The following is a 45,974-nucleotide window of genomic DNA, read 5'->3' on the forward strand; positions in this document are numbered from 1 at the left end:
AAGGGCCGCAACGTGGTGCTCGAGAAGAGCTTCGGCGCGCCCACGATCACCAAGGACGGCGTGTCCGTCGCCAAGGAGATCGAGCTGGCCGACAAGTACGAGAACCTCGGTGCGCAGATCGTCAAGGAAACCGCTTCCAAGACCTCCGACGTGGCCGGTGACGGCACCACCACCGCCACCGTGCTGGCGCAGGCGTTCATCCAGGAAGGCCTCAAGGCCGTGGCCGCCGGCATCAACCCGATGGATCTGAAGCGCGGCATCGACAAGGCCGTCGTGGCCGCCGTCGGCGAGCTGAAGAAGTTCTCCAACCCCACCGCCAACGACAAGGAAATCGCCCAGGTCGGCACGATCTCGGCCAACTCCGACACCGACATCGGCGACATCATCGCCAACGCGATGAAGAAGGTGGGCAAGGAAGGCGTGATCACCGTCGAGGAAGGTTCCGGCCTGGACAACGAGCTGGACGTGGTCGAGGGCATGCAGTTCGACCGCGGCTACCTCAGCCCGTACTTCATCAACAACCAGACCTCGCAGCAGGTCGAGATGGATGACCCGTACATCCTGATCCACGACAAGAAGGTCTCCAACGTGCGCGAGCTGCTGCCCGTGCTGGAAGCCGTCGCCAAGGCCGGCAAGCCGCTGGTGATCGTGGCCGAGGAAGTCGAGGGCGAGGCGCTGGCCACCCTGGTGGTCAACACCATCCGCGGCATCGTCAAGGTCGCCGCCGTCAAGGCGCCGGGCTTCGGCGACCGTCGCAAGGCGATCCTCGAAGACATCGCCGTGCTGACCAACGGCCAGGTCGTGTCCGAGGAAGTGGGCCTGTCGCTGGAGAAGACCACCATCAACGACCTCGGCCGCGCCAAGCGCGTGGTGATCACCAAGGAAAACACCACGATCATCGACGGTGCCGGCGACGCGGAGAAGATCCAGTCGCGCATCGGCCAGATCAAGGCGCAGATCGAGGAGACCTCCTCCGACTACGACCGCGAGAAGCTGCAGGAGCGCGTGGCCAAGCTGGCCGGCGGTGTTGCCGTGATCAAGGTCGGTGCCGGCACCGAGATCGAGATGAAGGAAAAGAAGGCCCGCGTCGAAGACGCCCTGCACGCCACCCGCGCTGCGGTGGAAGAGGGCGTGGTCCCCGGCGGTGGCGTGGCGCTGATCCGCGCGCTGAAGGCGGTCGAGGGCCTGAAGGGCGACAACGCCGACCAGGACCTGGGCATCGCGATCACCCGCCGCGCGCTGGAAGCGCCGCTGCGCGCGATCGTCGCCAATGCCGGCGAAGAGCCGTCCGTGATCCTCAACAAGGTCAAGGAAGGCAAGGGCAACTTCGGCTACAACGCGGCCACCGGCGAGTTCGGTGACATGGTGGCGATGGGCATCCTGGACCCGACCAAGGTCACCCGCTCGGCCCTGCAGCACGCCGCGTCGGTCGCCGGCCTGGCGATCACCACCGAGGCGATCGTCGCCGAGCTGCCGAAGAAGGAAGAGCACAGCCACGGCGCCGGCGGCATGGGCGGTGGCATGGGCGGCATGGGCGGCATGGATTTCTGAGTTGTCCCTCGCCGCGACGCGGCGACGGATCAACTCGGTGCGTTCGAGCGGCAGGGCTGCCGCTCAACGCACCGGAAATCCGGCGGCAATACGAAAAACCCCGCTTCGGCGGGGTTTTTCTTTGCGCACGCAGGTCGCCCGTCCTCACCCGTCCTCGCTGAGTACAGCCGCTCCAGTCCGCTTGCCCTGCGCATAGCCGTCCCGACCCGATCACCTGAGCGCAGCCGCGCAGCGGCGAAGTCGAAGGGCACGCAACGCGAAAGCCTCCGTTTGCTGGTGGACCGATTCCTCGCAAGTGTTTGTTTTTGAATGCAACAAAAATGTTGCTATGCTGGCCGGCGACCGGAACAAGGATGGGCCGATGAAATACAGCGAGTTCCAGCGATGGCTCAGGCGTCAAGGCGTGAGTTTCGAGTCGGGCAAGGGCAGCCACCAGATAGTGCGATACCGAGGAAGAACTTCCGTGTTCCCCTCGCATGGAGCAAAAGAAATGCCCGAGCCGCTGCGCAAGAAGGTCCTGAAGGATCTGGGTCTATGAGCGAACGCTGCACCGCCGAGGTCGTACAGGAGGCACGATGAAATACCCGATCAAGCTGACGCGCGCCGACGGCGCGGTGATGGCCACCTGTCCGGACCTGCCGGAGTTGGCCACCGTGGGCGACACCCCGGACGAGGCACTGCGCGAAGCCATCGACGCCATCGAGACCACCTTGCAGATGTACATGCAGGATCGCTGTGACATCCCGGCGCCCAGTGTGCCCAAGCGTGGCCAGCGCCTCGTCGCCCTGCCGCCGCTGGCGGTGGCCAAGTTGGGCCTGTATCAGGCGATGCAGGCCAAGCGCATGCGCAAGGCCGATCTCGCGCGGTTGCTCGGCGTGCACATGCCGCAAGTCGACCGCCTGCTCGACCTGCGCCACCGCTCCAAGCTGGAACAAGTCGAGGCGGCTCTCAACGCGGTGGGCTATCGGATCGAACTGGCGGTGCGGGCGGCGTAAACGGCAAACCCGGGCGCGATTGGCGGGAAACAGGTTTTGGCTACGCGAGTGATGCAAGAGCGCTCACTGGCAGTGCGGTGACAACGTGCAATCCCAATACTCCACGGCCCGAAAGCGGGCGATGAGGTCGTCGAGCGTTCCCCATGATTGGGTCGAAGCTACATCTTCCGCCGTTGCCGCACGCAGACGTTCAAATTCGTGAAAGGCGATGTCATCGACGGTGGGGCCGTTGCTGAACTGATACAGCTCGGCGTACAGAACCGGCACGTCGACCTGCTCGGCGACGAAGTGATTCCACGAATCGCAGTGCTGGCGGATGGTGGCTTCCGCAGCCTCGGAGCACTCGCCGTCGAGCAGGAGCTGACCACCTGCCTTGTAGTTCGCGGCATCCCGATACATGTACACAAACACGCTGCGTGCTTTGGTGCTCATTGCGTATCGCCCATCGTTGCGAAGGTGGCTTCGCGGTGTCGTGCAAGAAAGTCATGGCTCGGCGCGAAGCGCTCGGGCAGTTCGATGGGCTGACCTTCGGTGGGCCAGAACACCTCGTGGATGAAGGCATCCTTGCTTGCCTTGAGCTGGTCGGACAGCACGATGCGATGCTCGTCGCTGAGCGTGAACAGATGCTGGTCGAAAGCCTTGTCGTGGATCGCCGAAAGACAAAGTCCGTTGCTCGGGTTCAGGCGATTGGCCTTGTCCTCGCGCCACGGCACGATGTGGCTGGCAACCAGCAGGCGCGCGTCGCTGACGCCGGAGATACAGCAGCGTCCGCGATAGCTGGCCAGCACGGCGCGGCGGAAGAAGTCCTGCTTGATGCGCTGTAGCACGATGGCTTGGCGCATTTCGCCGGTGTAGTCGGCGAGCGCCGGGTCGTCGCGCACCGCGCGCGATGCCGTGGCCTTCAGGCCGTGTTCGTGTCGCAGTTGCTCGCGCAGTTGTTCGCACTCGACGGCGAGGCCTTCCCAGTCGGCGTGGAAAGCCTCCCAGATCTCCCGGTCCCGCGATGAAGCGCCGCTCAACCCCTTGCGACCCGTGCCTGTGATCGAAGGATCGAGGCTGGCGAAGTTGACCAGCTTCATCGCCAACGCGTCCGGGGTACGTCCGATCAGCCGGGCCAGTTCCACGATCGCGGGGTTACGGCTGTGCAGCTTGCCGAACGGCGTCTGGCAGTAGAAGGCGAAGGCGAGCTTGAGCTGGGCGTGGCTCCAGTTGCCGCTGCCGGGAAATGATGCGGGCGGATGCGGGTCGGTGGCGGGCATGGCGGCTTCCATGGCGGCGAACGTGCATCCTGGCACTTTGCGCCGACGCCGTCACCGCATGCCGGATCAATGCGCCGTTGCGGGCTGTTCCTCGACCGCCGGAGGCGTCGCGGTGGCGTGGACCATTTGCGTCATCGCCGCGGCGGCGTTCAGTGCCTTGGCCAGCATCGGATCCAGCTTGCCGCCCATGCGCAATTGATCGACGCCGGCCATCGCCTTGTCCAGTTGCCGCTGCTCGTCGCTCTCCGGGCGCGACGGCGCGCCGGGGGCGGCGGTGAGGGCGGCGATGCGCGGGCCGACCAGTTCGGTCAGGGCGAAGTAGGGATCGTCATGGATACCGACGTGGGCCAGCAGCTTGCCCGGCAGCAGCCAGGAGGCGGTGTCGGCCTGCAGCGGTTTGGACGGCCGTTTCGGGTCGACCAGCAGCCACACGCCGGCCTGGCTCAGCATGTCGCCGCCGTCGACGAAACCGGTGATGTGGTAGCTGTTGCTGAGGGCGGGCAGGTGGTCGCCGTAGAACAGCACCACGCTGGGCCGGTCGCGTTTGGCAAGCAGCTTCACCAGCCGGCCGAGTTCGGCGTCGGCATGTTTGAGGTGGTAGAGGTAGGTCTGCAGCTCCAGCTTGTCGCGGCCGGTGATGCCGTCGGGCACCGGGATCGCGTCGCGTTCGGCGACGTGCGCGGGCTCGATGTCGTAGGGGCCGTGCGCCTCGATGCTGATGGCGAAGATGAACTGCGGCGGGCCGCTGTCCCTGAGCTGGGTCATGATCTCGTCGGTCATCGCGCTGTCGGCCATGTACTTGCCGTCATTCGGCGCGCCGGGCGGGAACGTGGATTGCGACACGAAGCGGTCGAAACCGATCGCCTGGAACGCGGTGGTGCGGTTCCAGAACGCCGGGTCGTTGCCGTGCAGGGCGAGCGTGCTGTAGCCGTGCGACGCCAGCGTGCGCACCAGGCTGGGCAGCGACTTGTGGCTCATCTGCAGGTAGGGGAACTGCAGGTTGTCGAAGTAGCGCAGCGACAGGCCGGTGAGGAACTCGAACTCGGTGCGGATGGTGCCGCCGCCGAAGGTAGGCACGTGCAGTTTGCCGCTGCTGCCGTGCCGCGCGAGCCGGCGCAGGTTGGGCGCGAAGTTGCTGTGCTCGTAGCCGCGCATGATCGACGGGTCGAAGAACGATTCGCTCTGCACCACCACGATGTCGGGCAGCTCACCGGTTGCCGCCGGCTGCCGCAACACCTGTTGCAACGCCGGCGCGGATTGCGCGATCAGCTGCTCGGCCGCGGCGCGGTCGGGCTTGTGGTGGCCACCGCCGTATTGAAGGTGGAACAGCATCAGCGAGCTGATCAGGCCCGAATGGTTGGTGGTGACCCGGGCCGACCACGGCTCCAGCCACAGCACGCGCGCGTTGTAGATCCTGCCCCAGGCGGACAGGCCCACCAGCATGCTGACGAACGCCGCGGCCAGCAGGCCGCAGGCGGCGAGGCGCTTGCCGCCGGTATGCCGCGGTACCACCGGCGGCTCGTAACGCCACGCCAGCACCACCAGCGCCAGCGCCGCCAGCAACGCGAGGTACGGCCACGGGCTGTGCGGCAGGTAGCCGGCCAGCAGGTGCATGCCGCCCTTGCGCAATTGGCCGATCATGCGGAAATCGTCCGGCAGCAGCGGCGTGCCGAGGTTGGCCACCTTCAGCACGTTGACGCCGTAGACCAGCCCTTGCAGCGTGAACGCCAGGCCGAACGACAGCCAGGCACGGCGGGTCCACGCCAGCAGCGCGCCGGCCAGCAGCAGGCCGGGCAGCGCATTGGCCAGCGGGAACCGCGGCTGCTTGAGCAACTGCGCCGTGGTCACCCCCACGCCGCCGTCGACCAGCCCAGTCAGCAGCACGAACGCCAGCGCCAGTGCCAGCACCAGCGCGATGCGCGCGCCCAGCGGATACCGGGCGCTGCGGATGTCGGGAGAGGTCAGGGGCATGTGGCGACTGCCGGGGTCGTCATGGGTGGTCTCCAGAATGTAAACAGGACTCGATGAACGGCGGGTGGCGCGCAAAACGACAAGTGTCGGGCCTGCCGCAGGCATGCGCAACGCACGAACGGGTCGGCCGTGCACGGCGATGCGCGGCGTCGCCGCCGCGCTGCGGCACAATGGGCCGATGAACCCGCCCGAATCCGCCGCGCTGCGCGCGCTGATCGATGATCGCTACCGCGAGCTGGAGCGCCGCTGCCGCGCGGCCGGCGTGCCGCTGCACGATGATGCCGGCGTCGCCGAACGCATTCGCCGCACCTTGCTGGCCAGCGATTTCGCGTTCGACACGTGGTGTCGCCAGCCGCAGCTGCTGGCGCCGCAGGGACTCGATCGCCTGCGCTCCGGCGCCGACGCCGGCGCGCGCATCGAGGCCCTGCAACTGCCTGCTGATGAAGCCGGCTGCATGGCGGCACTGCGTCGCTTTCGGCACGCGGAGGCGCTGCGGCTGGTGTTTCGCGACGTCAACGCGCTGGACGAATTGCCGGAAACCTTGTCCGCCACCAGCGTGCTGTACGAGTCCCTGCTGGGCAAGGCGCTGGCGTGGGCCACCGAGGCGATGGCCGCGCGCTACGGGCACAGTCGCAGCGTGGAGGGCGAGTTGCAGCGGCTGCTGGTGATCGGCTTCGGCAAACTCGGCGGCAGCGAGCTGAACTTCTCCTCCGACATCGACCTGGTGTTTGCCTACCCGCATGGCGGGCAGAGCGACGGCGCGCGGCCGCTGGACAACAGCGAGTACTTCGTGCGGCTCGGTCGCCAGCTGGTGCGCCTGCTCGGCGAGCCGACCATGGACGGCATCTGCGCGCGCGTGGACATGCGCCTGCGCCCGTTCGGCAACGCCGGCCGGCTGGCACTGTCGTTCGCCGCAATGGAGCAGTACTACCAGAGCGAGGGCCGCGACTGGGAGCGATATGCGTGGATCAAGGCGCGCGCGGTGGCCGGCGATCACGCCGACGGCAAGCAGTTGCAGGAGCTGCTGCGCCCGTTCGTCTACCGCAAGTATCTCGACTACACCGCGTTCGCCGGGTTGCGCGAGATGAAGGCGCTGATCGACGCCGAGGTGGCGCGCAAAGACTTGGCCGACAACCTCAAGCTCGGCCCCGGCGGGATCCGCGAGATCGAGTTCATCGTGCAGCTGGTGCAGCTGATCCGCGGCGGCCGCGAACCGAGCTTGCGCGTGCGCAACCTGTTGAGCGCGCTGGCCGCCTGCCAGGCACGTGGTCACATCGGCGCGCAGCGCGCGCGGCGCCTGCGCGAGGCCTATTCCCTGCTGCGCCGTACCGAAAACCGCGTGCAGATGTTGCGCGACGCGCAGACCCACGACATCCCCGACGACGCGCTGAGCCGCGAGCGCATCGCGCTCAGCCTCGACTATCCCGACTGGGATGCGCTGAACGCGGCGCTGGCCCACCATCGCGCAATCGTCAGCGAGGAGTTCGCCGCGGTGCTGATGCCCGAGCACGGCCACGTGACGGCGGCGCCGGTCGCCGACGTGCGGCTGTGGGAGCAAGCCTGCGACGAAACGCTGGATGCAGCCACGCTGGAGGCTTCCGGTTTCGCGCCGGCCGCCGAGCTGGCCGACGCGTTGCTCAAGCTGCCGCAGGCCTCGTCGGTGCGCGCGATGTCGCCGCGCTCGCGCGAGCGGCTCGACCGGTTGCTGCCGCAATTGCTCGGCGCCGCGCGCGCCACCTCGGCGCCGGTGCCCGCGATGCTGCGGCTCTGCCGCCTGATGCAGGCGGTCGCCCGGCGGTCGGCGTATCTCGCGCTGCTGGACGAGCAGCCGGCAGCGCGGCACCGGCTGGTGCGGCTGTTCGCCGACAGCGCGTTCCTGGCCGAGCGGGTGATCGCCCAGCCGCTGCTGCTGGATGACGTGCTCGACCCGCGCATCGACCAGCTGCCGCTGCGCCGCGCCGACATCGCCGCCGAAATCACCCGCGTGCTGGGCACACTGGACGAGCGCGACGCCGAGACCGAGCTGGAGCGGATCACCGAGTTCCGCTCGTCCACGGCCTTCCGGCTCGGGCTGGCCTTCAACGACGGCCGGGTCGATGCCGAAGCCACCGCGCGCCGGCTGGCCGCGCTGGCCGAGTCGGTGGTCGGCGCGGTGCTGGCGCTGGCCGAACGCGATCTGGTGGCGCGGCACGGCCGGCTGCCCGGCACGGGGTCGGGCTTCGCGGTGCTCGGCTACGGCAGCCTCGGCGGCGAGGAGCTGGGTTTCGCCTCGGACCTGGACCTGGTGTTCGTGTTCGACGGCCAGCGTGCGCAGGCGATGAGCGATGGCGAGCATCCACTGGAGGGCTATCGCTGGTACCAGCGGCTGGCCCAGCGGGTGATGAACTGGCTGACCGTGCTGACCCGCGCCGGCCGCCTGTACGAGGTGGACACGCGGCTGCGCCCGGATGGCTCCAAGGGTTTGCTGGTGAGCAGCCTCGATGCGTTCGTGGCCTACCAGCGAAGCCGCGCGTGGACGTGGGAACACCAGGCGCTGTTGCGCGCGCGGCCGGTGGCCGGCGATGCGGCGCTCAACGCCGAACTGGCAGCGGTCCGGCGCGAGATCCTGGCCGTGCCGCGCGAACCGGTCGCGGTGCGGGCGGAGGTCGGCAGCATGCGCCAGCGCTGGCGTGCCGAGCGCGACCGTTCCGACGAGCGCCAGTTCGACCTGAAGCAGGGCCTGGGCGGCCTGCTCGACATCGAGTTCGCCCTGCAGGGACTGGTGCTGGCGCACGCCGCGCAGCATCCCGCGCTGCTCGGGGTTACCGCCAATACCGGCCTGATCGAGGCTTGCCGCGTCGCCGGCCTGCTCGACGAGAAGCAGGCCACGACCCTGGCGGACGCGCACGCCGGCCTGCTGCAGCGCGCGCTGGCGTGCACCCTCGACCTGCGCTCGCGCATCGCCCCGCGCGATGCGTCATTGGAGCAATTGCGCGACGGCGTGCGTGCGGTCACCGACGCGCTGGGCTTCGCCTTCGCCCCGGGCGAGGAGACGCTGGCGCCGCGCTGAGAGGCCGCGTTTTTCCGGGCCGCAGCGGCGCAACTGCGCTGCCCGGTTTCGCGCGCGGGCCGGGTGGGTGACGGGCTGGCGATCGCGGCGGAGTGCGGGAACGGGCTGCTTTTCAAGGGGTGCGCTCGTCAGTGCGTCCTGCGCCGGCGCTTGTCTGGGCCCATCCCCACAGGCAAGATCGACCATGGCCACGGGCTGGCGGCAGGGGCGGGATGAGGGTACGGGCGACAGCGGGGATGGGGCGACGGGTGCTGATCGCACTCCTGCTGATGACCGGCTGGCTGGCCGCTGCGCCGACCGCACGGGCGATGGATCCGCGGCAACCCTTCCACTCCTACGTGCTCGATCACTGGGGCGTGGAACAGGGCCTGCCGCAGATCACCGTGCTGGACATGGCCGAGGACAGCGCGGGGTTCCTGTGGCTCAACACGCAATCGGTCGTGGCCCGTTTCGACGGCACCCGCTTCGTGCGCTACGACCGCGCCACCACCGGCGTGGACACCAGCATGCTCGGCGCGGTGTGGGCCGACCCGCGCGGCGGGGTGTGGTTCGGCGGCACCCGGGGCCTGCTGCGGCAGCGCGACGGCCACTTCACGGCGCTCGGCGGAGCTGCGGTCAACGCGATCATCGACGCTGGCGACGGCACGCCGTTGCTGGCCACGGCCGACGGGGTGCAGCGCCTGCGCGGCGAGCGTATCGAGCCGGCAGGCGATATCGGCGGGCCGGCCTTCAGTTTGCTGCGCGACGGCGATCGGCTGTGGGTCGGCGGGGTGGGGCGCGTGTGTCGCCGCGTCGGCGCCGGCGTGCCGGTCTGCATCCATGCCGGGCAGGCGTCCTGGCAGCATGTGGTCGTCAATCACCTGGCACTGCAGGGTGGCCAGCTGTGGCTGGGCACCTCGGCCGGCCTGATGCGGATCGTGGACGGACGGTGGGTCGCGGGCGGGCTGGGCGACGGGCTCGATGCCGCGCCGATCGAGAATCTGCTCACCGATCGTGGCGGCTCGCTGTGGATCGGTACTGCCGACGCCCTGTATCGCCGCCTGCCCGAGGGCAGGCTGGAGCGCGAGGACCTCGACGTCAGCCGGCGGCCGTGGGTGAAGAGCATGCTGGAGGACCACCACGGCAACCTGTGGCTGGGCACCTACACGCGCGGCCTCTATCGGGTCTGGAATGGCTGGACCCGGCGGATCTCGGTGCGCGACGGGGTGCGCGATCCGCTGGTATGGAGCGTGCTGCGCGCGCCCGATGGCGCGATCGTGTTCGGCACCAACTCCGACGTGGAGGTCTACGACGGCCAGCGCGTGCGCACGCTGATTCCCGGCAGCGCGCTGCCCAATCCGTCGGCGTACGAGCTCCATTACGACCGCCGCCAGCGGCTGTGGGTGGGCACGCGCGGCGGCATCGCGGTGTTCGACCACGGCACCAATGTCACTCCGCCGGCGCTGCAAGGCCTGCGCAACCTGCAGATCAACGATATCCATGAGGTCGGCGACGATGATTTCCGGATCGGCACCTCCGCCGGCCTCTACCGCTGGAAACAGGGCGAACTGACCCGCCTCGACCCGCAGGCGACCGCGGCCGAGGCGATCGTGCGTTCGATTCTTGCACTGGCTCCGGAGCATTTTTACGTGGGCACCCGCGATGGCGTGCGCGAGTGGCGCGACGGCCAGTGGACGCGGCCGGCCTGGGCCGAGCCGCTGCGCGGGCATTTCGTGACTAGGCTGGCGACGCCGGAACCGGGCCTGCTGCTGGTGGCCACCAGTGACGCCGGCATCGGCGTGATGGTGGACGGCCGTTTGCGCATGACCGGCCAGAAGGAAGGCCTGCCGAGCGACAACGTGTGGACGTTCGACCTGCTCGGCGGGCAGCTCTACGTCAGCTCGATGGATGGAGCCTGGCGCCTGCCGCTGGCGCAGTTGCCGCGGCCCGGTTCGCCGCCGCGCACCGTGTCGCCGCAGCGACTGGCCGGCGAGCAGCGTTCCACCACGGTGGACAGCGTGCGCTGCTGCAACGGCGGCGCCCGTGCACGCAGCGTCGTGGCGGGCGACATCATCTGGTACGCCTCCACCGACGGCATCCTGGGCGTGGACACGCGCGCACTGGGTGATCCGCCCTCGGCGCCGCGCGCGCAGGTGGTGTCGGTCGATCACGATGGCCGGCAGTACGGCGGCGACGCATTCACCCTCGACCACGGCAGCCGCGACCTCACCATCCACTACACCGCGCCTTATCTGCCGGTGGGTACCTTGCACTTCCGCTACCGGCTGGACGGCTACGACAAGGAGTGGCAATACGCCGACGTGCGCCGCGAGGCGTTCTACACGCACCTGCCGGCCGGCGACTACCGCTTCCGCGTCGCCGCCACGTTGCCGGGCGCCGACGGCTACGGAGCGGAGGCCGGCATGGTGGTGGAAGTCACCCCGCACTGGTACGAGAACCTGCTGGTGCGCTTCGTCGCGGCGGCCGCGCTGGCCGTGCTGCTGTTCGCCCTGGCGCGCTGGAGCATGCGCCGGCAGCGCCGCCGCAACGCGTGGCTGGAGGAGCAGGTCGAGCGGCGCACGGGCAAACTTTCGCGGGCACTGGAGCGCCTGCGCGTCACCAACCTGGCGCTGGCCGAGGAGAGCCACACCGACGCGCTGACCGCGTTGCACAACCGGCGTTACCTGCTGGCGCAATTGCCCGCGCTGCTGGCCAGTGGCAGCCGCATCGGCGTGGTGCAGATCGACATCGACCACTTCAAGGACGTCAATGACGCCTGGGGCCATGCGGCGGGCGATTCGGTGCTGCGCGAGCTGGGCGGCAAGCTGGCGGAGTTGCGCCGCGACAGCGACATCACTGTGCGCTGGGGCGGCGAGGAGTTCCTGCTGCTGCTGCGCGACGTCGAAGCCGACGACGTGCTGCGCATCGCCGAACGCCTGCGCCGCGACATCGCCGCCAAGGCGTTTGCCGATGGCCGTGGCGGCGTGATCCGGCTGACCTGTTCGATCGGCTTCAGCATGCATCCGCTGGCCGCGCATGAGGACATGGCCACGTTCGAGATGGCGGTGGAACTGGCCGATCTTGCGCTGTACCGCGCGAAGTACCTGGGTCGCGACCGCTGCGTCGGCCTCCTGGCGACCGCGCCGCTGCCGCCGTCCGTCCTGGGCGAGCCGCTGGCGCCGCAACTGGACGCCCTGCTCGCCGCGGGCCAACTGCAGTGGATGCGTTCGGCCGGATAGGTGCGGCACTCAGGGCCGCGCGGCGACCTCGGCCATGGTCGCCTCGATGCGTGCGCGCACCAGCGCGGCCACGCGCGCGGTTTCGCGCAGCGGGGGTTGCGGCGCGGTGCCGGGCGCGTCGAGGTCGTGCAGCAGGCCGGCCTCGCGCAGGGTCTGGTGAAAGCGCGCGATCTTCGGCGGCAGCGGAGCGCGGATGAAGGTGAGCACCGGACAACCGACCGCGCAGGCTTCGGACAGCATGTTCACCGAGTCCGGCGTGACCACCAGTCGATCGGCCCAGCCCAGCACGCCGGGGTAGGGGTTGCGGCCGTCGTCCTGGCCAGCCCAGAGCAGGCCAGGCACGTCGACCAGCAACGGCCGCAGGGTTTCGATGAGCGCCAGCGGCGTGCGTCGCGAGCCGAGCACCAGCAGGCTGCCGCCTTCGGCGCGCTGGCGCGCCAGCAGTTGCCGGGCCAGCGCAGCGGCGTAGTCGGCATCCAGCGCAATGCCGCGACGCGGCCCGCCCAGCAGCACGCCCACGCGCGGCCGCGGCAGCTCCTCGAAATGCGGGCAGGCATCGCGGCCGTCGGCCAGCCACTCGTCGTCGACGGTGTTGAGCGAGCCCAGCGTGGTCAGCACGTTGGCGCCGTGCAGTTCGTCGTGGCGCGGCGCCACCACGGTGTCCCACAGCGCGGGGTCGATGCGGGGATCGAGAATCTGCACGGTGTGGCAGCGGCGCTCCGTCAGCGGCCGCAGCAGACGGGTGAACAACGCGGCGGCGCGACCGCAGCCGATCGCCACCGCAGGCCACGGCGGCGCGAACCAGGCCCTCTGCGCGGCCGGCAGCGCGAGCCGTCCGCCCGCGGTCAGCCGCGGCGCCAGCCATGACCACGGCGCGCGCGGTTCCAGCAGCAGGTGGCGGCGCGGCAGTTGCAGGTGCTCGGCCAGCGCCAGCGCCTGGCGCTGGTTTCCGGCCGCCGCGTCGGTGATCACCCAGCATTCGCCGTGGAGCTTCAGCATGGGTCTGTGCGCGGCAAGATTGTTTCCCGAATCAACACGATGCGTTTCCCCACCGGAGGTCGGCCGCGTGCCGGCGGCCTGTACACTGGAATTTCCGGCCACCGTGTCGGTGTGGCTCTCGCGAAGGATACCGTGCGACAGCCAGAAGCAGCCTCTCGTCCTTGTTCAATGGAGTCTTCGCATGTCCTCACTGAAATATCTCTTGCTCGCCGGCCTGCTGGGCGCGGCGGTTTCCGCGCAGGCAGCGCCGGTGACCTACAAGCTCGACCCCAACCACACGATGGTGCTGTTCAGCTGGAACCATTTCGGCTATTCCAACCCCACCGCGGACCTTGGCCTGGGCGAAGGCACGATCGTGTTCGACGAACAGCATCCGGCGCAGTCCAGCGTCGAGGTGACCCTGCCGCTGGCGCGGCTGGATACCCACGTGGCGGCGCTGGACGAGCATCTGAAGAAGGCCGATTTCTTCGATGCGGAGAAGTATCCGGTAGTGACCTTCAAGAGCAGCAACGTCGAACCGCTGGGCGACAACAAGTTCAAGGTCACCGGCGACCTCACCGTGCATGGCGTGACCCGGCCGGTGGTGCTCGACGCCACGCTGAACCGGATCGGCCCGCATCCGATGGGCAAGGCGCAGTCGATCGGCTTCGACGCCACCGCCACGCTGAAGCGCTCGGAGTTCGGCGTGGGCGCCTATGTGCCCAACGTCAGCGACGAGGTGCACGTGCGCATCACCACCGAGGGTTCGGTGCCGAAGGAGGCCGCGGCGAAGTAATCGTCGCGCGGTCCGGCGCACTCGCACAAAAAAACCGCGCCATCATCGGCGCGGTTTTTTTGTGCCGGTAGCCGCCGGTTATTCGGATTTCACGCCGCTGTCCTTCATCGACTCCAGCTTGCCCAGGTCGATGCTGCCCACCGCCGCCTTCAGCTCGTCGATGCTGTCGGCATTGCCGTTCGCCTTGACGGTGAAGCGCTTGCCGACGATCACGCTGTACTCGCCGGACTTCGACTGGTTGTCCCATTCCTCGTGGATGAGGTTGCCGTTGTCGCTGTAGGTCTTCTCGTAACCGTGCTCGGTTTCCTTCTCCTCCTCCGGTGCCATCGCGCTGGCCATCGCGATGAAGCCCTTGGCGCCGCCGGTGTCGGTGACTTCCAGGGTGATGCGCTGGTTGTCGTCGCCGCGGTACTCGGCGCTCGCCTCCGACACCTGCATGCCCATCGCGCCGTTGCGCTCGGCGGAGATGCCGGTGCGCTTGAGGTTGCCCACGGCAGCGGGCAGGAACGCCTTGATCTGGTCGGGCGCCAGCGCCTCCACCGGGCCGCTGCTGCCGGACATCGCGCCCATCATCTTGCCCATCGCGGCCGACTGCGCGGCGCTGTCGCCGGATTTCTGCGCTGCTTCCAGCTCCTTGCTGGCCTGCTCGGCGCGCTGGCCCATCGCCGCGAGCTTGCCCAGCGCGCTGTTGCCGTCGATGGTGACGGTGTCGCCGTTGCTGCCGGTCACGTGCATGCCGCTCATCGCCGCACCGCCCAGTGCACCGACGAAGATCAGGCCCAGGACCAGGCTCACGATCCAGCCCAGCACGATCGCGATGATCACGCTCACCGCGGTATAGCCGCCGGCCTTTTCCGCCGGGCACTGCATGGTGTGCGGCAGGCCCAGGTAGAGCAGGTAGATGCTGTAGACGCCGCCAACGAGCATGATCAGCAGGCCCAGCCACGGCACGATCACGCCGATGCCGGCGATCCACCAGGCGGTCCAGGCGTAGGCCACCGTCTTCAGCGCCTGGATCAGGTTCGGCTTGGCGCCGAAGCTGCCGGCCAGCGCGTTGATGATCAGCGCCATTACGTAGACCAGCACCAGCGACAGGATGTAGCCCAGGATCATCCTGCCGATGCCCGCGCCGATGCCGGCGCGCACGGTGACGCCCATGAAACTGGTGCCGATCAGGCTGCCCTTGATGAACTGCGCAATCACCGGCAGGGCGGCGATGATGGCGATGTAGCCGAGATACAGGCTGTTGACCGTGGCCGGTTCGGCGGCGGCAACGGGCCACTCGGTCTTGGGTGTGGTCAGGATGTTCTTTGCGCGCGCGATGAGCTTTGCGGAATCCATGGTCTGCTCCCGATCAGATGCCCGAAATCCGGCGCGGAGCGCCGGAACATGGTTGATTTCCCCTGGTGCGTGACGCAGCTTGCTGCCGGTGGTGGCGGGACGCGGATCCGGACCCCTCCCGCGGCTGCCGCGGCCCCCGCCTGACAGCAACCTCCAGCCTGCTACCATTTGCAGCCTGCTGTCCAGTCCGGAGTCCGCTGATGTCTTCCCCCGCTGTCGCGACGGTGCCCCTGGTGCCGGCAAATGCCGAAAATCGTTACGAAGTGACGCGGCGGGACCTCCCGCTGTCATGCCCGATGCCGGGCATGGTGCTGTGGAACTCCCACCCGAAGGTTTATCTGCCGATCGTCGATGATGGCGGGGAGTCAACCTGCGCCTACTGCGGCGCGCATTACGTCCTGCGCGACTGATCCCCGGACCCGATCGGCGGTCTGCCATGGCATTTTTTTTGCTTATTTTTTGCCATGAAAGCCGCCAGTCCTGAGCTCATGCCCAGCATCGCCGTGCCCGCCAAGCTGCTGACCGTGGTCCAGCTGATCCCCGCGCTGCATTCGGGCGGCGCGGAGCGCTCGGCGCTGGAGATCGCGCGCGCGCTGGTGCAGGCCGGCCACCGCTCGGTGGTGATTTCCGCCAGCGGGCGGCTGGTGGAGCAGTTGCAGGCCGAAGGCAGCGAGCACATCGCGCTCGACCTGGGGCGCAAGTCGCTGAGCACCCTGGGTCGCATCGGCGCGCTGCGGCGCCTGCTGCGCGAGCTGAAGCCGGACATCGTGCATGCGCGCTCGCGGTTGCCGGCGTGGGTGGGCTGGTGGGCGCTGCGCGGCGTTTCCCCGCGGCCGCATTTCGTCACCACCGTGCATGGCTTCAATTCGCCGGGCCGCTACAGCTCGATCCTGCTGCGCGGCGAGCGCGTCATCGTGGTGTCGCAGACCTTGCGTGACTACGTGCTCAGCCACTACCGCTGGCTGGAGCCTGGTCGCGTGCGGGTGATCCCGCGCGGGATCGACCAGGAGGCGTTTCCCTACGGGCACCGGCCGGACGACGCGTGGCACAAGGCGTTTTTCGCGGAGTTCCCCGCGCTCGCCGGTGCGCCGCTGCTGACCATGCCGGCGCGCGGTACGCGGCTGAAGGGTCATCACGACGCGATCGAGCTGGTGGCCGACCTCAAGCGTCGCGGCATCGAGGTGCGGCTGCTGCTGCTGGGCGTGATCGAACCCGGCCGCGAAGCCTACGTGGCCGAGCTGCAGGAACTGATCCGCCTGCGCGGGGTGACCTCGCAGGTGGTGCTGTCGCCGCCGCGTGACGACATCCGCGACATCTATGCGCTGTCCGCGCTGGTGCTGCAGCTGTCGAACAAGCCCGAAACGTTCGGGCGCACCGTGATCGAGGCGCTGTCGCTGTGCCGACCGGTGCTGGGCTACGCCCACGGCGGCGTCGGCGAACTGCTGGCCGAGCTGTATCCCGCCGGACGGGTGCCGCTGGGCGATCGCGAGCGGCTGGTCGAGCGCGCGGCCGAGTTGCTGCGGGTGGCGCCGCCGATCTCGCCGTTGCAGAGCTACCGGCTCAGCGACATGCAGCAGGCCACGCTGGCGCTCTACGACGAAGTGAGCCAGCGGCAAGGCTGAGCACGCGCCGTTGCGGCGTGCCTACAATGCGCGCTGGTTCCCGCCTGGCCCAGCCATGACTACCTTCGGCAGTTCACTCAAGGCCGCGCTGCATTCCCCCCTGCTGCCGTTCTGGCTGGTGATCGCGCTGTTGCCGTTCGGACGCAGCGCGGAGCTGGGCACGCTGTTGTGCCTGCTCGGCGTGATCATGCTGTTCGCCCGTGACCCGGCGGCGCTGCGCCAGCACCCCGGCGCGCAGCTGCTGCTGTGGCTGCTGGCCGCCTACGTGGCGGCCGCGCTGTTTTCGGCGGTGGATGCGATTCGTCCCGGCAAGAGCTGGAGCACCGTGGCTGCCACGCTGCGTTACGTGCCGCTGGGTCTGTATGCCTGCTTCGCGATCCGTCGCGAGGCCAAGCTGCAGGCCTTGTACATCGCCGTCGCCGCGGTACTTGCGCTGTGGTGCGCGGACGCGTGGGTGCAGGCGCTCACCGGCTGGAGCCTGGGCGGCCACCCGGAGGCGCTGCGGGTATCCGGCATTTTCGGCGCCGACAACCTGAAGCTTGGCCCCAGCCTGGCGGTGCTGTCGCCGTTCGCGTTGTGGGTGGCGCGGCAACGCTGGGGCCGGCCGGGGCTGGTACTTGCCGCGGTGCTGGTGCTGGGCCCGGTGCTGCTGGCCGGCTCGCGCTCGGCGTGGCTGTGCTACGTACTGGTGCTGGCCGGTTTCGCCTGGCAAGAGGCGCGCACGCTGTGGCGCTTCTCGCTGTGGTGCGCGGCCGCTGCTTTGCTGTTGGCGCTGGCCGGCGTGGTGGCGTGGAACACCTCGGTGCGCTTCCACGACCGGATGGCGCGCAGCCTGCTGGTGCTGCACGGCACCGACCGTTCGGTGGACACGGCGCTCAGCGGTCGGCTCGACATCTGGCGGGTCGGCGTGGCGATGACGGCGGCGCATCCGGTCAACGGCGTGGGCGTGCGCGGTTTCCGTTACGCCTATCCGCAGTTCGCGCCGGCCAACGATCACTTCGTGGTCTCGGCCGAAGCGTGCGGCGTCGGCGAGGGCGCCTGCCACCCGCATCAGCTGCTGCTGGAAATCCTCACCAATACCGGCCTGCTGGGGCTGGCGTTGTGGCTGGCTGCGGCGGGCCTGGCGTGGCGGGCCTGGCGTCGGGTGGGCGCGGCGGCTCGCGCGCGCGCGTTTCCGGTCAGCCTGGCGCTGGGCGTGATGCTGTTCCCGCTGAACTCGCACCTGGCGTTCTACTCCGCCTGGTGGGGCCTGCTGTTCGCGTGGCTGCTGGGGTTGTGGTGCGCGGCCCTGTACGTCGAGCGCTCGCCCGCGGTCAGTACACCGGCGGCAGTCCCGGCGGTCGGGTCTTGAAGCGCTTGTGCACCCACAGGTATTGCTCCGGCGCCTCGCGCACCATCTGCTCGATGCAGGCGTTGACGCGGGCGGTGTCGTCGAGCACGTCTGTTCCGGGGAAATCCTCCAGCGGTGCACCCAGGCGCAGCACGTAAGCCGAACCATCGGGCAGGCGGCGGTGGAAGAACGGGATGACCACTGCGCCGGACAGCCGCGCCAGGTGGTGGGTGGCGGTGATGGTGGCCGCCGGCACGCCGAAGAACGGCACGAACACGGTGTCCTTGCTGCGCATGTCCTGGTCCGGCGCGTACCACAGCGTGCCGCCGGCGCGCAGGTATTTCACGGTGCCGCGGATGTCGTCCTTGTCGAACATCGCCGCGGCGTAGCGCAGCCGCGCGCGCAGCACCACCCATTCGAACACCGTCGAATCCATGCGCCGGTACATGCCGGCGATGCGGATGCGTTGCGACACCAGCCGCGCGCACAACTCCAGGTGCGAGAAGTGGCCGCCGACCAGCAGCACGCCCTTGCCGCGCGCACGCGCCGCTTCCAGGTGTTCCAGCCCCTCGATGGTGGTCGGCAGTGCGGCCATGCGCCGGTTGCTGCCCAGCCAGCCGAGCGCGAACTCCACCATCATCATGCCGATGTCACGCAGGTTGGCGTCGACCAGTGCCGCGCGCTGCGTCGGGTCGAGCGCGGGGAAACACAGCGCGATGTTGGCGGCGGCGATGCGCCGCCGCGCCGAGGGAACGCGCGCCACCAGCGCGCCGAGCCGACGCCCCAGCCATGGCAACAGCGCCTGCGGCAGATGCGCGATCAGCCACACCGCCGCCACGCCCAGCCATGCCGGCCAGTGGCGGGGAGCGAGCAGCGATCGGGTGAACTCGGGGCGGGGCATGCCGGGCATCGTCGGCATTGTAGCGGGCCACCCGCGCGCGAGCTCGCCCGTGGCGCTGTCGCTATACTCGCGCGTTGATTGCAAGGATCGACCGTTGCGCTTCCTGTACACCCTCGCGATGTTCCTGGCCACGCCGGTGCTGGTGCTGCGCCTGCTCTTGCGGGGGCTGCGTTCGTCACCGCCCTACCAACGACGCTGGCTGGAGCGTTTCGGCTCGTTCGAGGCGCCCGGCTTCAGTGGCAGCCTGTGGGTCCACGCGGTGTCGGTCGGCGAGGTGAATGCCGCCGAGCCGCTGATCAAGGCGCTGCAGCGCAGCTACGCGAACGCGCCGCTGGTGATCACCACCGTCACTCCCACGGGTGCTGCGCGCGTGCAGCAACTGTTCGGCGACAGCGTGTTCCACGTGTACCTGCCGTACGACCTGCCGTTCGCGGTGCGCCGCTTCATGAAGCGGGTACGGCCACGCCTGGCCGTGATCGTGGAAACCGAGATCTGGCCCAATCTCTACTTTGCCTGTCGCCGGCGCGGCATCCCGTTGATGATCGTCAATGCGCGCTTGTCCGCACGCTCGATGCGCGGCTACAAGCCGCTGCGCAGCCTGGCCGCATCGGCGCTGCGCTGCGTGAGCGTGATCGCTGCCCAGTCGCGCACCGATGCGGCGCGCTACCGGCTGCTGGGGGCCGATCCGCAAAAGGTGCTGGTCAGCGGCAACATGAAGTTCGACATGCCGATCCCCGAGGGCGCGGTGGCGGCCGGCGCGGCGATGCGCGCGCATTGGGGCGCGCGGCGCCCGGTGTGGATGGCGGCCAGCACGCACGACGGCGAGGAGCTGGCGGCGCTGGAGGCGCATCTGAAGGTGCTGCAGCGATTGCCCGATGCGCTGCTGCTGCTGGCCCCGCGCCACCCCGAGCGTTTCCGGCTGGTAGAGCACACCGTGCGCAACCTCGGTTTCCGGGTGGCCACGCGCAGCGCCGACGGGGTGCCGGCGGGCACGCACCAGGTCTGCGTGATCGACGCCATGGGTGAACTGATGCCCTTCTTCGCAGGCAGCGACGTGGCCTTCGTGGGTGGCAGCCTGGTGCCGATCGGTGGGCACAACGTGCTGGAGCCGGCGGCGCTGTCGGTGCCCGTGCTGGTGGGGCCGTACACGTTCAACTTTGAGGAGATCACCCGCAGCCTGATCGAGCAGGGCGGCGCCGAGCGGGTGTCGGCGGCCGACCAGCTCGGCCCGCATCTGCTGCAGTTGCTGCTCGATGCGCCGCGCCGCGAGCGGATGGGCGATGCCGCTCAGTTGGTGTTCGAACGCGAGCGCGGCGCCGTGCGGCGGGTGATGCGTCTGGTCGACGGGTTGCTGCAGGAGTAGGTGGCCAGCGCCTTACTGCAGCAGCGCGTTGATGCTCTGGATGTCCTTGAAGTCGGCCGTGCCGGCGGCCTGCTGCAGCAGCAGCTTGTTCAGGATGAACTGGTGGCGCGCCTGCGAGTACGAGCTTTCCGACTGGGTCAGGGTCTGGATCGCCAGCAGCACGTCGGTGAAGGTCTGCGTGCCGACCTCGAAGCCCGCACGGGTGGCTTCCAGCGCCTTCTGGCCGGATTCCACCGAAGCCTTGCCCGACTCCACCTGCGAAATGCCGGCGAGCACCGAGCGGTAGTAGTTGAGCGTGTTCTGGATCACCTGGCGGCGCTGCAGTTCCAGCGCGTCGTTGGCGGCATCGCGCTGGTAGATCGACTGGCGCACGCGCGACTGGGTGTAACCGCCGGAAAAGATCGGCACGTTGAGGGTCAGCCCGATGGTGGTCGAGGCCGGGCGCTCCGAACCGAGGCGGGCGGGGTCCTGGTACCAGCTGCTGCTCTTGCCGTAGTTCACGCTGGCGCTGAGCGTGGGCAGGTGGCCCGAGCGCGCTGCGGTGATGTTGTGTTCGGCGGTCTGCACATTGTCCTGCTGCGCCTGCAAGGTCGGGTTGTTCTCCAGTGCCTGCTTCACCCAGGCCTGCGGGTCGTTCGGCGCCGGGGCGTCCATCGGCAGGTCGTCGCGCAGCTTCTTCAGGTCACCCACCGGCTTGCCGGTGATGACGCGCAGGGCCTCGCGGTCGTTGTCGAGCGTGTTCTGCGCCGCGATCGTCTGGGTCTTGGCGTTCTCGTAATAGGCCTTGGCCTGGTACACGTTGGTGATCGCCGACAGGCCCACCTTGTATTGCTGGTCGGCCTGGTCGTACTGGCGCTTGAACGCGTCCTCGTTGGCCTTGGCGAAGGTCAGCTGATCCTCGTCGTTGAGCACGGTGAAGTACGCGGCGGTGACGCGCACCAGCAGATCCTGCGCCGCGGCCTGGTAGGTCGCGTCCTGCGCATCCTTGGCGGAGTGCGCGGCCTTGAGGTTGGCGTACTTGCTGAAGTCGAAAACGGTCTGGGTCAGCGTGGCATTGAGGCTGCGCGTGCGCAGGTGGCCGCCATCCGAGGTGGTGCCGTTGGGAGCCAGCGGACCGGTGCAGGTGTAGTTGCCGCTGCCGGCGGCGATGCCGTCGCACAGGAAGCTGTTCGCGCCAGTGTTGAAGCCCGTGTCGGACCCGCTGCCCTGGGCATTGTTGGCCTGCTGCAGGGTGAGCGAGCCGTCGATCTGCGGCAGCAACCCGGCGCGTGCCTGCGGCACGCCCTCGCCGGTGGCCAGTCGCGTCGCGTCGGCCTGGGCCAGTACCGGGTCATTGGCGCGTGCGTCGCGGTATGCATCGAGCAGATCCTCGCCATGGCTGGGCAGCGAGACGGCGGCCAGCGCCAGGGCCAGGGTGAGCAGCTTCAATTGCATGGAATGCCTCGTGTCGATCGGGGACGTCGGGGAATGGGGACTAGAAAACGAATCGCGGCGCCGGCTCGGCATGCACCAGGTACGGCAGGTCGGTCTCGAACAGGCTCTGCTCGCGCAGACCGCCGTCCGCCTCGTGGATCAGCAGGCTGGCGCGTTGCACCGGCGACAGTCCGCTCACCACGAACGCGCGACCGCCGGGCTTGAGCCAGGCGTGCCAGCGCGACGGGATTTCCGCCACGGCGCCGGTGACCACCAGCACGTCGAACACTCCGTCCGGCTGCCACGAGCGCACCGCTTCGCCGGTGACCAGGCTGGCGTTGCCGATGCCAGCCTGGCGCAGCCGTTCGCCGGCGGCGGCGGTGAAGTCGGCGTGGATGTCGACACTGACCAGTTGCGCCGACAAGGTGGCCAGACACGCGCTGAGATAGCCCGAGCCGGTGCCGATCTCCAGCACGCGGTCCGTGGGCTGCACGTCCAGCGCCTGCAGCAGGCGGCCTTCCACCACCGGCTTCATCATCACCTCGCCGTGGCCCAGCGGCAGGCACAGGTCGGCGAAGGCCAGCTTCCGGTGTTCGGCGGCGACGAAATCCTCGCGGCGCACGCGGCTGATCACGTCGAGCACGCGGCCATCGAGCACTTCCCACGGACGCACCTGGTTCTCCACCATGTTCGTGCGTGCCTGTTCGAAATTCATCGCCATCTGTGGATGCCTGCGCTGTCCCGGAAGAACCCGGAAGGATAAGCTTTGCCACCTGCCGCGACAATGGCGGCGCCACTTGGCACGTAGCCTGACGGCTGCACCACGGCACACGAAGTGCCGGAAGTCATCGGCCCTGCGTGACGTCCGTCACCCCATGGTGCGCGCCGGATCGAGCGCCGGCCATGGTCAGATTGCCGCAGCGTGGCAAATAAATAAACCGAAGCGTATACTAAAGGCTGGTTATCTGCATTTTTGAAGGTGGAGGACATGAGTACCAGCGCGCCCATCAGAGCCCAGGGACCCGGTCGCCCGAAGGACATGGAGAAGCGTGCGGCCATCCTGGCAGCGGCCAAGGCGTTGTTCATCAGCAACGCCTTCAGCGGCACCAGCATGGATGCCATCGCGGCGGACGCCGGCGTGTCCAAACTTACCGTCTACAGCCACTTCGGCGACAAGGACAACCTGTTCCGCGAAGTCATCCGCTCGCGCATCCAGGATCTGTTGCCGGAGGAAACCTACCGCTTCGACCCCCAGGCGGACATCCGCGAGACCTTGCTGCGGGTGGCGCTGACCCACGCCCACCTGGATTGCAATGCGGAAACCGTGGGCACCTTCCGCGCCATCCTCAGCGATTGCCGCCAGGGCAACCCGCGTTACGGCAAGCTGATCTGGGAGGAAGGCGCCACGCGCACCCATGGCCTGATGGAACGTCTGCTGCAGCAGGCGGTTGACGCCGGCAAGCTCGACATCGACGACGTGCGCCGGGCCAGCGCGCAGTTCCTCACCCTGATCAAGGGCAACCTGATGATGCGGCAGATGTTCGGCTGCACGAATTGCCCGGAAAGCTACCTGCAGGAAATCGAAACCACCGCGCGCGCGGGCGTGGACACCTTCCTGCGCGCCTTCCTGCCGCGCTGACCACCTTCCTGCGCGCCTTCCTGCCGCGCTGACCGCGGCCGCGGGCCCTTCACCCGGCTTTTTCGGCGCGGTGCCTATGCTTGCCTGATTTCCGCACGCCGGACGGCCTGCAGCCGCCGGCGCCGCCCCATCCGCAGGAGCAAGCCATGGCCAAGACCAAGCCGTTCGTCAGCGACATCGAGAACATCCGCAAGCGCGCCCGCCAGGACATCGACAAGGGCGCGATGACCGCCGGCTACAAGGCCGATCGCGCCACCGTGGTGAGGTTGCTCAACCATGCGCTGGCCACCGAGATCGTCTGCGTGCTGCGCTACAAGTACCACTACTACATGGCATCGGGCATCCACTCGCAGGCGATCAAGGAAGAGTTCCTGCAGCACGCCACCGAGGAGCAGGGGCACGCCGACCTGCTCGCCGAGCGCATCACCCAGCTCGACGGCAAACCGAACCTGTCGCCCGAGGGCCTGCTCACGCGCAGCCACTCCGACTACGTGGAAGGCGAGGACATCGTCGACATGATCAAGGAGGATCTGGTCGCCGAGCGCATCGCCATCGACAGCTACCGCGAGATGATCGACTACGTGGGCACCGCCGACCCCACCACCCGCCGCGTGCTGGAAGGCATCCTGGCGATGGAGGAAGAGCACGCCGAGGACATGAACACCTTGCTGGAGCAACTCGGCAAGAAGGGCGAGCCGGCGAAACCGGCACCCTCGACCAAGGCCGGCGGCAGGAAAGCGGCGGTGCGCAAGCGCCGCTGATGGCGCCGTCGATCGGCCGGCCTACCAGCCGGCCAGGGTCAGCTTGCCGATGCTGCCGCCCGATTCCAGCCGGCGATGCGCCTCGCGCAGGTTCGTCGCGTTGATCGGCTGCAGCGTCTCGCGCCGGATGCCCTTCAGCTCGCCGGCGTTCACCAGTTCGGCCACGCGGGCGAGGATGCGGCCCTGCTCGGCCCTGTCCGCTGTCTTGAAGCGCGCGCGGGCGAACATGAACTCCCAGTGAATGCCGATGCATTTGGCCTTGTACGGGTCGCCGATGTTCAGCGCACCCTTCGGCTCCACGATCAGGCCGACGTGGCCCTGCGGCGCCAGCAGGGCGCCCAGTTCGTCCCAGTAGGCGTCGGTGTCGGCGAGGTTCAGCGCGGCGTCGATCTGCGGCAGGCCCAGTGCGGCGAGTTGTGGTGCCAGCGGTTCGCGGTGATCCACCACGTGTCGGGCACCCATCGCGCGGCACCACTCGGCACTCTCGGCGCGCGAGGCGGTGGCAATCACGGTGAAGCCCGCGCGCCGCGCCAGCTGGATGGCGATCGAGCCCACGCCGCCGGCGCCGGCGATGACCAGCAACGACTTGTCCTCGCCGCCGTGTTCGCTGTCGAAGGGCATGCGCTGGAACAGCAGCTCCCACGCGGTGACCGCCACCAGCGGCAGCGCCGCGGCGTCGGCGAAATCCAGGTTGTGCGGCATCAACGCGGCCAGACGCGCGTCCACCAGTTGATATTGCGCATTGCTGCCCGGCCGGGTGACGTCGCCCGCGTAGTACACGCGATCGCCCGGCTTGAAGCCCGCCACGGCGGAGCCCGCCGCTTCCACCACGCCGGCGGCGTCGTAGCCCAGCACTCTGGGTGACGTTTCCACTTGCGGTTTCGGTGCACGCAGCTTGGTATCGACCGGATTCACGGATACGGCCTCGACACGCACCAGCAGATCATGTTCGCCTGGCACGGGCGTGGGCAGTTCCACGTCGAACAGCGACTGCGGATCGGTGATCGGCAGGTAGCGGGTCAGGGCAACGGCTTTCACGGCGGGGACTCCAGGGCGACGGGATGGACGGCCACCGGCGGCGGGTTGCGCTCGGCGAACGGGCCGTTCCAGTACGGGTAGTAAGGATACGGCGGCATCACCGCGCTGGCGGCATCCAGCCGCGTCATGTGCTCCGCTGCAAGCTGCCAGCCCACCGCGCCCAGGTTGTCGACAAGTTGTGCCTCGTTGCGGGCGCCGATCAGCACGCTGGAGACGGTGGGGCGTTGCAACAGCCAGTTGATCGCCACCTGCGGCACGCTCTTGCCGATGTCCGCGGCGACGGTGTCCAGCGCGTCGACGATGCGGTACAAGCGTTCCGCGTCCATCGGTGGCCCGAACCCGGCGGTGTCGTGCAGGCGGCTGCCGGCGGGCAGCGGCTGGCCGCGGCGGATCTTGCCGGTGAGCCGGCCCCAGCCCAACGGGCTCCACACGATGGCGCCCAGGCCCTGGTCCTGGCCCAGCGGCATCAGCTCCCACTCGTAGTCTCGCCCGGCCAGCGAGTAGTAGGCCTGGTTGGCCACCAGGTGCGCGCGACCGTACCGCTCGGCGGCGGCCTGCGATTTCATGATCTGCCAGCCGGAAAAGTTCGACACCCCGAGGTAGCGGACCTTGCCCGCGCGCACCAGGTCGTCCAGCGTGGCCATCACCTCTTCCACCGGCGTCATCGCGTCGAACTGATGCAGCTGCAGCAGGTCGATCCAGTCGGTGCCCAGCCGTCTCAGCGTGCGCTCCACGCCGGCGAGCAGGTGATGACGCGAAGCGCCTGCGTCGTTCGGACCGTCGCCCGCGCGCAGGGCGAGTTTGGTGGAAACAATGGCGCGCTCGCGCCGGCCCTTCAGCGCGGCGCCCAGGATTTCCTCCGCAGCGCCGTCGGAATAGACGTCCGCGCTGTCGAACAGATTCGCGCCGGCGTCGAGGCAAAGGTCGACCAGGCGCTTCGCCTCGGCGACGCCGCTGCTGCCCCAGGCGCTGAACAGCGGCCCCTTGCCGCCGAAGGTGCCGGTGCCGAAGCCCAACACGGGGACCTTGAAGCCGGAGCGGCCGAGAAAGCGGTAGTCCATGGCGAAACCTCGCAGGGTGGTGGAAAGGATCAAGCTTGCGGACAGGCGGCGACTGCGGCGGCGCGACTCGCGCGCTCGCCGCGCACGGCCAGCAGGGCGATGGCGATGCCGGTGGCGACAACCAGCGTCGCGGCCCACGGCAGGGCGGCGAGGCCGTGACCGCGGGCGAGCGTCGCGCTGCCCAGCCACGCCCCCAGCGCATTGGCCAGGTTGAACGCGCCGATGTTGAGGCTGGAGGCCAGGCTGGGCGCGTCGGCAGCCTTGCGCAGCACCCACAACTGCAGCGGCGCCACGGTGGCGAACGTCGCCAGGCCGAGCAGGCCGATGAACAGCACCATCGGCCACGGCTGCGCCAGCAGCAGGCCGAGCCCCAGCAGCACCGCGGCCAGCGCTGCCAGGCTGCCGAGCAGGGCCGGCGCCAGCGCGCGGTCGGCCAGCCGGCCACCCAGCGGATTACCGATCAGCATGCCCACGCCGAACACCAGCAGGATGGGCGACACCGCCGAGTCGGCGAAGCCGGTGACGCGGGTCAGCATCGGTTCGATATAGGTGTAGACCACGAATACGCCGGCAAAGCCGAATACCGTGGTGGCGAGTCCGAGCAGTACCGGCGCGCCGGCGATGGCGCGCAATTCGGTGGCCAGGGCCACCGGCGCGACCGCGCCGCGCGTCGCCGGCACCAGCCACGCCACGGCCAGCATCGCCAGCAGGCCCACCACAGCCACCGCCCCGAACGCCGCATGCCAGCCGAAATGCAGGCCCAGCCACGCGCCTGCCGGGACGCCCAGCAAGGTGGCCACGGCCAGGCCGTTGAACATGGTGGCGATGGCCGAAGCCTGCCGGTTGGCCGCCACCAGCGAGGTGGCGACCACCGCCCCGACGCCGAAAAAGGTGCCGTGCGCCAGCGAGGTGAGCACGCGCGCGGTCAGCAGGCTGGCATAGCCGGGCGCCAGTGCGCTGGCCAGGTTGCCCACGGTGAAGATCGCCATCAGCCCCAGCAACACCGCCTTGCGCGGCAGCCGGCGGGTGGCCAGGGTGAGCAGCGGCGCGCCGATGAACACGCCCAGCGCATAGGCGGAAACCAGCAGGCCGGCGCGCGCGATGCCGACGTGCAGGCCGCCGGCGATCTGCTGCAGCAGGCCCATCGGCATGAACTCGGTGGTGCCGATGCCGAAGGCGCCGATGGCCAGCGCATACAGCGCCGGCGGAGTGCGGTTGGCGGAAGGGGACATGACCAGGGGCCGATGCGGAAAGTACACAGCCTGGGCACTGGCGCTTTCATTGAAAAGCACCAGAATGACGAATCACTTTCAACGGATGGTTGAAACCATGGATCGCCTCGACGACCTCGGCCTGTTCCTGCGCGTGCTCGACCAGGGCTCGATCAGCGCGGCTGCCCGCAGCCTGGACATCTCCGTGGCCGTGGCGAGCCAGCGGTTGAAGCGGCTGGAACACGCGCTGGGCGTGCGGCTGTTGCACCGGACCACGCGCCGCCTGCACGCCACGCCGGAAGGGCTGGAGCTGGCCGGCCAGGGCCGTGCGCTGGTGGAAGACCTGGATGCGCTCACCGCCGGCCTGCGCCAGGGCGCCAGCGGCGTGGCCGGCACGCTGCGGGTCACCCTGTCGGCCGCCTTCGGCATCAAGTACATCTCGCCGTTGCTGCCCGAGTTCATGGCGCGCCATCCGCAGCTGCACCTCTACACGCACCTGAGCGACGAGATGGTGGACGTGGTGGGTGCGGGCTACGACCTGGCCATCCGCATCGGCGCCTTGCGCGATTCCAGCCTGGTGGCGCGACCGATCGCCGACAACCGGCGCCTGCTCTGTGCCGCGCCCGACTACCTGCGTCGCCGCGGCCACCCGCGCACGCCGCAGGATCTGGCCCGGCACGAGTGCCTGATCCTGGCCAGCCGGCAGGGTCGCCAGGACGAATGGCGGCTCATCGACCGCCGCGGCCGCGAGCATGCGGTGCGCGTGCGCGGCCGCTTCGAGACCACCATGGGCGAGCTGATCCGCGACGCGGTGCTGGCCGGCCAGGGCATCGCCCTGCATTCGCTGTGGCACGTGCACGAGGAATTGCGCGCGGGCGGGCTGGAGGTCGTGCTGCCCGCGTACCGCTTGCCGGCGAGCGGCATCTGGGCGGTCACGCCGCAGCGCCGGCTGGTGCCGCCGCGGGTGCGCGCCTTCACCGATTTCCTGGTCGAAAAGCTGGGCGACCCGCCACCGTGGGAGCGCGAGGCAGTCCCGTCGCACGGGGGTGCGGCGCGCCGTCGCCGTTGAGGGTTGGCCGCATGGCTGCGTTGTAAGCTTGGGCTCCGCTCGCCAGTCCCGCAGGAGCCGCCCGATGCAGAACCCCGACACTCCATCCGTTCCGCGGCACGGCCTTCGTCGGGCCATCATGGCCGTGGTCGCCTTGCTGGTGTTGCTGATCGCCGCGACGATGTGGTGGTGGGATACCGAGCCGCCGCTGTTCGATCCGGTGGCGGTCACCCAGACCCGGATGCAGGAATTGAAGCGGCCGGTGAGCACCGGCGCCACCACCACCGCCACCCTGATCGCTTCGGTGCGCACCCTGCTCGACAAACGCGGCGGCTATCTCAGCAACGACAAGCTGCCGCCGGGCGTGCTGCTGGACAACCTGCCGAACTGGGAATTCGGCTCGCTGACCGCTTCGCGCGACCTGGTGCGTGCGCTGCGCAACGACTTCAGCCGCTCGCAGACGCAGTCGACCGAGGACAAGGACCTGGCCGAAGCCGATCCACTGCTCAACAGCCCGAACGACCGCTGGCTGCTGCCCAGCTCGGAGAGCCAGTACCGCAAGGCGATCAAGCATCTGGACGGCTATCTGATCCGGCTCGGCGATGCCGACGACAGCAACGCGCATTTCTACGCGCGCGCCGACAACCTGGCCGATTACCTGCAGCTGGTCTCGGCGCGGCTGGGTTCGCTGTCGCAGCGGCTGTCGGCCAGCGTGGGCCAGATCCGCATCGGCGACGTGGATGCCTCCGATCCAGCCGGCGCGTCCACCGTGGCGGCGCCCGGCGGCGGCCGGCTGGTGAAAACGCCGTGGACGCAGATCGACGACAACTTCTACGAAGCACGCGGCTACACCTGGACGCTGCTGGAACAGCTCAAGGCGATCCAGCGCGATTTCGGCCCGATCCTGCGTTCCAAGCACGCCGACGTCAGCCTGGAGCAGGTGATCCGCGAACTGGAGGAGGCGCAGCGGCCGCTGCACAGCCCGATGGTATTGAACGGCTCGCCGTTTGGCTTCTTCGCCAACCATTCGCTGGTGATGGCGAACTACGTCTCGCGCGCCAATGCGGCGCTGATCGACCTGCGCGAGTTGCTCAAGCGCGGCTGATGCCGCCAGACGCACGAGCCCCGCGCGCGGCGGGGCTCGTGGTTCACACCTGGGCGGGGGTCAGGCCTTGGACCCGTGCTCGGCCTTGTAGCGCTGGATGCCGGAGAGGATCTCGGCGCGTGCCTCTTCGGCACCGACCCAGCCCTCGATCTTCACCCACTTGCCCTTCTCCAGGTCCTTGTAATGCTCGAAGAAGTGGCCGATGCGCTCCAGCCAGTGCGGCGAGACGCCCTTCATGTCGTTGATGTGCGCGTAGCCGGGGAACACCTTGGGCGAGGGGATCACCACCAGCTTCTCGTCGCCGCCGGCCTCGTCGGTCATCTGCAGCATGCCGACCGGGTGGCAGCGAATCACCGAGCCGACGGTGAGCGGCAGCGGCAGGATCACCAGCGCGTCCAGCGGGTCGCCGTCGCCGCCCAGGGTGCCCGGCACGTAGCCGTAGTTGCACGGGTAGCGCATCGGGGTGGACAGGATGCGATCGACGAAGATCGCGCCCGACTCCTTGTCCACCTCGTACTTGACCGGCTCGGCGTCCTTGGGGATCTCGATGATGACGTTGATTTCGTTTGGCACGTCGCGACCGGCGGCGACAAGATGCAGACCCATGGGAATCCTCGAGCGGGGAAAAACAGTCCGCTAGGATACGCCAAACCCTGCTGCATCGCAGCACCGCGTGTCAGCGGCGACCGCCCTGGCGGTAGGGGCGCTCACGCAGCCACTTGGTGGCGATCCATTTTTCCCCGCAGATCACCGGCAGGCCGGCATGCAGCGAGCTGGGGTCGCCGCCTTCGTAGGCGAAATAGACGGCCGAACCGCGGCGTGCGGTCACCGTCAGGCCCAGCTCGGGGAAGGCGGTGCCGCCGCCCAGTTCAGGCGTGTTGAGGTAGATCACCACGCTGGCGATGCGCTGGCCACCGGAGCGGGTGATGGCGTCGTAGCCGGGCAGGGCAGGGTCGAACCAGTCGAAATGTGGCTCGTACTCCTGGCCCGGGCGGTAATGCAGGATCTGCAGCCCTTCGCCGTGGCTGACCGGCAGGCCGAGCAGGCCGGCCAGACGCTGCTCGATGCGTGCGACCAGCGGCAGTTCGCCGATGGAAAAGAACATGCCCTCGCTGGTGCGGCGCTGGTCCACCTGCTGCTTGCCATCGTCGTCGACGGTGAGCGCGCGCGCCAGCCGCGGTCGCGCCAGTTCGATCAGTTCGGCGCATTCGGCGTCGTCCAGGATGTTTTCCAGCACGCGCAGCGGCGGTTCGTCGACGCTCAGCGACACGCCGATGGCGTGGCCGTCGACGCAGACCGCCGGCGCCTCCGGGTGTCTGGTGCGCAGGCCGCGCGGTGCGGGCGAAGTGGTGCCGGCGTTGAGCGCGGCCAGCGGCAGCTTCAGCACTTCGGCGACGATACTGCGGCTCTGGCGCGGGTCGTAGCCGTTGTCCTTCATCAGCTTGAGCACGTCCGGCACGCCGTGGCCGGCCCGTGTGGTGGCGAGGATCCACTCGCGCAATTCATGGCTGATGGCGGTGCGTGACGGCATGGCGGAAAGGCTTGCGATCGGCGTGTCAGCATACTTCAGCGACCACTTTCGCCGCACGCCCGCGCGAGCGTGCGGCGGTCACCGCTACTTCAGCTGATCCCACAGGAAGTCGTAGGCCATCGCGTGCATGTGGGCGGACTGCTGGTTGTCCGCGCCGGCGCCGTGGCCGCCTTCGAGGTTCTCGTAGAACCACACGTCGGGGTGGCCTTGCGCCTGCATCTTCGCGGCCATCTTGCGCGCCTGCACCGGACCCACGCGGTCGTCGCTGGTGGCGGTGTAGAACAGCACCGGCGGATAGTGGCCGTCTTTTTTCACGTTCTGGTACGGCGAGAAGGTCTTGATGAAGTTCCAATCGGCGGTGTCCGGGTTGCCGTATTCGGCCATCCACGACGCGCCGGCGGAGAGGTGCGAATAGCGCTTCATGTCCAGCAGCGGCACTTCGCAGGCGATCGCGCCGAACAACTGCGGATACATGGTGAGCATGTTGCCCATCAGCAGGCCACCGTTGCTGCCGCCTTCGGCGCCCAGGTGCCCGGGCGAGGTGACGCCGCGCTTGATCAAGTCCTGCGCGACGGCGGCGAAATCCTCGTACGCGCGCGGGCGGTTCGCCTTCAGCGCCGCCTTGTGCCAGCGCGGGCCGTACTCGCCGCCGCCGCGGATGTTGGCTACCACGTAGACGCCGCCGCGATCGAGCCAGGCGCGGCCGATGCTGCCGCTGTAGTGCGGCAGCAGCGACACTTCGAAGCCGCCGTAGCCGTACAGCAGGGTGCGGTTGGCGCCATCCAGCTTGATGCCCTTGGGCGCGATCTCGAAATACGGTACGCGGGTGCCGTCCTTCGAGGTCACGAAGTGCTGGCTGACGGTGAACTTCGACGCGTCGAAGAACGCCGGCTCCTGCTTGATCGTCTCCGCCGGCGTGCTGCCCAGCACGCCGCGTTCGAGCGATGCGGGGGTGAGGAAGCCGGCCACGTCGAGCCAGTACTCGTCGCTGTGGTCGGGGTCGGTGTCGACCACGCTGACCGTGCTGAGCGCCGGTGCACCCGGCAGCACCTCGGGATGCCAGTCGTCGTCGGCGCCCGCCATCCGCGGCGGAGTGAGCACTTCCAGCCGACTCTTGACGTCATCCAGCACGTCGAGGATCAGGTGGTTGCGGGTCCAGGCGTAGCTGGACAGCGCGGTGTGCTCGTCGGGCTTGAACAGCACGGTGAACTCGCGCTTGCCGGCGATGAAGTCGTCGAAGCGGATGGCCAGCAGCGCTCCTGAGGGATAGGTGGCGCCGCCGACTGTCCATGGTGAGCGCGTCTGCACCAGCAGCCATTCGCGGTGGGCGTTGGCATCGGCGTCGGTGGGCACGTCGAGGCGTGTCAGTTTGCCGCCGTGGCGCAGGAACAGCTCGCTGTGGAAGAAATCCTTGGCCACCGACACGAAGTCGCGCTCGTAACCCGGCGTGCGGTCGTGGAACGCACTGACCGCGAGGTCGTCGTGCTTGCCCTCGTGCACGGTCGCGGCGGCCGACAGCGGCGTGCCGCGCTTCCATTCCTTGACGATGCGCGGATAGCTGGAGGCGGTCATCGAACCGGGGCCGAAGTCGGTGCCCACGTAAATGGTGTCCTCGTCGATCCAGCCGACATCGCTCTTGGCCACCGGCAGCTCGAAGCCGCCCTTCACGAAGGCCTTCTTCGGGATGCTGAACTCGCGCACCGCCACCGCGTCGCCGCCGTCGGGCGACAGCGACACCAGGCAGCGCTCGAACGCCGGCTTGAGGCATTGCACGCCCTTGAACACCCAGCGCTTGCCCTCGGCCTTGTTCAGCGCGTCGATGTCCAGCAGCACCTCCCATTTCGGCTCGGCCTTGCGGTATTCGGCCAGGGTGGTGCGGCGCCAGACGCCGCGCGGGTGGGTCTTGTCGCGCCAGAAGTTGTACAGCTCGCCGCCCATGCGGTTGACGTAGGGAATGCGTGCATCCGAATCGAGTACCTGCAGGATCGCGTCGCGCGTCTTGTCGAAGCTGGCGTCGCTGGCGAAGCGCGCCTGCGTGCGCGCGTTCTCCTGTTTCACCCATTCCATCGAGCGGGTGCCGTGGATGTCTTCGAGCCACAGCCAGGGATCGTCGGTGGCGGCCTGGTCGGCAGGGGTTTTCGCGGTTGGGGTATCGCTGGCGTCGGCAGGATTCATGCCCGCCAGTGTGACGCCGAGTGCCAGGGTGAGCCAGACCAGTCGCATGAGGTTTCTCCTTTGGGGGCGAGCGCGGAATTGCCGGCGATCGAGCGGATCCCATGCGGCCGCTGGCCGTCGGGCGCCGGTGGCGGCGAACGAAAATCCCGCCGCAGCGGGATTTTCGTCGAGCCGGATGGGATGGCTTCGGTTACAGCAGCGGGATCATCAGCAGCGCCACGATGTTGATGATCTTGATCAGCGGGTTCACCGCCGGGCCGGCGGTGTCCTTGTACGGGTCGCCCACGGTGTCGCCGGTGACCGCGGCCTTGTGCGCCTCGGAGCCCTTGCCGCCGTGGTGGCCGTCCTCGATGTACTTCTTGGCGTTGTCCCAGGCGCCGCCGCCGGTGGTCATCGAGATCGCCACGAACAGGCCGGTGACGATGGTGCCGATCAGCACGCCGCCCAGCGCCTTCGGGCCCAGCAGCAGGCCGACCACGATCGGCACGGCGACCGGCAGCAGCGACGGCACGATCATTTCGCGGATCGCCGACTTGGTCAGCATGTCCACCGCGCGCGAGTACTCCGGCTTGCCGGTGCCCTGCATGATGCCGGGGATGTCGCGGAACTGGCGGCGCACTTCCTCCACCACCGCGCCGGCGGCGCGGCCGACGGCCTCCATCGCCATCGCGCCGAACAGGTAGGGGATCAGGCCGCCGATCAGCAGGCCGATGATCACCATGTGGTCGGACAGGTCGAAGGTCAGCGGGGAATACGCCGTGCCCGCGGCCAATGCCTTGGCCTGGGCCGCGACGTCGAGGTTGTGCGTGTAGTCGGCGAACAGCACCAGCGCGGCCAGCGCGGCCGAGCCGATCGCATAGCCCTTGGTCACCGCCTTGGTGGTGTTGCCCACCGCGTCCAGCGGGTCGGTGACGCCGCGTACTTCCGGCGGCAGGTCGGCCATCTCGGCGATGCCGCCGGCGTTGTCGGTGATCGGGCCGTAGGCGTCCAGCGCCACGATCATGCCGGCCATCGACAGCATGGCGGTGGCGGCGATCGCGATGCCGTACAGGCCGCCCTGGCTGTAGGCACCCCAGATCGCCGCGCAGATCACGATCACCGGCATCGCGGTCGCTTTCATCGACACGCCGAGGCCGGCGATGATGTTGGTGCCGTGGCCGGTGGTCGAGGCCGCCGCGATGTGTTGCACCGGCTTGTACTGCGTGCCGGTGTAGTACTCGGTGATCCACACGATCAGGCCGGTCAGCACCAGCCCGATCAGCGCGCAGTGGAACAACGCGTGGCTGGAAATGACGCTGCCGTCGCCGGCGGCCAGGCCCTGCGGCAGCAGGCTGCCGGTGACGAACCAGAACGCGACCGCCGAGAGCACCGCCGACACGATCACGCCCTTGTACAGCGCGCCCATGATCGAGCCACCGGCCTTCACCCGGACGAAGAAGGTGGCGATGATCGAGGCGATGATCGACACGCCGCCGAGCAGCAGCGGGTACAGCACGGCAGCGAGGTTGTCGGCGAAGGTGAGACCGGCCAGCAGCATGGTGGCGATCACCGTCACCGCGTAGGTCTCGAACAGGTCGGCCGCCATGCCGGCGCAGTCGCCCACGTTGTCGCCCACGTTGTCGGCGATCACCGCCGGGTTGCGCGGGTCGTCCTCGGGGATGCCGGCCTCCACCTTGCCGACCAGGTCGGCGCCGACGTCCGCGCCCTTGGTGAAGATGCCGCCACCCAGGCGCGCGAAGATCGAGATCAGCGAGCTGCCGAAGGCCAGTCCGACCAGCGCGTGCAGCGCGGTCTCGCCGGTGACGCCGAAGTGGCCGAGCACCAGCCAGTAGCCGGCCACGCCGAGCAGGGCCAGGCCAACCACCAGCATGCCGGTGATCGCGCCGCCGCGGAACGCCACGTCCATCGCGGCGCCGAGGCCGCTGCGCGCCGCCTCGGCGGTGCGCACGTTGGCGCGCACCGAGACGTTCATGCCGATGTAGCCGGCCGCCCCGGACAGGATCGCGCCGAGCAGGAAGCCGATCGCGGTCGGCCAGTTGAGGAAGAAACCGATCAGCAGCAGCAACACCACGCCGACCAGGCCGATGGTGGTGTACTGGCGGTTGAGGTAGGCGCGTGCGCCTTCCTGGATGGCCGCGGCGATCTCCTGCATCCGTTCGTTGCCCGGCGATTTCGCCAGGATCCAGCGCGCGGACAGCGCGCCATACAGAACCGCCACCACCGCACACGCAACAACGATCCACCAGCCATACTGCTGCAGCATCGGAGCCTCCCCATGGGTTGTAAGTGGCCGTCCGGAACGGGCGGTCCCGGGGAGTATAGGCAGAGGCGGCGGTGCAGGCCGTTGTGCGGCGCAGCGCCGCGTGCAAAAAGAAGAGGCCATGCACGTGTGCATGGCCTCGGGTCGTCCGGATCGGTAACGGCTTATTGCAGCGCGATGTCCAGGATGATGCCGGTGGCGATCGCGACCAGCAGGTAGTCGTTGTCCGCGCGCACCCAGTGATAGCCGCGCGGTGGCGGACGCAGGCGGTAATGGCCGTAATCGCGCACGACGTAGGTCGGGCCGTAGTAGCGGCGGCCGCGCTCCCAGCGATGGTGGCGCACCGGGTAATAGCGTGGGCCGGCGTAGCGGTAATCGCGGTGGTCGTAGCCGTAGCGGCGGTCGTCATGCCGGCGCCAGTCGCCGTTCCGGCGATCGTCGTGCCAACGGCGGCCGTCATGGCGGCGATCGTGGCCACGGTCGTGACCCCGGTCGTGGCCGTATCGGCCGTGGTCGCCCGGACCGGGGCCGGGGGCGGCCAGCGCGATGCTGCCGGTGCCGAGCAGGGCGAGGGCGATGAGCAGGCGGTGGATGAGTTTCATCTCAAGTCTCCTCCCGTGGAGGGTCGTGGCCGCAGCAGCACGGCGATCGACCCGGGCAGGATGGAGCGTAGGAAGCTGCGGCTGAACGCAAGCCTAGACGGGCGTTCCGGTTTTCAGGTGGCGCTCAGCACGGCGAAACCCGTCACGGGCGCGGAATTCAGCGCCCGAAGGCCATCAGCTTCTTCGTCACCGCCGTGTTCTTCAGCCGCACGTAGCGCGGCAGGCCGTCCTTGCCGTACGGCAGCGGCGCCTCGCCGCGGATCAGCGGGGCGAGGTAGCGGCGCGCAGCGGCGGTGATGCCGAAGCCGTCGCGGCTGATGAAGTTCTTCGGCATCTTCTTCTCGCGGTTGGCGATCTTCGCCAGCGGCGCCGGTTCGATCTTCCAGCGGTACGGCGCGTCGGCGGTGCGCACGATCACCGGCATCACCGCGTTCATCCCGGCCAGCGCGTAGTCGACCGCGGCCTTGCCCACGGCGTACGCCTGTTCGGCGTCGACCTGCGAGGCGGCATGTCGCGCCGAGCGCTGCAGGTAGTCGGGCAGCGCCCAGTGATACTTGTAGCCGAGCTTTGCCTTCACCAGCGCGGCCAGCACCGGCGCCACGCCGCCGAGCTGGCTGTGGCCGAACGCGTCGCGCGTGCCGGCTTCGGCGAGGAACTGGCCGGCGGCGTTGCGCACGCCTTCGGAGGCGACCACGGTGCACCAGCCGACGCGCTCGACGGTGGCTTTCACCTTGGCCAGGAACGCCGCCTCGTCGAATGCGTTCTCGGGGAACAGGATGAGGTGCGGCGGCGCGTCGGCGCCTTCGCCGGCCAGTCCGGCGGCAGCGGCGATCCAGCCGGCGTGGCGGCCCATCACTTCGAGGATGAACACCTTGGTCGAGGTGTCGGCCATCGAGGCCACGTCGAGGCTGGCCTCCAGCGTGGAGATCGCGGTGTACTTCGCCACCGAGCCGAAGCCGGGGCAGCAGTCGGTGACGGCGAGGTCGTTGTCCACCGTCTTCGGCACGCCGATGCAGCGGATGTCGTAGCCCAGTGCCTTGCCGATCTGCGAGAGCTTCAGCGCGGTGTCGGCCGAGTCGTTGCCGCCGTTGTAGAGGAACCAGCGGATGTCGTGGGCGCGGAACACCTCGATCAGCCGCTCGTATTCGGCGCGGTTGTCCTGCAGCGACTTCAGCTTGTAGCGGCACGAGCCGAATGCGCCGCCGGGGGTGTGGCGCAGCGCGGCGATCGCGGCGGCCGATTCCTTCGAGGTGTCGATCAGTTCCTCGCGCAGCGCGCCGAGGATGCCGTTGCGCGCGGCGTACACCTTCACGCCCTTGCCGCGGGCGGCCTCGATCACGCCGGCGGCGGTGGCGTTGATCACGGCGGTGACGCCGCCGGACTGGGCGTACAGCAGGTTGCCGGTGGCGGCGGGGGAACGGCGGCTCGGGCTCATGGGATCCTCGATCGGGCAGTGGTAGCGTGGCGGCGGTGTCGGCAAATCTTTTTCTGCAACAATCACTTGGCCGGGTGCGACGAAGGTCGCTGTTTGACGGCACCCGGTGCAGCGGCTAATTTGACGGCAATTTCGTGCATCGGGCGGGTTGCTGCAGCGTGCGGCGGCCCGCCGAACTCGTGGAGCATTATGCGACTCGTCCTACTTGGTGCGCCCGGTTCGGGCAAAGGTACGCAGGCGGCCCGGCTGAAGACGGCGCTGGGCGTTCCGCATATCTCGACCGGCGACATGCTGCGCGCTGCCGTCGCCGCCGGCACCGCGATGGGGCTCAAGGCCAAGGCGGTGATGGACGCCGGCCAGCTGGTCTCCGACGACATCCTGCTCGGCATGCTGGAAGAGCGCCTGGCCCAGGCCGACGCGAAGGCCGGCTTCATCCTCGACGGCTACCCGCGCAACCTGGCCCAGGCCGACGCGCTCGACCACCTGCTGGCCAAGCTGGGCCAGCCGCTGGACGCGGTGGTGAAGCTGGAGGTGCCGAACCAGGCGATCATCGGCCGCTGCGAAATCCGCTACAAGGCCGAAGGCCGCGCCGACGACAACCCGGATACCGTGCGCAAGCGCCTGGCCATCTACGCCGAGCAGACCGCGCCGGTGGCGGACTTCTACGCCGGCCGCGGCAAGCTGCAGGTGGTGGACGGCGTCGGCGAACTGGCCGAGGTCACCGCGCGGATCGAACGCGCGCTGCGGAACGAAGCCGCCACCGCGAACGGCTGAGTCCGCTTCCCGCGCCCGGAGAGGGAAGCGCCCGCCATGCGTCTGCACATCCTCGGCATCTGCGGCACCTTCATGGGCGGCGTCGCCGCGCTCGCGCGCGAGCTGGGCCACGCGGTCGAAGGTTCCGACGCGAACGTCTACCCGCCGATGAGCACCCAGCTGGAGGCGCTCGGCATCGGCCTGATGAGCGGCTACGCCGCCGAACACCTGCAACCGGCCCCCGATCTGGTGGTGGTCGGCAACGCGATGAGTCGCGGCAATCCGGCCGTCGAGTACATGCTCGACGCACGCCTGCGCTACATCTCCGGGCCGCAGTGGCTGGGCGAGACGGTGCTGGCCGGGCGCGACGTGCTGGCGGTGGCCGGCACCCACGGCAAGACCACCACCACCAGCCTGCTGGCGCATCTGCTGGGGAGTGCGGGGATGGCGCCCGGCTTTCTGGTCGGCGGCGTGCCGGGGAATTTCGGCGTGTCGGCGCGGCTGGGGGGCAAGCAGGCATACGCGAGCCCCGAACCCTCATCCGGCGCTGCGCGCCACCTTCTCCCGAGGGGAGAAGGGAGTGTTGTGCCGCCTGCGGCGGCGCCTTTCGTGATCGAAGCGGACGAATACGACACCGCCTTCTTCGACAAGCGCTCGAAGTTCGTGCACTACCGCCCGCGCATCGCGATCCTCAACAACCTCGAGTACGACCACGCGGACATCTTCCCCGATGTGGCCGCGATCCAGCGCCAGTTCCATCACCTGGTGCGCACCGTGCCGGGCAACGGCCGGCTGATCGTCAACGCGCATGACGAGCGCCTCGCCGAAGTGCTGGCGATGGGCTGCTGGACGCCGGTGGAGACTTTCGGCATTGGCCGCGGCGACTGGCAGGCCACGCTGATCGAGGCGGACGGCTCGGCGTTTGCCGTGCAGCGCGCCGGCGAGCGGCTCGGCGAGGTGCGCTGGTCGCTGCTGGGCAACCACAGCGTGATGAACGCGCTGGCCGCGCTCGCCGCGGCGACCGCCGCCGGCGCCGATCCGCGTGCGCTGCTGCCGGCGTTCACCAGCTTCGAGAGCGTCAAGCGGCGGATGGAGCTGGTCGGCGAAGTGAACGGCGTGCGCGTCTACGACGATTTCGCCCACCACCCCACCGCGATCGCCACCACCCTGGCCGGGCTGCGCGCGAAGGTGAGTGGCGCGCGCATCCTGGTGGCGCTGGAGCCGCGCTCCAATTCGATGCGCCAGGGCGCGCACGCCGCGGCGCTGGCGCCGTCGCTGGTCGACGCCGATCGCGTGTTGTTCCTGCAGCGCGCCGAACTGCCCTGGGACGCCGGTGCGGTGATCTCCGCGCTCGACGGTCACGGCACCGCAGTGCCGACCGTCGACGCACTGATGGCCGAGTTGCACCGGCAGGTGCGCCCCGGTGACCAGGTGGTGTTCATGTCCAACGGCGGTTTCGAGGCTGCGCCGCGGCGCTTCGTCGAGCGCCTGCGCGGAGCCTGACGCCGCGCGCAGACCGTCGTGGTCGGCACTGGGTACACTCGGCCGATGGCCGTCAAATCCGCGCTGCTCGACATCCCGCTGTTCCCGCTCTCCTCGGTGCTGTTTCCAGGCGGGCGGCTGCACCTGCGCATCTTCGAGCCGCGTTACCTGGACCTGGTGCGCGAGTGCTGCCGCGACGGCAGCCCGTTCGGCGTGTGCCTGATCCTGGCTGGACGCGAGAGCGGCGAGCCGGCCGTGCCGGCGGCGATCGGTACGTTGGCGCGCATCAGCGATTTCCAGCGCGACGAAGACGGCCTGCTCGGCATCGTCGCCGAAGGTGGCGCGCGCTTTCGGGTGTCGCGCAGCCGTGCGCGCGCCGACGGCCAGTTGCGCGGCAACGCCGAGCGCTGGCCCGGCGAACCGACGCAGGAGGTGCCGGTGGAGTTCGCCCTGCTGCAGAGCATCCTCGAACGGCTGATCGAGACGATGGCGCCGCATTGGCGGCACGCCGCGCGCAGCGACTACGAAGACGCCAGCTGGCTGGGCTTCCGCCTGGCCGAACTGCTGCCGCTGGACACCGGCGAACAACAGCGCATGCTGGAACTGACCGATCCGCTGCAGCGCCTGGCCGAGCTGCGCGACATCCTGCCGCGTTTCCAGAAGGCGTGAGCGGCCCGGCTACACTGGACGTTCATCCTACGGAGTCGATTCGCATGAGTTCGCTCGCTGGCAAGACCTTGTTCATCACCGGCGCCTCGCGTGGCATCGGCCTGGCGATTGCGCGCCGGGCCGCGCGCGACGGTGCCAACATCGTGATCGCGGCCAAGAGCGCAGTGTCCAATCCCAAGCTGCCCGGCACCATTCACACCGCCGCAGCCGAGATCGAAGCGGCGGGTGGTCATGCGCTGGCGCTGCAGGTGGACATCCGCGAGGAGGCCGAGGTGGTCGCCGCGGCGGCGCGGGCGGCGGAGCACTTCGGCGGCATCGACATCGTGGTCAACAACGCCAGCGCGATCTGGCTCGCCGGCACCGAAGGCACGCCGATGAAGCGCTTCGACCTGATGCACCAGGTCAACACCCGCGGCACTTTCCTGGTCACCCAGGCCTGCCTGCCGTACCTGAAGAAGGCCGCCAACCCGCACGTGCTGATGCTGTCGCCGCCGCCCAGCCTCGATCCGAAATGGTTCGCGCCGCATGTCGCCTACACCATCGCCAAGATGGGCATGAGCCTGTGCGTGCTGGGCATGAGCGCCGAGTTCGCCCCGCTCGGCATTGCGGTCAATGCGCTGTGGCCGCGCACGGTGATCGCCACCGCCGCGATCGCGATGATCGACGGCGTCACCGCCGGGCAGTGCCGACGACCGGAGATCGTGGCCGATGCCGCTCACGCCATCCTGACCCGACCGGCCCGCGACTACACCGGCCATTTCGCGATCGACGACGAAGTGCTGCGCGAAACCGGCGTGACCGATTTCGACCAGTACGCCGTCGAACCCGGCACCGACCTGCTGCCGGACCTGTTCCTGGAGCGCCCATGAGATCGCCCGAGCAGGAACTGCTGGCCCTCGGCAAGCGTTACTGGCTGCCGGTCTACAAGCCGCGCGAGCTGGTGCTCGATCACGGCCGCGGCTCGCGCGTGTGGGACACGCAGGGCCGCGACTACATCGACTTCGGCGCCGGCATCGCGGTGAATGCGCTGGGCCACCAGGACCCGGATCTGCTGGCCGCGCTGAACATGCAGGCGCACAAGCTGTGGCACGCCAGCAACGTGTTCTACACCGAACCGCCCCTGCGCCTGGCCGAGGAACTGGTGAAAGCCTCGGGGTTTGCCGAACGCGTATTCCTCTGCAACTCCGGCGCGGAGGCGAACGAGGCGGCGATCAAGCTGGTCCGGCGCTGGGCGGCCGCGCAGGGGCGCCCGGCGGAGCAGCGCACCATCGTCACCTTCAAGGGCTCCTTCCACGGTCGCACGCTGGCCACGGTGACCGCGACGGCGCAGCCGAAATACCAGGCCGGATACGAGCCGCTACCCGCCGGTTTTCGCTACCTCGATTACAACGACGCGGCAGCGCTGGAACTGGCCTTCAAGGCCGGCGACATTGCCGCCGTGATGCTGGAGCCCATCCAGGGCGAAGGTGGTGTGGTACCGGCGGCGCCGGGTTTCCTCGAACGCGTACGCGAGCTGTGCGACGAGCACGACGCCTTGCTCGTGCTGGACGAAATCCAGTGCGGCATGGGCCGCACCGGCGAGCTGTTCGCGCACGGCCAGGTCAAGCCGGACATCGTCACCCTGGCCAAGGCACTGGGCTGCGGTTTCCCCATCGGCGCCATGCTGGCGGGGCCGAAAGTGGCCGACACGATGCAGTACGGGTCGCACGGCACCACCTTCGGCGGCAATCCGATGGCCGCCGCGGTGGCGCGGGTGGCGCTGGCCAAGCTGGCCTCGCCGGCGATCCTCGCCAACGTGGAGCGCCAAGCCAACGATTTGCGCGCGGGCCTGGCCCGGATCAACCAGCCACTGGAGCTGTTCGACGAAGTGCGCGGGAGTGGCCTGATGATCGGCGCCGTGCTGGCGGATGCGTACAAGGGCAGGGCCGGCGAAATCCTTGACCACGCCGCGGCGCGCGGCGTGCTGCTGTTGCAGGCCGGCCCGGACGTGCTGCGCTTCGTGCCGCCGTTGTCCATCACCGACGAGGAACTGGCCGAAGGCCTGTCCCGCCTGCACGACGCTTTGAACGATTTCGTCGCAGGCCGGAAACCCGCGACAGACAGGAGTGGACCATGAAATATCTGCACACCATGGTGCGCGTGCGCGACATCGATGCCTCGCTGCGCTTCTATTGCGAAGGTCTGGGCCTGCGTGAAGTGCGCCGCATGGAAAACGCCCAGGGTCAGTTCACCCTGGTATTCCTCGCCGCGCCGGACAGCCCCGAGGCGGAAGTCGAGCTGACGTACAACTGGGGCTCCACCGAGGATTACGGCAGCGCCCGCAACTTCGGTCACCTCGCCTTCCGGGTGGAGGACATCTACGCCACCTGCCAGCGGCTGCTGGACATGGGCTACACCATCCATCGTCCGCCGCGCGACGGCCACATGGCTTTCGTGCGTTCGCCCGATCTGGTCTCGGTCGAGCTGCTGCAGGACGGCCACCTGCCGCCGCGCGAACCGTGGACGTCCATGCCCAATACCGGCAGCTGGTGAATCAGGCGCGCGCGTCGCGCAGGGCGCCGCGCGCGGCCTCCAGCGTGTCGGCGATGTCCTGGTCGCTGTGTGCGCTGGACATGAAGCCCGCCTCGAAAGCCGAAGGCGCCAGGTACACGCCACGCTTCAGCATGCCGTGGAAGAAGCGGTTGAACAGGGCGACGTCCGCGGCGGTGGCCTGCGCGTAGCTGTTCACTTGCCCGGCGCTGAAGAACAGGCCGAACATGCCGCCCACGCGGTTGGTGCTGAACGCCACGCCCTCGCCGTCGGCGACTGATTGCAGGCCATCGCAGAGCAGGCGCGTGCGCGCGGCCAGACGATCGTGGAAGCCGGGTGCCTGGATCAGCTCCAGCATGGTCAGGCCCGCGGCCATCGCCACCGGATTGCCGCTGAGCGTGCCGGCCTGGTAGATCGGGCCTGACGGAGCAATCTGTTCCATCAGGTCCCTGCGGCCGCCGTAGGCGCCGACCGGCATGCCGCCGCCGATGATCTTGCCGAACGTGGTGAGGTCCGGCGTGACGCCGTAATGCGCCTGCGCGCCACCCAGCGCGACGCGGAAACCGGTCATCACTTCGTCGAAGATCAGCACGGCGCCATGTTGCGTGCAAAGTTCGCGCAGCCCCTGCAAATAGCCGTCCATCGGCGGGATGCAGTTCATGTTGCCGGCGACCGGCTCGATGATCAGGCCGGCGATCTCGCCGCCAAGCTCGGCGAACAGCGCCTGCGCTGCCGCCAGATCGTTGTAGGGCAGGGTGAGCGTGAGGTCCGCATTCGCCTTCGGCACGCCCGGCGAGGTCGGCACGCCGAAGGTCAGCGCACCGGAGCCGGCCTTGACCAGAAAACTGTCGCCATGACCGTGGTAGCAGCCCTCGAACTTCACGATCTTGCTGCGGCCGGTGGCGCCGCGGGCGAGCCGGATCGCCGACATCGTCGCCTCGGTACCGGAATTGACCATGCGCACCATCTCGATCGACGGGATCAGCCGCGCAATCGTTTCGGCCATCACCACTTCGGCCGCGCACGGCGTGCCGAAGGAAAGACCGTCGCGCACCGCGCGCTCCACCGCCGCGCGCACGGCCGGATGGTTGTGGCCGACGATCATCGGGCCCCACGAGCCGACGTAGTCGATGTAGCGCGTCCCTTCGACGTCCCACAGGTACGCGCCATCGGCGCGAGCGGTGAAGAACGGTTCGCCGCCGACCGACTTGAATGCGCGCACCGGCGAATTCACGCCGCCGGGCAGCAACGGGAGGGCGCGCTGGAACAGTTCGTGGTTGGTCGTCATCGGATTCTCAAGGATTGGGCGAGGGAAACAGCCGGGCGAAGCGCTGTGCCGCGTCGCGCACGTCGGGCGCAGCGAACAGCGAGGAAATCGAAGCCACGTAATCGGCGCCGGCCTCGATCAGCAAGGCAGCATTGTCCGGCGTGATGCCGCCGATCGCCACCCGTGCCACACCCAGCGCGGCGCTTTGCCTCAGCAGATCCACCGGGGCGATCGTTGCCTGCGGCTTGGTCGGCGAGGGATACATTGCGCCGAACGACACGTAGCTGGCGCCCGCCTGTGCCGCACTGCGCGCGTCGGCCAGCGAGTCGCGACAGGCGACACCGATGATGGCGGCCGGGCCAAGGCATTCGCGTGCGGCGCGGATCGCATCGACCGAGTGCGCCAGATGCACGCCGTCGGCGCCGACGGCCTGCGCCAGCGCCACGTCCTCATGGATGATCAGCGGCACCGCATGCTGCCGGCACAATGACGCGATCGCTGCAGTCTCGGCGCGACGACGCGCATCGCCGGGCTCCTCGTCCAGGTATTGCAGCAGCCGGGCGCCGCCGGCCAGCGCCTGGGCCACCACGTGGAGCAGGTCGGGGCGTGGTCCATTGGTGATCGCGTACAGGCCACCTGGTGCGAGCGTAGCGGGATGTTTCATGGGCGGATTTCCGATGGCGTGAAGGCGGCGAGATCGTTGCTGTGCTTTCGCATTGTCGGTCGAGTTGCGAGAATGTCCTATTCCCAGTCATCCGAAGAAGCCCGACCATGAGCCAGAGTTCTCCCGGCGCCGCTGCCACACGCAAATGGATGTGCGTCGTATGCGGCTACATCTACGACGAAGCGGAGGGCGTTCCTGACGAAGGCATTCCGGCAGGCACGCGCTGGGAAGACGTACCCGAGACCTGGACCTGTCCGGATTGCGGGACGACCAAGGACGACTTCGAGATGATCGAGATCGACTAAGCGCAGCGTTGCGCCCGCAAACGGCCAGACCCCGCCGGCGAATTGGCCGAGCAGGCTGCTCTGATGAACTCGCGCACGGTTGGTGCGCGCGGATCAGGAGCATCCCCATGCTGCAGTTCATTCCTTTCGAAGACGACTGGGACGCGCTCGAGCGCATGCGCCCGGAGGATCTCATTCCCTATCGAGTTGGTTTGCTGCCCGAACCGGCACCCGTAGCGCCAATCGTGTGCACTACGACTCCATCGCAGGCGACGCATCCGGCGCGGCCGCTGTCGCCGTCCGGCTCCGCGGGATTCTGATGCAGGCGAACCCTCCGCATGATGGTGCGGAGGGGCCGTTTCACGGCCATCGGCGCGCCATCGCCGGGAAGAAACTGCGTGCAGGCCCTTCCCACGGACGCGGTGCGGCGCTATGATGCTCGCCCCTTCGATGGCGGGCCCCGTCAACGAAGATTCCGCAGCAAAATCCCGTCGAGAATTTTTCACGCGGGTGTTGACGGCCTCGGAAAGCGATGTAGAATGGGCGGCTCACCCGGGACGAAAGGTCACGGGGCGATCCTCGCAAGAGGATCGGGCAGGAAGATCTTTGACAGTGTGCGCAGGTGAATTGTGTGGACGTCTTGCGTTGATGGGTAGTGACCGGTCCAAGCAAT

General features: G+C 68.8%; 41 protein-coding genes (1 of these 41 cut by a window edge). 22 read left to right on the plus strand and 19 right to left on the minus strand.

Annotated elements, in window-relative coordinates; genetic code table 11:
• The 3 genes from groL to B1991_RS05875 form a co-directional block, all read left to right on the plus strand.
• On the plus strand, nucleotides 1-1,551 hold the 3' portion of the coding sequence (gene groL, locus B1991_RS05865; protein WP_136257781.1) for a chaperonin GroEL. It extends 99 nt beyond the left edge of the window; the window shows 1,551 of its 1,650 coding nt (coding positions 100-1,650); the start codon falls outside the window, past its left edge; its stop codon occupies nucleotides 1,549-1,551.
• Between the two features lie 361 nt (nucleotides 1,552-1,912).
• Nucleotides 1,913-2,089 carry a type II toxin-antitoxin system HicA family toxin gene (locus tag B1991_RS05870; RefSeq protein WP_136257782.1) on the plus strand — a complete coding sequence of 59 codons (177 nt, stop codon included), beginning with the start codon at nucleotides 1,913-1,915 and terminating at the stop codon, nucleotides 2,087-2,089.
• 37 nt (nucleotides 2,090-2,126) lie between these two features.
• Entirely contained in the window at nucleotides 2,127-2,546 is a 420-nt protein-coding gene (locus tag B1991_RS05875) for a type II toxin-antitoxin system HicB family antitoxin (protein ID WP_136257783.1), read from the plus strand.
• Between the two features lie 63 nt (nucleotides 2,547-2,609).
• On the opposite strand, the gene B1991_RS05880 is transcribed toward B1991_RS05875, so the two are convergent.
• The 3 genes from B1991_RS05880 to B1991_RS05890 form a co-directional block, all read right to left on the minus strand.
• A complete protein-coding gene (locus B1991_RS05880; protein ID WP_136257784.1) occupies nucleotides 2,610-2,978 on the minus strand; it encodes a hypothetical protein in 369 nt (122 codons plus the stop codon).
• Nucleotides 2,975-3,805, minus strand: coding sequence for an HNH endonuclease (locus tag B1991_RS05885; protein WP_136257785.1), 831 nt, complete (start codon nucleotides 3,803-3,805; stop codon nucleotides 2,975-2,977). Before B1991_RS05885 ends, B1991_RS05880 begins: the two co-directional genes overlap by 4 nt.
• Nucleotides 3,806-3,871: 66 nt before the next feature.
• On the minus strand, nucleotides 3,872-5,776 hold the full coding sequence (locus B1991_RS05890; RefSeq protein WP_136257786.1) for an LTA synthase family protein: 1,905 nt from the start codon (nucleotides 5,774-5,776) through the stop codon (nucleotides 3,872-3,874).
• A 178-nt stretch (nucleotides 5,777-5,954) separates the two neighbouring features.
• Between B1991_RS05890 and glnE the strand changes: the two genes are divergently transcribed.
• Nucleotides 5,955-8,825, plus strand: a complete 2,871-nt coding sequence (gene glnE / locus B1991_RS05895; protein ID WP_136257787.1) for a bifunctional [glutamate--ammonia ligase]-adenylyl-L-tyrosine phosphorylase/[glutamate--ammonia-ligase] adenylyltransferase — start codon at nucleotides 5,955-5,957, stop codon at nucleotides 8,823-8,825.
• 248 nt (nucleotides 8,826-9,073) lie between these two features.
• Nucleotides 9,074-12,043, plus strand: coding sequence for a ligand-binding sensor domain-containing diguanylate cyclase (locus B1991_RS05900; RefSeq protein WP_168709589.1), 2,970 nt, complete (start codon nucleotides 9,074-9,076; stop codon nucleotides 12,041-12,043).
• A 9-nt stretch (nucleotides 12,044-12,052) separates the two neighbouring features.
• Here B1991_RS05900 and B1991_RS05905 read toward each other — a convergent pair whose 3' ends face one another.
• Entirely contained in the window at nucleotides 12,053-13,042 is a 990-nt protein-coding gene (locus B1991_RS05905) for a mitochondrial fission ELM1 family protein (protein ID WP_136257789.1), read from the minus strand.
• Between the two features lie 181 nt (nucleotides 13,043-13,223).
• On the opposite strand from B1991_RS05905, the gene B1991_RS05910 reads away from it, so the two are divergent.
• The gene (locus B1991_RS05910; protein WP_136257790.1) at nucleotides 13,224-13,817 is read left to right on the plus strand and encodes a YceI family protein; all 594 of its coding nucleotides are present in this window, start codon (nucleotides 13,224-13,226) and stop codon (nucleotides 13,815-13,817) included.
• Between the two features lie 78 nt (nucleotides 13,818-13,895).
• Here the strand turns inward: B1991_RS05910 and B1991_RS05915 are convergent, their stop codons facing one another.
• Nucleotides 13,896-15,158 (minus strand): YIP1 family protein, encoded by a 1,263-nt coding sequence (locus B1991_RS05915; protein WP_136257791.1) that lies wholly within the window; start codon nucleotides 15,156-15,158, stop codon nucleotides 13,896-13,898.
• Between the two features lie 200 nt (nucleotides 15,159-15,358).
• On the opposite strand from B1991_RS05915, the gene B1991_RS05920 reads away from it, so the two are divergent.
• From B1991_RS05920 to B1991_RS05930, 3 genes are all read left to right on the plus strand, one after another.
• Nucleotides 15,359-15,568, plus strand: a complete 210-nt coding sequence (locus B1991_RS05920) for a zinc-finger domain-containing protein (protein ID WP_136257792.1) — start codon at nucleotides 15,359-15,361, stop codon at nucleotides 15,566-15,568.
• Nucleotides 15,569-15,646: 78 nt separating this feature from the next.
• Nucleotides 15,647-16,780 carry a glycosyltransferase gene (locus B1991_RS05925; RefSeq protein WP_136257793.1) on the plus strand — a complete coding sequence of 378 codons (1,134 nt, stop codon included), beginning with the start codon at nucleotides 15,647-15,649 and terminating at the stop codon, nucleotides 16,778-16,780.
• 55 nt (nucleotides 16,781-16,835) lie between these two features.
• On the plus strand, nucleotides 16,836-18,131 hold the full coding sequence (locus B1991_RS05930) for an O-antigen ligase family protein (protein ID WP_136257794.1): 1,296 nt from the start codon (nucleotides 16,836-16,838) through the stop codon (nucleotides 18,129-18,131).
• Here the strand turns inward: B1991_RS05930 and lpxL are convergent.
• Entirely contained in the window at nucleotides 18,094-19,011 is a 918-nt protein-coding gene (lpxL, locus tag B1991_RS05935; protein ID WP_246031071.1) for an LpxL/LpxP family Kdo(2)-lipid IV(A) lauroyl/palmitoleoyl acyltransferase, read from the minus strand. The genes B1991_RS05930 and lpxL overlap by 38 nt on opposite strands.
• A 94-nt stretch (nucleotides 19,012-19,105) precedes the next feature.
• Between lpxL and waaA the strand changes: the two genes are divergently transcribed.
• Nucleotides 19,106-20,374, plus strand: coding sequence for a lipid IV(A) 3-deoxy-D-manno-octulosonic acid transferase (gene waaA, locus B1991_RS05940; RefSeq protein ID WP_136257796.1), 1,269 nt, complete (start codon nucleotides 19,106-19,108; stop codon nucleotides 20,372-20,374).
• 12 nt (nucleotides 20,375-20,386) lie between these two features.
• On the opposite strand, the gene B1991_RS05945 is transcribed toward waaA, so the two are convergent.
• Together B1991_RS05945 and B1991_RS05950 are read right to left on the minus strand one after the other, a co-directional pair.
• Nucleotides 20,387-21,808 carry a TolC family outer membrane protein gene (locus B1991_RS05945; RefSeq protein WP_136257797.1) on the minus strand — a complete coding sequence of 474 codons (1,422 nt, stop codon included), beginning with the start codon at nucleotides 21,806-21,808 and terminating at the stop codon, nucleotides 20,387-20,389.
• A 40-nt stretch (nucleotides 21,809-21,848) separates the two neighbouring features.
• Nucleotides 21,849-22,508 carry a protein-L-isoaspartate O-methyltransferase family protein gene (locus B1991_RS05950; protein ID WP_136257798.1) on the minus strand — a complete coding sequence of 220 codons (660 nt, stop codon included), beginning with the start codon at nucleotides 22,506-22,508 and terminating at the stop codon, nucleotides 21,849-21,851.
• A 318-nt stretch (nucleotides 22,509-22,826) separates the two neighbouring features.
• Between B1991_RS05950 and B1991_RS05955 the strand changes: the two genes are divergently transcribed.
• Complete coding sequence (locus B1991_RS05955) at nucleotides 22,827-23,426, plus strand: TetR/AcrR family transcriptional regulator (protein ID WP_246031072.1); 600 nt, start codon at nucleotides 22,827-22,829, stop codon at nucleotides 23,424-23,426.
• A gap of 146 nt (nucleotides 23,427-23,572) precedes the next feature.
• The gene (locus B1991_RS05960; protein WP_136257800.1) at nucleotides 23,573-24,187 is read left to right on the plus strand and encodes a ferritin-like domain-containing protein; all 615 of its coding nucleotides are present in this window, start codon (nucleotides 23,573-23,575) and stop codon (nucleotides 24,185-24,187) included.
• Between the two features lie 21 nt (nucleotides 24,188-24,208).
• On the opposite strand, the gene B1991_RS05965 is transcribed toward B1991_RS05960, so the two are convergent.
• Genes B1991_RS05965 through B1991_RS05975 form a run of 3 tightly spaced genes read right to left on the minus strand, consistent with a single transcriptional unit; the run spans nucleotide 24,209 to nucleotide 27,518 of the window.
• Nucleotides 24,209-25,225, minus strand: coding sequence for a zinc-binding alcohol dehydrogenase family protein (locus tag B1991_RS05965; protein WP_136257801.1), 1,017 nt, complete (start codon nucleotides 25,223-25,225; stop codon nucleotides 24,209-24,211).
• Nucleotides 25,222-26,286 (minus strand): aldo/keto reductase, encoded by a 1,065-nt coding sequence (locus B1991_RS05970; RefSeq protein ID WP_136257802.1) that lies wholly within the window; start codon nucleotides 26,284-26,286, stop codon nucleotides 25,222-25,224. The genes B1991_RS05965 and B1991_RS05970 overlap by 4 nt, the downstream gene beginning before the upstream one ends.
• Nucleotides 26,287-26,315: 29 nt before the next feature.
• Entirely contained in the window at nucleotides 26,316-27,518 is a 1,203-nt protein-coding gene (locus B1991_RS05975; protein WP_136257803.1) for an MFS transporter, read from the minus strand.
• A gap of 97 nt (nucleotides 27,519-27,615) precedes the next feature.
• On the opposite strand from B1991_RS05975, the gene B1991_RS05980 reads away from it, so the two are divergent.
• Both B1991_RS05980 and B1991_RS05985 read left to right on the plus strand, forming a co-directional pair.
• Nucleotides 27,616-28,566 carry a LysR family transcriptional regulator gene (locus tag B1991_RS05980; protein ID WP_136257804.1) on the plus strand — a complete coding sequence of 317 codons (951 nt, stop codon included), beginning with the start codon at nucleotides 27,616-27,618 and terminating at the stop codon, nucleotides 28,564-28,566.
• 64 nt (nucleotides 28,567-28,630) lie between these two features.
• Nucleotides 28,631-29,650 (plus strand): DUF2333 family protein, encoded by a 1,020-nt coding sequence (locus B1991_RS05985; RefSeq protein ID WP_136257805.1) that lies wholly within the window; start codon nucleotides 28,631-28,633, stop codon nucleotides 29,648-29,650.
• 60 nt (nucleotides 29,651-29,710) lie between these two features.
• Here the strand turns inward: B1991_RS05985 and ppa are convergent, their stop codons facing one another.
• From ppa to B1991_RS06015, 6 genes are all read right to left on the minus strand, one after another.
• On the minus strand, nucleotides 29,711-30,256 hold the full coding sequence (gene ppa, locus B1991_RS05990; RefSeq protein ID WP_136257806.1) for an inorganic diphosphatase: 546 nt from the start codon (nucleotides 30,254-30,256) through the stop codon (nucleotides 29,711-29,713).
• Between the two features lie 70 nt (nucleotides 30,257-30,326).
• Nucleotides 30,327-31,181, minus strand: coding sequence for a 2OG-Fe(II) oxygenase (locus B1991_RS05995; RefSeq protein WP_136257807.1), 855 nt, complete (start codon nucleotides 31,179-31,181; stop codon nucleotides 30,327-30,329).
• 84 nt (nucleotides 31,182-31,265) lie between these two features.
• The gene (locus B1991_RS06000; protein WP_425466651.1) at nucleotides 31,266-33,356 is read right to left on the minus strand and encodes a prolyl oligopeptidase family serine peptidase; all 2,091 of its coding nucleotides are present in this window, start codon (nucleotides 33,354-33,356) and stop codon (nucleotides 31,266-31,268) included.
• A gap of 190 nt (nucleotides 33,357-33,546) precedes the next feature.
• Nucleotides 33,547-35,619, minus strand: a complete 2,073-nt coding sequence (locus B1991_RS06005) for a sodium-translocating pyrophosphatase (RefSeq protein WP_136257809.1) — start codon at nucleotides 35,617-35,619, stop codon at nucleotides 33,547-33,549.
• Nucleotides 35,620-35,780: 161 nt separating this feature from the next.
• On the minus strand, nucleotides 35,781-36,218 hold the full coding sequence (locus B1991_RS06010) for an RcnB family protein (protein WP_136257810.1): 438 nt from the start codon (nucleotides 36,216-36,218) through the stop codon (nucleotides 35,781-35,783).
• Nucleotides 36,219-36,375: 157 nt separating this feature from the next.
• Nucleotides 36,376-37,653, minus strand: coding sequence for a 6-phosphofructokinase (locus B1991_RS06015; RefSeq protein ID WP_136257811.1), 1,278 nt, complete (start codon nucleotides 37,651-37,653; stop codon nucleotides 36,376-36,378).
• 189 nt (nucleotides 37,654-37,842) lie between these two features.
• Here B1991_RS06015 and B1991_RS06020 point away from each other — a divergent pair, with 189 nt between their 5' ends.
• The 6 genes from B1991_RS06020 to B1991_RS06045 are packed head-to-tail and all read left to right on the plus strand — an operon-like array spanning nucleotide 37,843 to nucleotide 43,089.
• The gene (locus B1991_RS06020) at nucleotides 37,843-38,427 is read left to right on the plus strand and encodes an adenylate kinase (RefSeq protein ID WP_136257812.1); all 585 of its coding nucleotides are present in this window, start codon (nucleotides 37,843-37,845) and stop codon (nucleotides 38,425-38,427) included.
• A 36-nt stretch (nucleotides 38,428-38,463) separates the two neighbouring features.
• Nucleotides 38,464-39,909 (plus strand): UDP-N-acetylmuramate:L-alanyl-gamma-D-glutamyl-meso-diaminopimelate ligase, encoded by a 1,446-nt coding sequence (gene mpl, locus B1991_RS06025; RefSeq protein ID WP_136257813.1) that lies wholly within the window; start codon nucleotides 38,464-38,466, stop codon nucleotides 39,907-39,909.
• Between the two features lie 45 nt (nucleotides 39,910-39,954).
• Nucleotides 39,955-40,557, plus strand: a complete 603-nt coding sequence (locus B1991_RS06030) for an LON peptidase substrate-binding domain-containing protein (RefSeq protein ID WP_136257814.1) — start codon at nucleotides 39,955-39,957, stop codon at nucleotides 40,555-40,557.
• A gap of 44 nt (nucleotides 40,558-40,601) precedes the next feature.
• A complete protein-coding gene (locus B1991_RS06035) occupies nucleotides 40,602-41,426 on the plus strand; it encodes an SDR family oxidoreductase (RefSeq protein WP_136257815.1) in 825 nt (274 codons plus the stop codon).
• Nucleotides 41,423-42,673: an acetylornithine/succinylornithine family transaminase gene (locus B1991_RS06040; RefSeq protein WP_136257816.1), complete on the plus strand. Its 1,251-nt coding sequence runs from the start codon at nucleotides 41,423-41,425 to the stop codon at nucleotides 42,671-42,673. The genes B1991_RS06035 and B1991_RS06040 overlap by 4 nt, the downstream gene beginning before the upstream one ends.
• A complete protein-coding gene (locus tag B1991_RS06045; RefSeq protein ID WP_136257817.1) occupies nucleotides 42,670-43,089 on the plus strand; it encodes a VOC family protein in 420 nt (139 codons plus the stop codon). The genes B1991_RS06040 and B1991_RS06045 overlap by 4 nt, the downstream gene beginning before the upstream one ends.
• A gap of 1 nt (nucleotide 43,090) precedes the next feature.
• On the opposite strand, the gene hemL is transcribed toward B1991_RS06045, so the two are convergent.
• Both hemL and thiE read right to left on the minus strand, forming a co-directional pair.
• Nucleotides 43,091-44,374 carry a glutamate-1-semialdehyde 2,1-aminomutase gene (gene hemL, locus B1991_RS06050; RefSeq protein WP_136257818.1) on the minus strand — a complete coding sequence of 428 codons (1,284 nt, stop codon included), beginning with the start codon at nucleotides 44,372-44,374 and terminating at the stop codon, nucleotides 43,091-43,093.
• Nucleotides 44,375-44,381: 7 nt separating this feature from the next.
• A complete protein-coding gene (gene thiE, locus B1991_RS06055) occupies nucleotides 44,382-45,017 on the minus strand; it encodes a thiamine phosphate synthase (protein ID WP_136257819.1) in 636 nt (211 codons plus the stop codon).
• Between the two features lie 107 nt (nucleotides 45,018-45,124).
• Between thiE and B1991_RS06060 the strand changes: the two genes are divergently transcribed.
• On the plus strand, nucleotides 45,125-45,322 hold the full coding sequence (locus tag B1991_RS06060) for a rubredoxin (protein ID WP_136257820.1): 198 nt from the start codon (nucleotides 45,125-45,127) through the stop codon (nucleotides 45,320-45,322).
• 107 nt (nucleotides 45,323-45,429) lie between these two features.
• Entirely contained in the window at nucleotides 45,430-45,621 is a 192-nt protein-coding gene (locus B1991_RS06065) for a hypothetical protein (RefSeq protein ID WP_136257821.1), read from the plus strand.
• The last annotated feature ends 353 nt before the right edge of the window (nucleotides 45,622-45,974 follow it).

This window comes from Rhodanobacter lindaniclasticus, from assembly GCF_004799035.1.
Classification (GTDB): domain Bacteria; phylum Pseudomonadota; class Gammaproteobacteria; order Xanthomonadales; family Rhodanobacteraceae; genus Rhodanobacter; species Rhodanobacter lindaniclasticus.

Excerpts from the sequence above, each read along its gene's own strand:
- B1991_RS05955 (WP_246031072.1), top strand. The coding sequence starts at position 22,827 with ATGGAGAAGCGTGCGGCCATCCTGGCAGCGGCCAAGGCGTTGTTCATC.
- B1991_RS06065 (WP_136257821.1), top strand. The coding sequence starts at position 45,430 with ATGCTGCAGTTCATTCCTTTCGAAGACGACTGGGACGCGCTCGAGCGC.
- B1991_RS06010 (WP_136257810.1), bottom strand. The coding sequence starts at position 36,218 with ATGAAACTCATCCACCGCCTGCTCATCGCCCTCGCCCTGCTCGGCACC.
- B1991_RS05945 (WP_136257797.1), bottom strand. The coding sequence starts at position 21,808 with ATGCAATTGAAGCTGCTCACCCTGGCCCTGGCGCTGGCCGCCGTCTCG.
- B1991_RS06005 (WP_136257809.1), bottom strand. The coding sequence starts at position 35,619 with ATGCTGCAGCAGTATGGCTGGTGGATCGTTGTTGCGTGTGCGGTGGTG.
- B1991_RS06035 (WP_136257815.1), top strand. The coding sequence starts at position 40,602 with ATGAGTTCGCTCGCTGGCAAGACCTTGTTCATCACCGGCGCCTCGCGT.
- B1991_RS05870 (WP_136257782.1), top strand. The coding sequence starts at position 1,913 with ATGAAATACAGCGAGTTCCAGCGATGGCTCAGGCGTCAAGGCGTGAGT.
- B1991_RS05920 (WP_136257792.1), top strand. The coding sequence starts at position 15,359 with ATGTCTTCCCCCGCTGTCGCGACGGTGCCCCTGGTGCCGGCAAATGCC.
- glnE (WP_136257787.1), top strand. The coding sequence starts at position 5,955 with ATGAACCCGCCCGAATCCGCCGCGCTGCGCGCGCTGATCGATGATCGC.
- B1991_RS05910 (WP_136257790.1), top strand. The coding sequence starts at position 13,224 with ATGTCCTCACTGAAATATCTCTTGCTCGCCGGCCTGCTGGGCGCGGCG.
- B1991_RS06000 (WP_425466651.1), bottom strand. The coding sequence starts at position 33,356 with ATGAATCCTGCCGACGCCAGCGATACCCCAACCGCGAAAACCCCTGCC.
- B1991_RS05975 (WP_136257803.1), bottom strand. The coding sequence starts at position 27,518 with ATGTCCCCTTCCGCCAACCGCACTCCGCCGGCGCTGTATGCGCTGGCC.
- B1991_RS06045 (WP_136257817.1), top strand. The coding sequence starts at position 42,670 with ATGAAATATCTGCACACCATGGTGCGCGTGCGCGACATCGATGCCTCG.
- B1991_RS06020 (WP_136257812.1), top strand. The coding sequence starts at position 37,843 with ATGCGACTCGTCCTACTTGGTGCGCCCGGTTCGGGCAAAGGTACGCAG.
- mpl (WP_136257813.1), top strand. The coding sequence starts at position 38,464 with ATGCGTCTGCACATCCTCGGCATCTGCGGCACCTTCATGGGCGGCGTC.
- B1991_RS05905 (WP_136257789.1), bottom strand. The coding sequence starts at position 13,042 with ATGCTGAAGCTCCACGGCGAATGCTGGGTGATCACCGACGCGGCGGCC.
- B1991_RS06015 (WP_136257811.1), bottom strand. The coding sequence starts at position 37,653 with ATGAGCCCGAGCCGCCGTTCCCCCGCCGCCACCGGCAACCTGCTGTAC.
- B1991_RS05970 (WP_136257802.1), bottom strand. The coding sequence starts at position 26,286 with ATGGACTACCGCTTTCTCGGCCGCTCCGGCTTCAAGGTCCCCGTGTTG.
- B1991_RS05960 (WP_136257800.1), top strand. The coding sequence starts at position 23,573 with ATGGCCAAGACCAAGCCGTTCGTCAGCGACATCGAGAACATCCGCAAG.
- B1991_RS05980 (WP_136257804.1), top strand. The coding sequence starts at position 27,616 with ATGGATCGCCTCGACGACCTCGGCCTGTTCCTGCGCGTGCTCGACCAG.
- lpxL (WP_246031071.1), bottom strand. The coding sequence starts at position 19,011 with ATGCCCCGCCCCGAGTTCACCCGATCGCTGCTCGCTCCCCGCCACTGG.
- B1991_RS05950 (WP_136257798.1), bottom strand. The coding sequence starts at position 22,508 with ATGGCGATGAATTTCGAACAGGCACGCACGAACATGGTGGAGAACCAG.
- B1991_RS05915 (WP_136257791.1), bottom strand. The coding sequence starts at position 15,158 with ATGGATTCCGCAAAGCTCATCGCGCGCGCAAAGAACATCCTGACCACA.
- B1991_RS05880 (WP_136257784.1), bottom strand. The coding sequence starts at position 2,978 with ATGAGCACCAAAGCACGCAGCGTGTTTGTGTACATGTATCGGGATGCC.
- B1991_RS05930 (WP_136257794.1), top strand. The coding sequence starts at position 16,836 with ATGACTACCTTCGGCAGTTCACTCAAGGCCGCGCTGCATTCCCCCCTG.
- B1991_RS06060 (WP_136257820.1), top strand. The coding sequence starts at position 45,125 with ATGAGCCAGAGTTCTCCCGGCGCCGCTGCCACACGCAAATGGATGTGC.
- B1991_RS05875 (WP_136257783.1), top strand. The coding sequence starts at position 2,127 with ATGAAATACCCGATCAAGCTGACGCGCGCCGACGGCGCGGTGATGGCC.
- B1991_RS06030 (WP_136257814.1), top strand. The coding sequence starts at position 39,955 with ATGGCCGTCAAATCCGCGCTGCTCGACATCCCGCTGTTCCCGCTCTCC.
- B1991_RS05985 (WP_136257805.1), top strand. The coding sequence starts at position 28,631 with ATGCAGAACCCCGACACTCCATCCGTTCCGCGGCACGGCCTTCGTCGG.
- thiE (WP_136257819.1), bottom strand. The coding sequence starts at position 45,017 with ATGAAACATCCCGCTACGCTCGCACCAGGTGGCCTGTACGCGATCACC.
- B1991_RS05890 (WP_136257786.1), bottom strand. The coding sequence starts at position 5,776 with ATGCCCCTGACCTCTCCCGACATCCGCAGCGCCCGGTATCCGCTGGGC.
- B1991_RS05995 (WP_136257807.1), bottom strand. The coding sequence starts at position 31,181 with ATGCCGTCACGCACCGCCATCAGCCATGAATTGCGCGAGTGGATCCTC.
- ppa (WP_136257806.1), bottom strand. The coding sequence starts at position 30,256 with ATGGGTCTGCATCTTGTCGCCGCCGGTCGCGACGTGCCAAACGAAATC.
- B1991_RS06040 (WP_136257816.1), top strand. The coding sequence starts at position 41,423 with ATGAGATCGCCCGAGCAGGAACTGCTGGCCCTCGGCAAGCGTTACTGG.
- B1991_RS05885 (WP_136257785.1), bottom strand. The coding sequence starts at position 3,805 with ATGCCCGCCACCGACCCGCATCCGCCCGCATCATTTCCCGGCAGCGGC.
- hemL (WP_136257818.1), bottom strand. The coding sequence starts at position 44,374 with ATGACGACCAACCACGAACTGTTCCAGCGCGCCCTCCCGTTGCTGCCC.
- B1991_RS05925 (WP_136257793.1), top strand. The coding sequence starts at position 15,647 with ATGCCCAGCATCGCCGTGCCCGCCAAGCTGCTGACCGTGGTCCAGCTG.